Genomic DNA, 57,671 nt, shown 5'->3' on the forward strand with positions numbered 1-57,671 from the left:
GTTGGGTCGAGCAGCGCTTGTACAACCGCCCCAGAAAGATACTCGGCTTCAAAACGCCCCTCGAAGTCCTCAACGGGGAATCAATCAACACTGTTGCGAATCAGAGTTGAACTCGCCCCTGAAAACATGGGTGCTGGAGGAAAACAGAAGCTGGAATGAGCAGTATTTGTTGCAGGCCATGCTTCAACACAGCGCACGGTATGAGATGCTGTTTGCCTCTTACTATGCTTACGAGCGGTTCCCCGCGCTTGTTGTCAATGCACTGAAATACTCCCAAGGGCCATGGCTATGGCGGTAGCAGCATGTGGCTAAAGGTAAAGTGATTCCGTCTTAGGACTAGGCCATCGCCTGCCGCAGCAAGTGCGCGCATCAAGTTTTGGGGGCAGTTAGCAATTGCGCACCTTGTTGCAGCGGATACACCCCATCATCAGGTAAGGCATCGCTGGCCAATTTATCTTGGTCTTTCTTGTCAAGCCATGGAATGAGCTTGGGGGATGGGTCGGGGATATAGCTTTCCCAACCATTAGCTTTGCTCGCATGGGCTTGATGACTGCCTTGCATCAAATAGGCAACAGGAACGCGCACGCTCCAACGATCTTTCCCGGCTTCCGGTCCCGTCGTGGGTGGAATGAACGTCCAGCGCTTGGCCGCTAGAATCGAGGCTTTCGCAAACTGCTCACGCATCTCGGCCATTTGTCGATCCGTACCCAAGGTCATCAGATTGACCCGCTCTGCTTCCACATTCAGCACATGGCCATCGCGCCCTGCGCTCACGATCAAATAGACGGTGCCTTGTCCACCCACCATCATGACCCCGGTCGGGTACTTTGGGGGTGCCATTTTTTGACTGCGCACCTTATCTGTTGGTGCCATGTCCGGTGAGCTACCAAACCAAGTCCCCGCAATGCGCACACTCATCCCATTGCCGCTGGTTTCGGGTGTGGCAACCAAGCGCAGGCTCATCGGGGCCTTGGCGGTGACCGCTTTGCCATCCACCTCCACCGGCTTGAAGCGCCAATGGGTGATGTTGTTGTCGAGAAAGGTTTCTAACCCCTTCATGGCGTCATTGGGGGTCAGCGTGTACGCCTGCACCGAGCCATCCGGCGCAATCACGATATCGCCTTTCACCAACAAACTGGACTCCACCAGCTTGCGATTTTCTTTGATGCTGCCAGCAATCGCGCCCGCGCTGACACCCACAAGCAGTAGCGCAAACACCAGTCCCTTGATTTGTGTTGACATCCCCTCTTCCCCAGCGAAATACGCAGTGGCGATTGTGCCACACGACAATGCCATCACCTGAAAGTCGGGGCCGACGCTCCCTGCTAAAATACCGAGTCTTTGCTCGAACGCCTGCTTGGCGATTGTGCCGAACGCCAAGCGGGCATTTGGATACAAACGCCGCCCTGCGCGGCGTTTTCGTCGTTTCCGGAGTCCGCCATGACCAGCACCGCCGAACTGTCCTCGCCCGAATCCGCCAAGTCGTTGCTCACCCACGATGTGCTGGATACCGACTACACGCTGGAGGACAAGTACCGTCGTATCGAAGGCCGGATCTATCTGTCCGGCGTGCAGGCACTGGTGCGGTTGCCGCTGATGCAGAAGCTGCGCGATGAGCGCGCGGGCCTGGATACCGCCGGCTTTGTCAGCGGCTACCGTGGCAGCCCGCTGGGTGGCTTTGACCTGGAACTGTGGCGGGCGAAGCGACACCTGCAGGACGCGAAGGTGAAGTTCACCCCCGGTCTCAACGAGGATCTCGGCGCGACGATGGTCTGGGGCACCCAGCAGCCAGGGCTGTTCCCGGGCGCCAGGCACGACGGCGTGTTCGCCATGTGGTACGGCAAGGGCCCGGGCGTGGACCGCTGCGGCGACGTGTTCAAGCACGCCAACGCCGCCGGCACCTCCGCCCACGGCGGCGTGCTGGCGCTGGCCGCCGACGACCACGCCTGCCGCAGCTCCACGTTGCCGCACGGCAGCGAGGACGAATTCGTCAGCGCGATGATGCCGGTGCTCAACCCGGCCGGGGTGCAGGACATCCTCGACATGGGCGTGCTGGGCTGGGCGATGAGCCGCTACACCGGGCGCTGGGTGGGCTTCAAGACCATCGCCGAGACGGTGGAGTCCTCCGCCTCGGTCGATGTCGATCCGCATGCGTTGCAAATCGTGCTGCCGGGCGACGACGATTTCGAAATGCCCGTCGGCGGCCTGGGCATCCGCTGGCCGGACCCGCCGATGGAGCAGGAGATGCGCCTGCACCGCTATGCGGTGAAGGCGGCGCAGGCGTTCGCGCGCGTCAACGGCATCGACCGCATGGTGCTGGATTCGCCGAACGCGCGGCTGGGCATCGTCACCACCGGCAAGTCCTACCTCGACGTGCTGCAGGCGCTGGAATACCTGGGCCTCGACGAAGCGACCTGCCGCGACATCGGCATCCGCGTGTACAAGGTGGCGATGACCTGGCCGCTGGAACCGCAGGGCATCGAGCGCTTCGCCCGCGGGCTGGAAGACATCCTGGTGGTGGAGGAGAAGAAGGCCTTCATCGAGCGCCAGTTGAAGGAACAGTTCTACAACTGGCCGGATGCCTGGGGCGCGCGCCCGTCCATCGTCGGCAAGTACGACGAGAGCGGCGAGTGGATCCTGCCGTCCACCGGCGAACTCACCCCGGCCACGATTGCCGGCGTGATCGGCCGCCGCCTGCAGCGCTTTCATCGCAGCGAGAAGATCGACGCGGTGCTGGCATGGATGGAAAACAAGGAAGGTGAGCTGGCATTGCCGCGCGCCAACTTCCCGCGCGTGCCGCATTACTGCTCCGGCTGCCCGCACAACACATCGACCAAGGTGCCGGAAGGCAGCCGCGCACAAGGCGGCATCGGTTGCCATTACATGGTGACGTGGATGGACCGCAGCACCGACACCTTCACCCATATGGGTGGCGAAGGTGTGACGTGGGCGGGGCAGGCACCATTCACCGACACCCCGCATATCTTCCAGAACCTGGGTGATGGCACCTATTTCCACAGCGGTTCGCTGGCGATCCGCCAGTCGATTGCAGCAGGCGTCAACATCACCTACAAGATTCTCTACAACGATGCGGTGGCGATGACCGGCGGCCAGCCGGTGGACGGCACCTTGACCGTGCCGCAGATCGCCGCGCAGATGCGCGCGGAAGGCGTGCAGACCATCGCGCTGGTCAGCGATGACATCGACAAGTGGACGGATCCTTCGATCTTCCCGAATGGCGTGAGCTTCCACGACCGCCGTGATCTGGACGCCGTGCAGAAAATGCTGCGCGAGGTTCAAGGCACCAGCATCCTGATTTACGACCAAACTTGCGCCACCGAAAAACGCCGCCGTCGCAAGCGCGGCAAGTTGGTGGATCCGCCCAAGCGCGTCATGGTCAATTCGCTGGTGTGCGAAGGCTGCGGCGATTGTGGCGTGAAAAGTTTTTGCGTGTCCGTGCTACCCAAAGAAACCGAATACGGCCGCAAGCGCGCCATCAACCAAAGTGATTGCAACAAAGATTTCAGCTGCGTGGAAGGCTTCTGCCCCAGCTTCGTCACGGTGCATGGCGGCAAGGTGCGCAAGGGCAGCAAGGTCAATGCCGCTGAGCGTCTGGCCAACTTGCCGGCACCGCAGATTCGCAGTGACCTGTCGCAACCGTGGAATATCCTGATCACCGGCGTCGGTGGCACCGGCGTGGTCACGATTGGCGCGTTGCTGGGCATGGCCGGCCATCTGGAAGGCAAGGGCGCCACGGTGCTCGACCAGACCGGATTGGCGCAGAAGGGCGGTGCCGTCACCACCCATATCCGCATTGCCAAGACACCTGCGGACATTCACGCCGTGCGCATCGCCGCCGGCGAGGCCGACCTGGTGCTGGGCTGCGACATGGTGGTGGTGAACGATTATTGGGTGCTCTCCAAAATCCGCCCCGAGCGCAGCACCGTGGTGGTCAACACCTACGAAGCGATGCCCGGCACCTTCACCACCCGCCCGGACATGCAGTTCCCCGCCGCCGATATCGTCAAGGCCATCAGTACTGCGCTGAACGGGCAGGCGCCGCTGCAGATCGACGCCACCAAGATCGCCACCGCGCTGATCGGCGATGCCATCGCCGCCAATCTGTTCATCCTCGGCTATGCGTGGCAGCAGGGGTTGGTGCCGATTTCATTCGAAGCATTGATGCGCGCCATCGAGCTCAACGGCGCAGCGGTGGAGATGAACAAGACCGCGTTTGCATGGGGCCGCTTGGCGGTGGTGGATCTGCCGGCCGTGATCGACGCCGCCGGCATCGTGCGCAATGCGCCCACCGCCGCCGAAGCGAAGGCACATGTGTTGCCGGTGCTGGGTGCGACCGCCAACGATGCGGGTGAGTCGGGGCTCACCCCGTTCACTGCCGACCTGCGCGATGGCGATGCGCTGCGCCATGTGCCTGCCACCGGCGCGGGCGAAGCCGCCTTTGCGCCGTTGGACGATGCACACCTGTCGCGCTCACTGGATGAAGTCATCTCGCGTCGCGCTGCTTTCCTTGCCGACTATCAAAACGCCCGCTACGCCAAACGCTATACCGACTTCGTGGCCAAGGTGCGTGCTGCGGAGTCTGCCAAGGCACCGGGCAGCAGCGATCTGTCGGAAGCGGTGGCCCGCTACTTCTTCAAACTGATGGCATACAAGGATGAGTACGAAGTAGCGCGCCTGTACACCAGCGGTAACTTCCGCAAACACCTGGAAGCGCAGTTTGAAGGTGATTACACATTGAAGTTCCACCTAGCCCCGCCGCTGTTGGCGAAGAAGAATGCGCAAGGCCAATTGGTGAAAAAAGAATACGGCCCATGGGTGTTCACCGCGTTTGGCGTACTGGCCAAGCTGCGCAGCCTGCGTGGCACGCCGCTGGATGTGTTCGGCTACAGCGCAGAACGCCGCAGCGAGCGCGCACTGATTGGCGAGTACGAAACAACCGTCACGGGTCTGCTGGCCAGACTGGATGCCGGCAACGTGGATCTGGCGGCCGATATCGCCAGCATTCCCGAGCACATTCGCGGCTTTGGCCACGTCAAGGAAGCGCATTTGCACAAGGCAAGAACGCGCCAAGCCGAGTTGCTGAAAGCGTGGGACAACCCGTTGCGGGTGGTGCAGGTCTGATCCGAATTCAGCCTGCAGGATCAAGCTGCCGCAGAGGCTTGCACGTGGCATGCAAGCCCCCGCAACCTGGGTCAACGTCGCACCGCGCCGCATCAGCGGCCCGGTGCACTGCTCATTACTCCAGCGCTTTGCCGCCCAGCTTCCAAGTCAACTGCAGGAAGAAGCTGCGGCCAATGCTGTCGAACCACGAGGTGTCGTAGTAGGGGTAATTACCCCAGGTGGCATCCTTCGGCGGCATCTTGTCGAACAGGTTATCGACGGTCAGTGCCAGGCGCAGGTGGTCGTTGATGTCATAGCGTGCACCGGCGTTGAAGCGCCAAGTGGACTGCGTCCATGCGTCGTTGTTGTAGTTCGCCACGCGGCCCAGATAGTTGCCAAACAGGCTGGCACCCCACGCACCCCGGTCCCAAGTGACGCCAAGGTTGGACTTGGTGCGCGGCAAGGTGGTGTCGGCAAAACTGACATCCAGCATGTCTTCGGTGGGGTCACCCGGATACTGCTGGCGGGTATGCCGGCGTGTCCAGTTGTAGTTGCCGCTGAAGCGGAAATTACCGGCAGCGGCAGTCTGCAGCCGATAGTTGGCAGTGACATCGACGCCTGAAGTTTTTTCCTGCGCGATGTTGATCGGTGCAAAGTGCATGCTGACAATGTCGCCGTTGCTGTCGCGAATGGTGCGCGCGATGGCGTCTTGGCAAGTCGGCGAATTGATATCCACGCTGGCGCCGGTATCGGTCTTGCCGAGGCGGCAGTTGGCTTCAGTGATGCGCAAGAAATCGCGATCTTGCACCTGCACTTGGTTGGACACTTGAATGCTGTAGTAATCCACCGCGATATCGAAACTGGCGCTGGGCGACCAAACAAAACCAAGCGTGGCGGATTTGCTGGTTTCCACATCCAAATTGATGTTGCCGGTATAGACGTCGAAGGTGGGTACGTCATAGCCGCCGTCGTCATAGCAATCGGCATCGCTCCAACCGGCTTCCGCCGAACGGCATTGGTAGTAATCGGTAGCGTAGCGGGTGCGGTAGTAATCGTTGGTGGCAAACAGATAGTGCATGTCCGGCGCGCGGAAGCCGGTGCCGTAAGAACCGCGCACCAGCAAGCTGTCCAGTGGGCGCCATTCCAGACCGGCGCTGTAGGTGAACTTGCCCGGATTTTTACCGCCGTAGCTGTACTGGTCGTAGCGACCGGCCACGCTGGCCAGTAGTGAATTCAGCAGCGGCAAGCGCAGTTCGCCGGCCAAGCTCCAGCGGTTGCGGCTACCGCTACCGTCGCCATATTGCGGGCCGTAATAGGCATCGTTGGTCAATGCCAATGGATCGGGGTTGATGCGGTAGGTCTGCCGGCCATATTCCACGACTCCGGCAAAACCGGCATCACCGGCCGGCAGCGTGAACAGCGCAGGGGTATCGAAGGTAAAGCTCAGATTGTCATTGGCGGCCTTCGGACGGAATGTGGACATTGCCGCGATGGAGGCAAATTCCAATTGCGTGATGGGTGTGAACAGGCGTGCCGGATCCGGTGCGTAGATCGCATAGCCATCGGCGTCGTAGCCCAGGCGCGGGCCCAGGAACAATGCGTTGGCGGCAGCGGCCTTGATCCGCGGCATACCGACGTCAGCCTTGTACTGCGAATGGTTGTAAGCCGCTTCCCAGCTCCAGTTTTCACCCCAAAAACCCTTGAAGCCCGTGGTAATGGCGAAGGTTTTCTCGGTCGTGACATTCATGCGGTTTTCAAGGCCGCCGATCTCTTCCGGGGTGAACTGCCGCGACCAGATCTCGTAGTGCCCAGTGTTGGCGTTGTAGAACATCTTGTTGCGGTAGTTGTTGGTCGAGTTTGGATCGTGGAACTCCCAACCCATGTGGTCGCTGGCCACATCGTTGCCATTGGTACCGGTCAACAGCTTGACCTTCTGGTAGCCAAGCTGGAGATCGGCAAACCAGGACAGACTGTCGGAGATGCGATATTCAAACGCGCCATAGACATTGGCGCCGCGGCGTGAATTCTGGATCGTGCGATAGGCAATTGCGCGGTCACTGCCGCAATACGGTTCGCCGTAGCGGTCTGCGGCCAGTACCGTGGTGCCCTCGTTCAAGCCCGACATTGCCTTGCAGTCATCGGCTGGCGCGATGTTGACATCATCATCCCAGTCGTAAAGTTGAGCGGTCAGGCGCGGCAGACGACGGCGTGCGATCGGCGAGTCCAGGGTGGAGTCCTGGTTGCGACGTTGATAGCCCCACAGGGGGCGTTTGTCGATCAGCTCCAAGCCCACGATGCCGGTAAACGCATCGTGCTCGAAGCCGGTGGTCAGGGTCAGATTATGCGATTGGCCACCGCCGTGTTGCGTATCGCCATAGCGGTAATCAATGGTGGTGCCATCGGTGGATTTTTTGAGGATGAAGTTGATCACCCCGGCCATGGCGTCCGAGCCGTACACGGCGGAGGCACTGCCGGTCAGCACCTCGATGCGGTCAATCATGCCCAACGGGATGTTGCCGATATCGGTGAAATTGCTGCGGCTGTTGAGCGGCAGCGGGAAGTCGGCAATACGGCGACCATTGATCAGCACCAAGGTGTGGTTGGGGCCAAGCCCACGCAGATCCACCGCTTGGGCGCCCGGTGTGGATTGCGCGCCGGTAGTGTTCTGCTGGCCCTGCACGCTGCCGCTGTTCTGGCTGAGTGAGCGCAGCACTTCCGGCACGCTGGTGAAGCCGGCCGCTTTGATCTGATCGGCACTGACCACGGTGATGGGAGCCGGGCCCTCCACCTGTGCGCGCGGGATGCGCGAGCCGGTCACCTGCACCGATTGCAGATTGGTGACTGGTGCGTCAGTGGTCGCTTGTGTGGGCTTGGCCGCAGGTGCGGGCTTGGCCGCAGGCGCTGCAGGTTTGGCGGCGGCTGCCGGTACGATCAGGACCGCGCCGGAGGCATCGCGCTGGGCGCGGAAGCCGCTGTTTTTCAACAGCGCATCCAACGCCTGCGGCGAGGCGGTTTGTCCGCTCAGGCCGGCACTGCGTGCGCCCTGCAGCTGATCGGCGCGGTACACCAGTTGGGTGCCGGACTGGCGCGCATACGCATCCAGCGCCGAGGTCAAATCACCGGCGGGAATATCCAGGCGGGGGGAGGTTTGTGCCTGTGCAGCCAGCGCTGCGGTGCAAGCCAGTGACAACAACAGGGCGCGGAGCGGGCGTGATGGTTTCATGACGAACAGTTTCCCCAAGGGCACTCGACATGGTGCCGTTACATAAAGAAGGACGAACGATGATCCGAAATCCCGCCCCATCACGCTCAACGTGATGACAGGGTGATTTGTGTGGGCGTGGTGTCGGCGTGAACCGGGAACCCGGCTTCCAGCAGGCGTACAAAAGTCTCTTCGTTATCCCAGCGGAAGCTGCCGCCAATGCGCAATGCTCCGGCCTCGGCATCGGCAATTCTCAATTTGCGCGTGTTGTAGCGATTGAACTCAGCCACAGCGTCTTGCAGTGGGGTATCCCGGAACACCAGCCAGCCATCGCGCCAGCCCAGCAATTGGCCGGCATCGGCCACGCTCAGGCTGCGCACCAGCACGCTGCCATCATGCACCAGGGCGACGCTGCCGGCCGGAAGCATGGATGACGGAGAGAAATGCCCGTCGGTGCTTGGAGCATCCAGGCGCACAGTGCCTTCGGTGACCACTACGCGCAGATCGTTTTGGTCGCGGCGCACCGAGAAACGGGTACCTACGGCCACTGCACGATAACCACCCACCGCCACCGCGAACGGACGTTGTGGATCTTTGGCTACTTCGAAAATGGCTTCGCCCTGTACCAATGCAACGTCGCGATGCGTACGTGCCAATTGCACATCGATGCGGGTATTGCTGGCAAGGATTGCGTGCGATCCATCTTGCAGCGCTTGGGTGCGGATTTCGCCCACCGCACTGCGATACGACGTGGCATCCACATGGGTGTAATTGCGCCAAGCCCAACTGACCAGCACTGCGCAGCAACCAGCCAATGCGGCCATGCTGGCGACGTGGTGCAGCCGGTTGCGTGAGCGCGCCTGTCGGGTAGCGGGGCGATGCAACACGGCTTGCAACATTTGTTCACGACGACTGCTGGCAGGGGTCTGCCAGAACCCGCGCGGTGGCGGCCCAGCTTGAGTCCAACCTGCCCCCAGTGCTTGCAAGCGGCCAGCTTGTTGCCAGTGCGCCTGCAGCCGGAGCAATGCCACGCGATGCCGGGTATCGGCTGTCAGCCACACATCCAGTGCCTGCGCGTCTGCGGCAGACCATTGCGCGCTGTCACGTTGCGCCAACCAATCCGCAGCGCGGGCCTCGATGTCAGTCTGCGTGGTGCTGAACATCGTCGGAGTTCACGGTGTGGGCAAAAAGCGGGTGAGTGCCAGCTTCCGCAGACAGTGCATCGGCGAGCAGGCGCATCCCCTTGGCAATGTGTTTTTCCACGGTCTTCTCGCTGATTCCAAGACGCTTTGCGACTTCCTTCTGCGGCAGCTCCTCTACCCGGCGCAACCAAACTACTTCGCGGCAACGGTCGGGCAGCTGATCAAAGGCAGTCGCCAATCGATGCAACGATTGGCGGCCGCCACACCAGCGTTCTGGTGACACGTCTTCTATCAGGACGTGCGAAGGGTCGAAATCACCCATCGGCTCGATCGAGACCACCTTGTTGCGGCGCAGGCGGTCGGTCATCAGGTGGCGGGCACTGGTGAACAAGAATGCTTTGGGCTGGGTTGGCAGTCCTTTTGCCGCCGCTTCATACACCCGTGCATACAGCTCTTGGCGTAAATCAGGAACCTCGTCCGGGTGCGACCAATGCCGATGCAGATAGCGCAGCAGGGCCGTCTCGTGGATCAAGATTTGGTTGACGAACCAGTGGTCAAGAGGTGCTTGTGTCATTCCGGCACGATAGCGGATTGCGCGCCCAGTGGGCGGGGGGAAATACCTGTACCTTCGTCTACTAGGGTATTGCCAATATCAAGAGGGGTGTGACGATGAAGCGATTTGCCGGCTGCGCGATGTTTCTGACAGCCTTGCTGGTGCTGCTGCCCGCGTCCCCATTGCGAGCGGCCAATGTCGATCATTACGTGATCGGGAATGTCAATGCCAAGACCCCCGGCAAGGTGCAGCCAGGCCTGCTGCTGATGGGCGGCGGTGATCGCAATTTTGACGCCATGCATTGGTTCATGAACAAAGCCGGCAATGGCCATATCGTGATTTTGCGGGCATCGTTGGGCGGCCAGATCGGCGAAGAATTCTTCAACAAGGTCGGCGGGATTCAATCGGCGGAAACCTTCGTTTTCAAGGATCGCGAGGCCGCCAGTGATCCCAAGATCATCGCCGCAATCCGGCACGCCGATGGCATCTTCATCGCCGGTGGTGACCAGGCGCGGTATGTGCGTTATTGGCGCGGCACGCCGTTGGCCAAAGCGCTGAACGATCATGTGAAAGCCGGCAAGCCGCTGGGCGGTACCAGTGCCGGTTTGGCGATTCAAGGGGAATACCTGTATGGCGCAATGGACGGCGGCAGTATCACCAGCCCGCGCGCGCTGGCCGACCCGCTGGGGGACAGCAACACGATTGAAACCGGCTTTCTCAATTTTTCTTTGCTGGAAGGCGTGATTACCGACACCCATTTCAGCGAGCGCGCGCGGCTGGGCCGGCTGGTGGCGTTTTTGGCCAAGAGTGAAGAACTTGCCGGCCGCCCGCTGATCGGTTTGGGCGTGGACGAACGCGCCGCAGTGGCGGTGGAGGGCGATGGCACCGCGCGCGTGTACGCCACCGCACGCGGGGCGGGCGTGACCGTGGTGCATGGTGGGTTTAACCGCAAACAGGCCGAAGAACACGCGATGCGCTTGGATCGCCTATGGGCGGTGGGTGCGGATTCGGGCTCAGTCTTGCATCTGCCGACAGGTGAAGTAGAAAAGCCCGCGTTTGCGCGCAACTACGCGGTGCGGGATGGCGTGCTGGTGGCATTGGATACCCCCACGCTGGTGATTCACGGCGGTGCCGGTGTGGAGCCGGGTGATTTGACCCCACAAGAGGAAGACGACGCCCGCAAGGCGATGGAAACCGCACTGCGTGTGGGTTACGCCAAATTGCAGGGTGGCAGCTCGTCGGTAGATGCGGTGACTGCCGCGATCACCGTGATGGAAGACGCCCCGCAATTCAATGCCGGGCGGGGTGCGGTATTCACCCACGATGGGCGCAATGAACTGGACACATCCATCATGGATGGCAGCAGCGGCATGGCTGGGGCTGCGGCAGGTCTGCATCGGGTCAAAAATCCGATCACGCTGGCGCGCGCGATCATGGAGAAATCCAAACACGTGATGATGGTCGGCGATGGTGCCGAAATCTTCGCCAAAGAACAGGGCATCACCTTGGTGGATCCGGCGTATTTCCGCACCGAAAAGCGTTGGAAGGCATTACAAGATGCGTTGAAAGAGGAAGCCAAAGCGCAGGCCTCCAATACTCCGCTGGTGCTGCCGGGCAAGGCGTACTTTGGGACCGTGGGTGCGCTGGCACTGGATGCCAAGGGCAATCTGGCGGCCGGCACATCCACCGGCGGTATGACCAACAAACGCTACGGGCGCGTGGGGGATTCCCCGATCATTGGCGCGGGTACCTGGGCCGATCCCGGCTGCGCAGTCTCCAGTACGGGTTGGGGTGAGTTTTATATCCGTGCGGCTGCAGCCCATGAGATCTGTGCCCGCGTGCGTTTGGCCGGCGAGCCACTGCCCAAAGCGGCCAACGATGTGATCAACAAAGACATCCCCAAAGCCGGTGGCGACGGTGGCGCGATTGCACTGGCCGCCGACGGGGTAATGACGTTCCCGTTCAACACCGGCGGCATGTATCGCGGCTGGATCGGCAGCGACGGCGTGCCGCATGTGGCGATCTACAAAACCGATAGCTTGCCGATGCCGGGGCAATGAACTACCGCTCCGAATGCCCGCCCTCGTCGTGGGCACGCGGGGCCAGCAGTTCGGGTTGGATCAATTCGACGAAGGCCCGCGCTTGCGGGCTCAAGAACTTGCCTTTGCGCATTACGATGCCGTAGCTGCGTGAGGGAAACCAGCGCGCCAGTGAACGCGTGGCTAGCCGCTGACGGTCGGCTTCGGTCAGGCAAATCGCGGTCACGATACTGATGCCAAGCCCCATCGCCACGTATTGCTTGATGACCTCCCAGCCGCCGACTTCCAGTGCCACCGTATAGGGCACCCGGTTTTGCTGGAACACCAGGTCCACCAGCCGATAGGTGGTCAAGCGTTTGGGCGGCAAGATCAGGCCGTATGGCGATAAATCTTCCAGCCTCAAATCACGCTTGCCGGCCAGCGGGTGGTCCAGCGGCATGATCAGCATCGGCTCAAACCGATACACCGGCGAATAGCTGAGGTCAGCCGGCACATCCAGCATCGAGCCCACCGCCAAGTCCACGCCGTCACTGCGCAGCAAGTCCAGCCCGCTGGCACCGGTCACATTGTGCAGGGAAAGCCGCACATCGGGGTGGCGTTCACGGAACGCCTCCACGATCCCGGGCAGCAAATACAGGATGGTGGAGCTACCGGCGGCCACATTCAATTCACCGGCATCCAGCCCACGTACCTGCTCACGGAAGCTGGCGGCCAGCCCGTCCAGCCCTTCCACCAGTGGGCGCGCCATGGCGTACAGCAGATCGCCTTCGCGGGTGGGGGTGAGCCTTCGCCCGCTGCGCTCAAGCAAACGCACCCCCAGTTCGCGCTCCAGCGCCTGCAATTGCAGGGTGACAGCCGGTTGGCTGAGGAAAAGTGCTTCCGCTGCGCGTGAAATCGAGCCCAGGCGCGCCACCTGACAGAACGCCCGCAGTGGCTTCAGGCGGGAGCCTTTGTAAGCAAAACGCAGGGCTGTAGCGGGTATTTTGGGCATTTATTCTAAACATGTATTTATTTTTCTTATATATATTATTGATAAATCTGGTTTGTCAAATACAACACGCTGACGGATGGTTGGCTTCCCCACAGGAATTCCGGAGAAGTCGATGTCCGCAGTGCTGCAAGCGCGCCCGGGGCAGGGCGTTGTCATCACCCATCACCTGCCAGGGCAGGAGCGCCTGTTGCCGGCCGCCGCGTTGGAGTTTCTGGCTGACCTGCACCGCCGTTTCGAAGGTGAACGGCAAGCCCGCCTGAGCGCCCGCCGCGCTCGCCAGCAGGCGTTTGATGCCGGTGCGTTGCCGGATTTCCGCGCCGATACCGCGCACATTCGCCAAGGCGACTGGACGGTGGCGCCGACACCGGCCGCCTTGTTGGATCGCCGCGTGGAAATCACCGGGCCGGTGGACCCGAAGATGGTGATCAATGCATTGAACTCGGGCGCCAATTGCTACATGGCCGACTTCGAGGATTCCACCGCGCCCACTTGGAGCAACCTGCTGACCGGGCAGCAAGCGCTGCGCACGGCGATTGCCGGGGCACTGGTGTTCGAGGCTGGCGGCAAGCGCTACGAATTGCGCCCGGAGCGCGAACAGGCGGTGCTGCTGGTGCGCCCACGCGGTTGGCACCTGGATGAAAAGCACGTGCTGGTGGATGGCGCGCGGATCGCCGCAGCGTTGTTCGATGCCGGCCTGTTTTGCTACCACAACGCACATGTGTTGGCCGGCAAGGCGCGTGGCCCGTATTTCTACCTGCCCAAGTTGCAGTCGATGGAAGAGGCCGCGTTGTGGGAGCAGGTGCTGGCCGCCATCGAGGCCGCGCTGGGCCTGCCGCATGGGCAGATCAAAGTGACCGTGCTGATTGAAACCCTGCCGGCCGCGTTCGAGATGGACGAAATCCTGCACGCGCTGAAAGACCGCATCGTGGGGTTGAACTGCGGACGCTGGGACTACATTTTTTCCTACATCAAAACCTTCCGTCGGCACTCCGATAAAGTGCTGCCCGAGCGCGGCCAGGTGACGATGGCGCAGCCGTTCTTGCGCGCCTATTCCGAATTGTTGATCCAGACCTGCCACCGTCGCGGTGCGCATGCGATGGGCGGAATGGCCGCACAAATCCCGATCAGTGGCGATGCCGATGCCAATACCGCCGCACTGGCACGCGTGCGCGCCGACAAATTGCGCGAGGTGACTGCCGGCCACGATGGCACCTGGGTGGCACACCCGGCCCTGATCCCGCTGGCACGTGAAGTGTTCGACGCGCGTATGCCCGGCCCGCATCAGCGCCAAGTGGCGCGTGCCGATGTCAGCGTGTCACGCGACGACTTGATCACGCCTTCGCGCGGCACCATCAGCCGGCAGGGCTTTGAAAACAATGTCGAAGTCTGCGTGCGTTATCTGGCCGCATGGTTGGCCGGCAATGGCTGCGTGCCGATCCACCACTTGATGGAAGACGCCGCTACCGCCGAAATCGCCCGCACCCAGTTGTGGCAATGGCTGCATTTTGCGGATGGCGGCAGCGAGCCGCTGTCGCTGGACGATGGCACCCCGGTCGATTTCGTGCTGCTGGAGCGTGCCTTGATTGGCCTGCCGGCGCGGTTGGCCGCACAACCCAACTTGCCCGGTGCCGGCCACGTCAGTGAAGCCATCGGCATGCTCGACCGCCTCACCCACGCCGAGGAGCTGGCCGAGTTCCTCACCCTGCCTGCGTACGAACGCATCGATTGACCCACGCCCACCCATCTGCCAATCCCACGAGGCTTTCCCATGAAATACCACCTGCCAACCGCCGAACAACTGAAGCTGGACTGGGCCAACAACCCGCGCTGGGCCGGCATCACCCGCAGCTACTCCGCCGAAGACGTGGTGCGCCTGCGCGGCACCATCCCGGTGGAGCATTCGATTGCTCGCCACGGTGCCGAAAAATTGTGGAAGTCACTGCAGCACGAAGATTTCGTCAACGCACTGGGCGCACTGACCGGCAACCAGGCCATGCAGCAGGTCAAGGCCGGCCTGAAGGCGATTTATCTGTCGGGCTGGCAAGTGGCCGCCGATGCCAATGGGGCGGGCGAAATGTACCCCGACCAGTCGCTGTACCCGGCCAACTCGGTGCCGCAGGTGGTCAAGCGCATCAACAACACCTTGCTGCGTGCGGATCAGCTCAGCCATGCCGAAGGTGACAATTCCATCGACTATCTGCAGCCGATCGTGGCCGATGCCGAAGCCGGTTTCGGCGGCGTGCTCAATGCATTCGAGCTGATGAAGGCAATGATCGAAGCCGGTGCCGCCGGGGTGCATTTTGAAGACCAGTTGGCCTCGGTGAAGAAGTGCGGGCACATGGGCGGCAAGGTGCTGGTGCCCACCCGCGAGGCGGTGGAAAAACTGACCGCCGCACGTCTGGCTGCCGACGTGATGGGCGTGCCGACCTTGATCGTGGCGCGCACCGACGCCGAGGCCGCGGATCTGCTGACCTCCGACATTGACCCCAACGACCGCCCGTTCTGCACCGGCGAGCGCACCGTGGAGGGTTTCTACAAAACCCAAAATGGCTTGCAGCAGGCGATCAGCCGTGGCCTGGCCTACGCACCGTATGCCGATCTGGTGTGGTGCGAAACCGGCAAGCCGGATCTGGAATTTGCGCGCAAGTTTGCCGAAGCCATCCACGCCAAGTTCCCCGGCAAGTTGCTGGCCTACAACTGCTCGCCGTCCTTCAATTGGAAGAAGAATCTGGACGACGCCACGATTGCCAAGTTCCAGAAAGAAATCGCAGCGTATGGCTACAAGTTCCAGTTCATCACCTTGGCCGGCTTCCACGCGCTCAACTATGGCATGTTCGATCTGGCGCACGGCTATGCGCGCCGGCAGATGAGCGCCTTCGTCGAGCTGCAGGAAAAGGAATTTGCCGCAGCCGAACGTGGCTTCACTGCGGTCAAGCACCAGCGTGAAGTGGGCACCGGGTACTTTGATGCCATCACCCAAACCATCCAGGGCGGGCAAAGCTCGACGGTGGCACTGAAAGGCAGCACCGAAGAGGAGCAATTCCAGCCGACGCGTGCCGCAGCGTAAGCGGGCCTGCCCGCCAGTCAAGCCATTGGCGGGCACTTGCCACATGCGTGCGCATGCAGTGCTATCCTCCCCATTCAGTGCCAACAGGCCGGGGCTATGAGCGCACGTGTAGTCGTGCCACTGGAAAGTGCAGCAGGACGGCTGGAGGAATTTTCTCCGGCCGCTTCGGTGCTGGACGATGCCGAATACGCTCTATTCTCCCAAGTTGCACGCACCCGTAAATGCGCGGCTGGCGAAGTGCTGTTCCGGCGTGGCGATCACGGCTCCGATATGTATGTCATTGCCAGCGGTGCAGTCGAGCTGGATTTTGGCGATGACCTGGTGCGCAAGCCGCTGGGGATGGGTGAGTTTTTTGGCGAGCTGGGCTTGCTGATGGGCGACCACGCCCGCAGCGCCAATGCCACGATGACCCAACCCGGTGTTTTGTTGGAGCTGGGGCGTGAAACATTCGACCGCCTGACCGACCGCGACCCCAAGCAGCTGGCCAAATTCCTGCGGCGCACGATCATGCGCGTGGTGTGCAACGAGCAGGCCCTGATCGGCCGTCTGCGCCGGCGCAATCTGGAATTGCAAAACACGTTGGATGTGCTGCGCACCACCGCATTGCAATTGGATCAATCCGAAATCCTGATCCGTACCGATGAATTGACTGGGCTGACCAACCGCCGCGGCTTTGTTGCGCACGTGGAACAGGCCCGGCTGGCGGGCAAGCTGCCCGATAGTGTCCTGATCCTGGTCGATTGCGATCGTTTCAAAGAAATCAACGATGGCCACGGCCACTTGGCCGGCGACCGTGTGCTGCAAAGCGTGTCGAATTTGTTGCGCGCGGTCTGCGGTCAGGACGATATCGCCTGCCGCTTGGGTGGTGACGAATTCTGTCTATTGATCCACGGGCACAACCGCGACGGAGCCGAGCGCATCGCCGGTTACATCGTCGAAAGTGCGCGTATCCTGCAACGGATGCATCAACGTCCGCCACAAATGACCACGCTCAGCATCGGTGCCTGTGTGGTGGCGGCGGATGCCGAAATCGCATGGGAGCACTGGTACAAACAAGCCGACCTTGCGCTGTATCGCGCCAAGCACCAGGGTGGTAATCGCGTCGAGTGGCAGGATTGAGGCTGGCTTGATGGACGGCGCCAGCAAACCGCAGGTGCGTACGCTATTGCTGACCGACTTGGTGGACTCCACCCAATTGGTCGAGCGTATCGGGGATAGTGCCGCTGCCGCACTGTTCCGCAGCCACGATCGCATCGTGCTGGAGTTGCAGCAACACTGGCGCGGTCGGCTGATTGATCGCAGCGATGGCTTGCTGTTGATCTTCGAGCGTCCCATCGACGGACTGGGCTTTGCCTTGGACTATGCCCGCAGCCTGCGTGACTTGGGCCGCGAGCTGGGTTTGAAGCAGGCCTTGCAAGCGCGCGCTGGCCTGCATGTAGGCGAAGTGTTGCAATGGGAAAACAGCCGCGACGCGGTGGCGCTGGGTGCCAAGCCGGTGGAAGTGGAAGGCTTGGCCAAACCATTGGCGGCGCGCTTGATGAACCTGGCGCGGCCGGGGCAAATTCTGCTGTCGGCCACCGCCGAACCGCTGGCGCATCGCGCCGTACGCGAATTGGGTGTGCGCGGCGACACCCTGGTGTGGAAATCCTACGGCCGCTGGCGCTTCAAAGGCCTGCCGGAAGCGCAGGAAGTGTTCGAAGTGGGCGAGCCCGGACTGGCCCCGCTGCGGATGCCGGCACACACCCCCAAGGCATGGCGTGACCTGCCGCTGTGGCGGCGGCCGGTGGCCTTGGCCGCCGAGGCGATGATGGCGGCCGGGCTGGCATTTGGCGCGTGGTTCTTGATGCACCCACAACCGGCGATTGCATTTGCCGAACGCGATTGGGTGGTGGTGGGTGACCTGCGCAACCTGACCGGCGATACCAAGCTGGACGAATCGCTGGAGCAGGCATTCCGCATCAGTTTGGAGCAGTCGCATTACGTCAACGTACTGTCCGATCTGAAAGTACGTGAAACCTTGGCGAATATGCAGCGCAAGGCGGACGTGCCGGTGGATCGTGCGCTGGGTTCCGAAATTGCCCTGCGGGATGGTGCGCGTGCACTGCTGCTGCCCACCGTGGCCGAAGTCGGTGGCCGTCTGCGGGTGAGTGCCGAAGTCATCGACCCGCGCACCCAGACCACGGTGTACGCCGTGATGGCCGATGGCCGTGGCGTGGAGTCTGCGCTGGGCTCGATCGACCAGGTTACCGACCAGTTGCGTGGCAAGTTGGGCGAGGCCTTGCAAAGCGTGCAAAAGACCTCGGTGCCGCTGCCCAATGTGGCCACCCCCAGCTTGGAGGCGTTGAAGGCGTTTGCGGTGGCGCGCAATGCGGCCAATACCACCCGTGATCGTGAACAAGCGCTGGGCTTGTATCGGCGCGCGCTACAACTGGATCCGCAGTTTGCATTGGCGCATGCCGATATGGCGAGATTGCACGCGCAACTGGGCGAGGTCGAGCAGGCGCGTGACGAATGGCGCAAGGCACTGGCTATTCCTGCACGACTGTCGCCGCAGGAAAAAATGAGTGTCGAGTTGATGCTGCTGCAAAACAGCGGGCCGGAAATCTATTTCGGCAAAGCGCAGGAATATTTGACGCTGTACCCCGATGACTTCAGCATCATCAGTCGTTTGGCGACGAATTTGTGGCATCAGCGTAATGATTTTCGTGCTGCCGAGGCGATGGTGCGGCGCGCAATCAAACCTCAATATGAGCGTAGCAACTCCGCACGATACACCTTGGGAATTTTCTTGTTGGGGCAAGATAAATTTGATGCGGCATTGGTCGAATTCCAGCACGCGCGGCAAGCCGGATATACAGGCGGGGGCGAGTTTTACGCCCGCGCCTACGATGCGCGCGGCCAGCATGCCGAAGCCGACAAGGTGTATGCAGCCAGTACCAGTGGGCGCCAAGGTTGGCAGAATGATGCGGCGGTATCGACTTGGCTGGATCGTCAGCAATGGGTACCGGCGCGTGAAGCAGCGCAAGCATGGTATGACCGCGCAAGTGCCAATAACGATGTGTTGGAAACCCTGCGCGCACAGGCTGCATTGGCGAGTGTCGGCATTTTTTCAGGCGATACGGGTGCTACGCGTGGGCTGCAATCGTTGCTGGCGGCGGTGGACAGGCAATCGGAGGCGGTAGATGCAATATATCCCCCGGCTTCGACCGAGCTTCGCATGTATGCCGGTTTGTTGGCGGCCTATCGTGATGACCGAGCAGGTGTCGATGCCGCACTGCGCAGCACCGATGGCAGTGTGGCAGTGCGTGAGTTCCCAACACTGGCACAGTTGCGGCAAGTGCTATTGGCAGAGCAGGCGCGCCTAAGTGGTCAGCCGAAAGCGGCAGTGGCTCGGTTGCAATCCTTGGCCAAACAAGACACGGCGTTAGTGGCCGTGCACTGGGCATTGTTGCGTGCTGAGCGTTCTGCGGGGAATGCGGTCGGCATGCAAAGTCAGGCAAATTGGCTGGCCACGCATCGGGGGCGCATGCTTACCGAAGCAACGACGACGGAAGTGTTGCGTTTCTTTAATGTGGCAATCAGAGAGTAGAAGCATGCAGCGGACTCATCCCCGTTTTTACGGGGATGAGGTGGCGCATTTTTGTGCTTCCGCGTTCAGCCGATCTGCTGGCTAGCAAAAATACAGTCGGCACTTTGAATGGCGGTTGCTGCTGCCTCCAATTTGCTCCGCTGTGCCTTGATTTGCTCAGCAGAGGCGAGTGTTTCGCCCGGCTTGAGCTGCATGCAAGTGGATGCGTCCGTATAGCCTAACGAACGCAGCGCTTGTTCCGGCGATTGCTGGAACTGTTGGCGGAAGGCGTCGTTGCTTTCGAGATTGTCTAGAAGCTTCTTGACCAGTTGCGGATGCAGACCGGCCGGCGGGATTTTGTCTTGTGCCACGGTGTTCCCCCTCGGTGAATGGAGCGTGGACAATAGCACCCAAGTGTTTAAAGGGAGTGTGCAATGCAGGTCAGGCGCTGTGCTGTGGTATGGCTGGAACCGCGCGAGGTGGCCAGCTTCCAATTGGACGATCTGCTGGCCGGTGGCACCGGCGTGGTGGCGCGGCTGTGCTGGTTTGCACATGCGCCGCATTTGGGTGCGGCGGTCGAAGTGGATGCCGATTGGGTGCCGTTACTGGGTGCTTTGGGTGCACAGGATTGGCTGCAACGCGATGTGCTGGATGCACGCCATGGCGGCGCGGCGGTGGACGCTTTGCTGGCGGCCGGATTATTGCAGGCCAAGCCTGAAAGTGCCGCCGACATCGACGCTGCGGCAACCGACGCCGTTTACCGCGCCCAAGGCTGGTACCCGGCAGCGGCGGTGGCCCATATGGCGACCCGCTGGCAGGGGATCGATGGCCCCAGCAGCATGGCCGAGCAAGATTTGGACAGCAATGAAGGCCTGTTGCGTCAGCACGGCGCACCGCCACCGCGTGAGCCGGAGGCGGTGGGCACTGACACCGCACTGCATATGCCGGTGCCGGTACGCGATGGCTTCGACACCTTGCTGGACAGGCGTGCCACGTGCCGCAATTTTGATACCGAAGCGGTACTGCCGCTGGCAACGTTTTCGCAACTGATGGCGCGGGTGTTTGGCGCGCGTGGCAGCGGACACCCCGCGCCGGACTTCACGGTATTCAAGCGCACCAGCCCGTCCGGCGGTGCGCTGCATCCGACCGAATGTTTTCTGATCGTGCAGCGGGTGCAAGGCATCGCACCGGGCTTGTACCGTTACCGCATCGATGGCCACGCGCTGGAACCGGTGACCGCGCAGATTGCACCGCCGCAACCGGGGGATGTGGGTACGCAGGTCTTGGGGACGGCCGCCGCACGCGCATGGACGCAGGACGAGCTGTACGCTTTTGCCAAGATCGCGGTGGCCGGGCAGGATTTTTTCGCCAACGCGCCGGTGCTGTGCATTTTGGCGCCGCGCTTTCATCGCAACTTCTGGAAATACCGCAACCACGCCAAGGCCTACCGCGTTTGCGTGCTGGATGTCGGCCACCTGTCGCAAACCTTGCAGTTATGTGCCACCCAGGCGGGGCTGGGGCCGTTTGTCACCGGTGCGATCAACGAAGTCGATATCGAACGTGCGTTCGGTATGGCCAGCGACATGCAAAGCCCGCTGGCGGTGTGTGGGTTTGGTGCGCGTGCGGCAACCTTGGTCAAATCCGAGTTTGATCCCAACCGGCTGGTGTGGCCACGCACCCACATCTGACCTTTGCTAGGCCGCTTGTCGGCTGCCACTGCCGCGCTCCAGTTTGCGATAACCAATCGCCTCGGTCAGGTGCGGGGTGTCAATGGCCTCGCTGCCGGCCAAATCGGCAATCGTGCGTGCGACCCGCAAGATGCGATGCAGCGAGCGTGCCGACAATTGCAGGGCATCCACTGCACGCTCCAACAGGGCAGAGTCGCGTGCGGTCAGCCGACAAAACGCATTGGTCTGGCTTTGATCCAGCTGCGCATTGGCGTGGTCACTGCGCGCCAGTTGCCGGTTGCGTGCAGCGATGACGCGCACACGCACGCTGGCACTGGTTTCACCACTGGGGCCATCGGTGCGCAGTTGGGTGGGCGGCAGACGCGGCACTTCCACATGCAAATCGATGCGTTCCAGCAATGGCCCGGAAATACGCGCACGGTAGCGGCGGATTGCCTCGTCATTGCACAGGCAACGCCCGGACGGATCCCCGGCCCAGCCGCAGGGGCAGGGATTCATCGCCGCCACCAATTGAAATCGTGCCGGAAAGTCGCAATGCCGCGCCGCACGCGAAATACTCACGCTGCCAGATTCCAAGGGTTCACGTAGAACCTCCAGCGCATGCCGGCTCCATTCGGGCAGCTCATCCAAAAACAGCACGCCGTGGTGGGCCAATGAAATTTCACCGGGGCGCGGATCCGCGCCGCCGCCCACCAAGGCCACCGCACTGGCGGTGTGGTGCGGGTTGCGAAACGGGCGTTGCCGCCAACGCGCCAAGTCCAGCCCGCGGCTGCTGGCCGAGGCAATACTGGCGGTTTCCAGCGCTTCGGCTTCGCTGGGCTCGGGCAGGATGCCGCACAGGCGCGAGGCCAGCAGGGTTTTCCCGCTGCCGGGTGGGCCGACCAACAGCAAGTGGTGATTGCCCGCGGCGGCAATTTCCAGTGCGCGCCGCGCCTGGGTTTGCCCGCGCACATCGGCCAAATCGGGGGGTGTGGCGGCGACGCCGGGTTGTGCTTGCGCCAATGGCAAGGTTTTGCGCGCCTCCAGGGCGGCACACACTTCCAGCAGGGTGCGTGCGGTGCGCACTTCCACCGAGGTGGCCAGTGCGGCCTCAGCACCGTTGCCGGGCGAGACCAGCAGACGGCGCTGGCAACTGCCGGCGGCCAAGGCCGCGGCCAGCACGCCGTCCACCGCACGAATTTCGCCGGTCAGTGCCAATTCGCCCAGAAACTCCCAGCCGTCCAATGCCTCACAGGGCAACTGCCCACTGGCGGCCAGGATGCCCAGCGCGATTGCCAAATCAAAGCGGCCGCCATCTTTGGGCAGGTCGGCAGGCGCAAGATTGATGGTGATGCGGCGCGCCGGAAATTCGAATTGCGCGCACTGGATCGCCGCACGCACGCGGTCTTTGGCCTCGCGCACCGCCGCTTCCGGCAAACCCACAATCGACATCGCCGGCAGCCCCCCGGCCAGATGTACTTCCACCCGAACTTCAGGCGCACGCACGCCTACCCGCGCACGGCTGTGCACGATCGCAAGACTCATGGGGGCGCTCCTCAGTGGTGGGCGCTGTCGTTGCTGCTGGCGCAGGACTCGGCCAGTTCAGCCAATTGTGCTTCCAATGCGTCGAGCTTGTCGCGGGTACGTGCCAGTACCGCGCGCTGCACGTCAAATTCCTCGCGGGTCACCAGATCCAGCTTTCCCAAACCGGCCTGCAGTACCGATTTGAAATTCTGCTGCAATTCCTCGCGGCCTTCACGCAAACCCGGCGGGACCAGACTGCTGAGGCGGCGGGCAAGTTCATCGAGTTGCGATAAGTCGATCATGTGGGGTTGGCTCATGGCGGTCTCCTGCGGATGTATGCAGCATGGGCAAGCACGCTTGCCACTGCCATCAGTGCAGGCCGCATGCGGGGGTGGGATTAGTCCGCAGCGTACGTGCAGTATGCCTTGCGCCGGCAGGTTATGCTCACGCTACCGATCAGGAGATGTGGCAATGAAGATGGTGATGGCGGTGATCAAGCCGTTCAAGTTGGACGATGTGCGCGAAGCGCTGGCCGAGGCGGGTGTGGCCGGCATCACCGCCACCGAGGTCAAGGGCTTTGGCCGCCAGAAAGGGCACACCGAGTTGTATCGCGGGGCCGAATACGTGGTCGATTTCCTGCCCAAAATCAAGCTGGAGGTGGCGGTCACCGATGATCAGGTGGAGGTTGTGACGGAGGCCATCATCAAGTCTGCCGGCACCGGCAAGATTGGCGATGGCAAAATTTTCGTATGGGATCTGGAGCGCGTGGTGCGCATCCGCACCGGTGAGCTGGATGGCGATGCGCTGTAAGTCGCGGCTAAGCCGCCGCCTTGCGGATCAACTCTGATGGTGTGCGCCACGCACGCACACCGGTATGCACTGCCAGCACGATGGCCCAGCTCAACCACAGCGTCCACAACACGTGTGACAAAAAGTGCGCGCCGCGCATCTGCTGCACCAAACCCATCGCCAGGATCAACCCCGAAGCCGCAATCCCAACGGCCAAACTGACGCGCGGTCGCGCTGGATAAAAGAACAACACAAACGCCAACAACCAGCTGCCGGCGGAGACAAACCCGGCCGGAAAGCAGTGGCCGGGCTGTGGGATGTACGCAAGCAGCGCGGCAAAGGGATCGTAGTAGGGGGCATGGCCACCATAGCGGTCGATATCCCACGGGCAGTGCATGGGGCTCAGGCGCTTGCCGATACCAACCAGCAGTGGCACCACCAACGCCGAGATCGCCACCACCCGCCAGCGCAGTGCATCGGCGTCACGCCGATGCTTCCATGCTTGCCAAAGAGTTACCAGTGCGGCGATGTTCAGGACATAGCGCAACCAGGTATGCATCAGGGTGCTTGTCCACCACGCATTACGCAGCGGCCATGCCTCACCGGTGGCCGAGTGCCAAGCATCTTCCAGTTGCACATCCAGCGCGGTCAGATGGAACAGCAAGGCAAGGCAGATGCCGGTAACCGCCAGCAACAGCATGTGTTGCCGATAAAACCGGCTCCAGACGATTGGCACGGAATGCACCTGGCTCAGCTCACGGAAAGTGCGCCAGTATGCGGCAGATGGCCTGCGAAGAGTGCAGCCAAGCTCAATACTCGATGCGGTTGCCGCCGCTGTGTTTGGCACGATACAGCGCACGGTCGGCGCGTTGGATCAGTGCGTCGCTGGACTCGCCATCTGCCAGCACTTGCGCAGCGCCGATACTCACGCTGATCCGCAGACCGGGGTCGATACCGTCAAAGTGCAGTGCTTGCGTGGCTTCGCGCAGGCGTTCTGCCACCGCCAGTGCTTTGTTCAAATCGGCATCCAGGCACACCACGATGAACTCTTCACCGCCGACGCGGCCCAATGGGTCGCGATTGCGCAGCTGGGTCTGCCAGGCGCGGGTGACATCGCGCAATACCTGATCACCGGCAGCGTGGCCAAAGCGGTCATTGATCGATTTGAAGCGATCCAAATCCAGCATCAACAGTGACATCGGCGAGTGCTCACGCTGCGCCGATGTCAATGCGCGCACGACTTCGCGTTCGATCCCGAGGCGATTGGCAATCCCGGTGAGTGGATCTTGCAGGGTCAGATCCTGCAACTTTTTGGAGCGTTGCCATTGTCGCCATGCCATCGAACACAGCAGGGCCAAGAGCAGGAGTGCAAGCACGATGGCCAGCCACTGCCAATGGCGCACGCGCTCAAGTGCCTTCAGTTCTTGCTGGCGTACTTCGGCCTGTGCCCGCAGCTGGCGATTTTCGAAATCAGTGCGCCGAATCGCGTCCTCGAATGCCATCATCTGGTTTTGTTCAAGCTGCATCTTGCTGCGCAGCTTCATTTGCAGGGCATGGAATTTTTTGAAGTCCTGCAGTGCGGCGGCAGGCTGGCCCAGGGCCTCCTCACTGCTGGCCTGCGCTTGATGCAGCTGGGCCAGATAGCGCTCGTTGCCATTGGCCTGAATCAAAGGCAAGGCCTGCTGGTAGCGCTGCAGAGCTTGCGCATACTGGCCCTTGGCGGCCAATGCCCGCCCGGTGAGCAGAAGCAGCATGTCGTTGCTGGAGTTGTCCTGATCCGCCAGGTAGCCGGTGCGGGCCTGCTGCAATGTCGAGAGTGCCGCATCAGGCTTGCCCAGCAGGATTTGCGCCTCGGCAATGCCTGTGCGTGCAGCATTCACGCTGCTGGTGTCGGCGTGTTGCTGGGCAATGCTGACCGCTTGCGAAAAGGCGGATAACGCTTTGCCCGGCGCAGACGTTTCCAGTCGCAAAAAGCCTAGTTGCAACAGGTTGGTGGCCTCGGCTTCGGTATCGCCGATGGCGCGCGCGCGTTGCTGGGCCGCAGTGAAATAGCTTGCAGCACGATCCCAGTCGCCCATCCGGCGGTAGGCCACCGCCATGCTGAACATCAGCGGATTCACTTCCTGGGTGATGCCGGCTCTGCGAAAAGCGGTGCGGGCGCGCTGAAAATCCAGCATGGCCTTGGCCTGTTCACCCAGCAACGAGAGCAGATCGCCACGCATTTCCAGTGCTTCGGCGAGCAGCTGGGGCTCTTGGTGCTCCTTGAGCAGGTGGATGGCGGTATCGATTTCCGGCAACCCCTGTTGGCTGCCGTCGAGCAACATGATGTAGGTTGCAAGGCACAGACGTGCGCGCGCTTCCGATGCCACGTCGCCAGCGCTGTGTGCCAGTTGAACGGCTGTCTTGGAATAGTCGCGGCCGCGGTGTGCGTCCTTCCATTGCAGACTGTTGCAGAACACCGAGCGAAAGTGGATATCGCGTGCCGGGTCATTGGCAGGCAGCAAGCTGCGCAGACGCACGAATTCCGCTTCGATGGTGGCACTGGGTACGTCCAGGAATGCAGGGCCATTCAGCTTTTGAAACGCGGCATCGAAGGCCTTGGCATTGCCCGTGGCTGCTTGCGGGGACGCCGTTGCGGCGGTGCACGCCGCGACCGGCCACGCCAGCAGCACCGCCAACAGACTCAACCGAAGCGACACCCATCGCACAGTAATGACTCCCCCACTGTCTAGAACAACAGGCCAACCTAACCGGTTAGAACGAGTCTTGAACGTGTGAGCGGTCGCAATTTGCGGAGTTGACCTGCTTGGCGGTATTCAGCCCGCCAGCGCTTTGGCCACAAACGGTGGCAGGCTTTGCGCACCCGTGTGCAGGTCGGCGGTGTAGTACAGGGTGGCAAAGCCCTTGCTGCGGGCATCGTCGATGCGGAAGTTGAAACCGGCATTGGCGGTCTTTTTTGCCATCGTGCAGCTCCACCAGCCGGTGGGGTAGCAGGGCTGCGGGAACGGCAGGGTCTGGAAGCTCTGGAAGCCGGCCTTGCCCATTTCCACGCGCATCGCCTTGATCAGGTCCAGCAGCACCAGCGGCGATTCGCTCTGCTGGACCAGGATGCCGTCGTCTTTCAGTGCGCGGTGGCAGCTGGCGAAGAAGTCCTTGTTGAACAACCCTTCGGCCGGGCCGACCGGGTCGGTGGAATCGACGATCACGATGTCCACGCTACCCGGCGCGCAGTTGGCCATGTAGGCAATCCCGTCGTCCCACAGCAGCTCGGCGCGCGGATCACCGTTGGATTCGCACAGCTCGGGGAAATACTTCTCCGCCATGCGCGTGACCTGTTCGTCGATGTCGCACTGCACGGCTTTCTCCACGCCCGGATGGCGCAGCACCTCGCGCAGGGTGCCGCAATCGCCGCCGCCGATGATCACCACGCGCTTCGGATTGGCGTGGGTGAACAGCGCCGGGTGCGCCATCATCTCGTGGTACAGGAAGTTGTCGCGGCTGGTCAGCATCATCGCGCCGTCGATCAGCATGACGTTGCCCCAGTCGGTCGATTCGTAGATCTCGATGTTCTGGAACGGCGACTGCACCTCGTCGAGCTTGCGGGTGACGCGGAAGCCGATCGACGAACCGGCTTTGTCAAAATTTTCGTGCAGCCAGGTGGCGTCGGTCATGGCGAACTATCCTTTGGAATGGTGCTTGGGCGCGGATTGTAGCGGGAATCGCCCGGGCGCCCGGTTATTCTTGTCTCAGTTCGGGCTGCCGGCATACACGGCAGGCCCGCCATCCTGGTGTTGCAAGGGAGTTCCGGCATTGGATACAGCAGCGTTCGATAGCCTCAGTGCCACCCAGTTGATGGCCGCCGGCAGCCGCAAGTGGACGGCGTTTCCCGGCTGCATCGGGGCGTTCGTGGCGGAAATGGACTTTGGCCTTGCGCCGCCGATCCGGCAGGCGCTGGACAAGGCGATGGCGGATGGTCTGACCGGCTATCTCACGCCGAAATTGCTGCACGATTTGGGTGAAGCCTGCGCGCAGTGGCAGCTGGCCCAGCACGGCTGGGCGATCCGTCCCGATGACGTCAACGTGATGCCGGATGTGCTGAGCGCGCTGGAAGCAGTGCTGCGGCATTTCCTGCCGGCGGGCACGCCCGTCATCGTGCCGGTGCCGTGCTACATGCCCTTCATCCCGATTTTGAACTGGGTGGGCAATCCGGTGATCCAGCTGCCGATGCTGCGCACGCAAGACGGCTGGCAGATGGACGAGGCCGGGCTGGATGCCGCGTTTGCCGGTGGCGCCGGGCTGTTGCTGCTGTGCAACCCGCATAACCCCATTGGCAAGGTCTATACCCGCGACGAATTGGCGCGCATCAGCGCGATTGTGGCGCGCCACGACGCCCGCGTGTTTGCCGATGAAATCCACGCGCCGCTGGTGTTTGAAGGGCAGCGGCATGTGCCGTATGCCGCGCTGAACGAGGCGGCGGCACGGCAGGCGATCACGGCGGTATCGGCCTCGAAAATGTGGAATCTGGCCGGCCTGAAATGCGCGCAATTCGTGTTCACCCGCGACCAGGATCGTACGCTGTGGCGCAGCATTGGCCACCATCTCAACGATGCCACATCCACATGGGGCGTCATCGCACACACCGCCGCGTGGGCGCACGGCGAGCCGTGGCGGCAGCAGGTGCTGGCGTATCTGCAGGGCAACCGTGACCTGTTGACCCGGCACTTGGCCGCGCACCTGCCACAGATAGGCTATACGCCCGCGCAAGGCACCTATCTGGCGTGGCTGGATTGCCGCGCACTGGCACTGCCGCCCACACCGCAGGTGTTCTTCCGCCAGCACGCCAAGGTGGCAATGACCGACGGCGGCGATTGTGGCGATGGCGGGCAGGGCCATGTGCGCTTCAATTTCGCGCTGCCGCGCCCGTTGCTGGTGCAGGCCGTGCAGCAGATGGCACAGGCGCTGGCCACGCGTTAGCTGCCACACAGGCAGGCGCGGCGCGGGGGGCCTACAATGCGCATCCTTTCTGTGCCGCCGGTAGTCCGCCATGTCCGATTGGTCGCTAGACCTTGCCCGCAAGACCTACTCCATCCCGCATTGGTCGGATGGGTATTTCGATGTCGATGCGCAGGGCCGGATTGCGGTGCGCCCGCAGCGGGAAGGGCCAATCATTGCCTTGCCCGAAGTGGTGGATACGGCGATGGCGCAGGGCGCGAAGTTGCCCATGCTGGTGCGCTTTCCGGACATCCTGGGTGACCGTCTGCACAAACTGCAGGCGGCATTCGCGCAGGCCCAGACAGACTGGGGGTACGCCGGCGGCTACACCGCGATCTACCCGATCAAGGTCAACCAGCACGCCGGCGTGGCCGGCACCTTGGCCAGCCATCGCGGTGAAGGCTTTGGTCTGGAGGCCGGCAGCAAGCCGGAGCTGATGGCGGTGCTGGCACTGTCGCGCCCGGGCGGCACGATTGTGTGCAACGGCTACAAAGACCGCGAATACATTCGCCTTGCGCTGATCGGGCGCAAGTTGGGATTGCAAACGTTCATCGTGATCGAGAAACCCTCCGAACTGAAATTGGCGCTGGAAGAGGCGGAAAAGCTCGGCATCCAACCAGGTCTGGGCGTGCGCATGCGGCTGACTTCGCTGGGTGCGGGCAAGTGGCAGAACAGTGGCGGCGACAAGGCCAAATTCGGGCTGGATCCGCGCCAGTTGCTGACCTTGTGGAAAGAGCTGCGCGATGCCGGCATGGGCGATTGCCTGAAGCTGCTGCACTTCCATATGGGCAGCCAGATTTCCAACGTGCGCGATATTGCCGCCGGCATGCGCGAAGCCACCCGCTACTTCGTGGAGCTGACCAAACTGGGTGCGAATATTTCGCATGTCGATGTCGGCGGCGGGCTGGGCATCGATTACGAAGGCACGCGTTCGCGCAGCTACAACTCGGTCAATTACGGCATCCCGCATTACGCCTCCAGCATCGTGCAGCCGCTGGCCGAAGCCTGCGCCCGCGAGGGCCTGACGCCGCCGCGCATCCTCACCGAGTGCGGGCGTGCAATGACCGCGCACCACGCCTTGCTGGTGACCAATGTCAGCGAAGTGGAACGTGCGCCGGAGGGCCGCGTGCCGGATGTGCATGCCGACGAATCGCAGCCGGTGCGGCAATTGCGTGAGCTGCACGACGAGATGGCGCAGCGTCCGGCGGTGGAAGTGTTCCATGAAGCCACCCAGGCGCATGCCGAAGGCCTCAGCCTGTATGCGCTAGGGCAATTGGATTTGACCCAGCGTGCACGGATTGACGACCTGTTCTACGCCATCGCGCATGCGGTCAAGGCGCGCCTGACCTACGACGAAAAGAGCCATCGCGATTTGCTGGATGAACTCAACGAGCGCTTGGTCGACAAGTACTTCGTCAACTTCAGCGTGTTCGAATCGATGCCCGATGTGTGGGCGATTGATCAGGTGTTCCCCATCGTGCCGATCGAGCGTTTGAATGAAGCGCCCACTCGGCGCGGCATCATCGCCGACATGACCTGCGACTCCGACGGCAAGATCGACACCTATGTCGAAAACGAAGATCTCGACAGCTCGCTGCCGCTGCACGAGCCGCGCCCGGGCGAACGCTACCGGATTGGCTTCTTCCTGGTCGGCGCGTATCAGGAAGTGTTGGGCGATATCCACAACCTGTTTGGCGACACCGACGCCATCGAGGTCAAGGCCAGCGGCGATGGCTTTGCCATCAGCCAGCAGCGCCGCGGCGACACCACCGATGTGATGCTGGATTACGTGGGCTACAAACTGGATGACCTGCGCCGCTGCTACCGCGCACTGGTGGCTTCGGCGGATCTCGGCAACGCCGAAAGCGAGCGCCTGAACGAAGCGCTGGAACGCGGGCTGACCGCCTACACCTATCTGGATGATGCGCCGCTGTGAGTGATGGCCAGCGCGGCGAGCATCTGCCGGGTCTGGATCTGTTGCGCGCCATTGCGGTGTTGTGGACGATGCAGTTCCACAGCTTCATCGTCGGCGGGTTGGGGCCGGACTGGATGTGGCTGCAACGCTACGGCTGGATGGGCGTGGACCTGTTTTTCGTGCTCAGCGGTTTTCTGATCGGCGGGCAAGTGTTGCGGCCGTTGGCGCAGGGCGTGCGGCCCTCGTTGCGCACGTTTTACCTGAAGCGTGCGTTTCGCATTCTTCCCGCGTTCTGGGTGGTGCTGGCGGTGTATCTGCTATGGCCGGAGTTTCGCGAAGCACCGGGCATCGAGCCGTGGTGGAAGTTTGTGTTGTTCATCGTCAATCTGGATATTGATTACACCGCCAATGCCGCGTTCTCGCATGCGTGGTCGCTGTGCGTGGAGGAGCATTTTTATCTGGTTTTCCCGATGCTGGCGCTGCTGCTCGCGCGACGCCCATCCGTGCTGAAATTCTGGGGTGTGTGTGTTGCGGTGTTGTTGGGTGGTATCGCGCTGCGTGCCGGCATTTGGTTGCATGATGCTACCTTGCAGCCGTCGCGGAATTGGTTCGTCGAGGATATTTACTACCCCACCTGGAACCGTCTCGATGGACTGTTGCTGGGGGTGATGCTGGCGGCATGGCAGGCGTATCGGCCGGCAGCCTGGTCGCGCGCAGCCAAGTACGCCAATCTGTTCGCACTGGCCGGCGTGCTGGTGCTGGTGCTGGCGTTCTGGCTGTTCCGTGATCGCGTGGGCTGGCTGGGGAACAGCATCGGCTGGCCGGTGTTGTCGCTGGCGTTGGCGTTGCTGGTGTTTGCCGGCGCGCAACCGCATGGCGTGCTGGGCGCGCGGGCATTGCCGGGGGCCGGCTGGATCGCGGCGGTTTCGTACAGTCTCTACCTTGTCCACAAGCCGATCTACGCGCTTGTGCAGGCGCATTGGGGCGCTGTGCTGGCCGCGCGCGGCAGTGTGGCGTGGCTGGTGTATGGCGCGGTTGCACTTGCCGCGGCGGCGGTGCTGCATTACCTCATCGAGCGCCCGTGTCTGCGTTTGCGCGGGCGGTTTTTGCAGCACGCCTGAACTCAGCCTAGGCGGGACAGAACCGCTTCCAAAATGGGTTTGGCCCAAGCGGGGGTGTTGCTCAGCGTTTGGGCGTCGGTTGGAAACGCGATGCTGCTTGCTTCCATTTGCAGCAGCAGGCGCGGATTGGGCATTGGTTGACCGATAGTGGCATCCACACTGTTGTCGTACACCTGCAATTGGCTCAGGTACGGCAGCAGTGCAATCAGGTTCCTGCGCGAGGACTCGAAGCGCTCCCGGACTTTGGTTTCTGGAATGTCATGGCCGCCACGCGAAACGCGCAGTTTGATGCGGGCGAGATGGTGCTCCGGCGACCCCAGTCCGACGAACCACATCAGGACATCGTGAGTCTTGCTGGCCTCGCGTAATTTGGCGGCAATCGTATTACCGCCGAGTGTCGTTTCGAACGCGTAATCGGTGCGGCCAGCAATCGCCGCATCCAATTGGCGGACACCTGCTTGCCATGCCGCTGCATTGGCTTCGGCGGGGGGTGCCCCGGTGGTTTTGATCAATTGCCGGGTGAATGTATCGGGATTGAACCAGGTCAGTCCCGCCTGTGTGAGTTCGCGTTCACCCGCGGTGCTCTTGCCTGCGCCGTTGACGCCGGCCAGCACAAAAATCACCGGGCGCGCCACGGTTCAGAACTCGTTGCCAGTAAACGTGTTGCCGCCGAAGTCGATGGGCCGGCGCAGGATGCCGCGCAACTTGTCGCGTGCTTCCCGGGTTTGCAGCACCTTCAGGCGCTCATCGAACTGGCGGCTCAACACATCCAGCGCGGCCTGTTTCCGGGCGCGGGTTTCGAGGGCTTCCTGCAGCAGGTCGTCATAGTCTGTGGTGGACAGCACAACCGCTTCCGGGCGACCGTGGTTGGTGACCACCACCTTGCCGCTACGCGCCACCACCTTCATCACGCCGCGCCAGCCCAGCTTCTTCACGTCCGAAGCCGGGGTTTGCGGCAGGGTGTCCAAGGTATTGAGTGCGGCAACAGCCATGACGGTTTCCAATGAGCTGCAATATAGCCAATATACCCTTTTTATCCAAAATATCCTGAATGGGAGCAAGGGCGAGAATCAGCCTTCCCGGTGCACCTGAAAGCCGGCAAACGACTGCGAGGTGGGCATCAACTCAATGCGGTTGATGTTCAGGTGCGGCGGTTGGCTGGCCACCCAGAAGATGGTGTCGGCGATGTCCTCGGCGGTCATCGGGTTGGCGCCGCCATAGAGCTTGTCGGAGGCGACCTGGTCGCCGTGGGTGCGCACCACGGTGAACTCGGTTTCAGCCATCCCCGGCTCGATCACGGTCACCCGCACGCCGGTGCCGTGCAGGTCGGCGCGCAGACCCAGCGAGAACTGACTGACGAAGGCCTTGCTGCCGCCGTAGACATTGCCGCCGGTGTAGGGATACGTGGCAGCGGTGGAGCTGATATTGATGACGGCACCTTTGCGGGCGATCAGCGTGGGCAGCAGGGTGTGGGTCAAGGTCACCAGGGCCGTCACGTTGGTGTCGATCATGGTCTTCCAGTCCGACAACAGCGCGTCCTGTGCTGGTTGGGTGCCCTGCGCAAGGCCGGCATTGTTGAGCAACAGGTCGATGCCGGCAAAGCGTTCCGGCAAGGCGTCCAGCGCGGCGCGCATCGCGGCTTCGTCGCGGATATCGAAGCAGGCGATGTGCAGGGCGTTGCCGAGTTCGGCTTGCAGCGCGTCGAGGCGGTCGGCGCGACGGCCGGTGGCGATGACCTGCCAGCCATTGTCGATGAATTTGCGTGCGGCGGCGCGGCCGAAGCCGGCGGTGGCACCGGTGATCAGGACGGTACGGGGGGTGTGAGTGTTCATGCCGCCATTGTAGGCGGCAATCCTCAGTGGGTCTTCACGGCCATCGCTTGCAAGCCGCCACCTGTCAGCTTGGCTTTGGCATCGGCCAACTCAGAGGCGCTGCCATACGGGCCCATGCGCACGCGATACACGGTTTTATCGCCAATTTGTGCCGACTCTACTCGTGCATTCAAGCCCAGCATGGCGATTTTGGCTTTTACGGCTTCGGCGTCGCCGGAAGCGCCAAACGCCCCCGCTTGCAGCAGGTAATTGGCGGATGCCGGCGCGGATTTGGCGGCGTCGGTGTTGCCGGAATCGGGCTTGGGCGTGGCTGTGGCGCTGTCATTTCTGGGCGCAGCCGGGTTGGTGCTGGGTGTGGCGGCGGGAGTTTCGTTGACCGGAGCCGGCAGGATGGGGGTGGTCGTGCTGACAGTCGTGGTGTTGGTGGCGGGAGTGGTGGCCAGTTTTTGTGCGCCGGCGTGCGCCTCGGCTTCGGCCTTGGCGCTGGCAGCCAGCTCGGCATCGCTCATCTGCACACCTTCGCCCGGCAGCAGGGTGTAGAAGTCATACTGGGTGGGTTTGGGTTTGGCGGGTTCGGCCGGCGCTTGCGTGGCCACATCCGGCGCAATGGCGGTATTGTCTTCATTGACGGCTGCCGGTAGTGCATCAGGGTTGGGTTTGGGGCCGATGCGCAGGAAATCATTGCTGCCGTCGTGCTTGAGCAGGCGTGGCACCAAAAGAACCGCGAGCAGGGTGACTACAATGCCCATGACCAGCCATGCCCAACCGGGCAGGCCGCTGGAGCCACTGCGTTTGGCCTGGGATTTTCCGCGACGGGCTGCCATTACATGCTCTCCGGGGCGGACACGCCCAGCAGGTCAAGACCGTTTGCCAGTACTTGTCGGGTGGCCAGCGCCAAACTCAAGCGTGCGTCACGCAGTGCGGCGTCTTCCACCAAGACCGGCGAGGCGTGATACCAACCATGGAAGGCGTTGGCCAGTTCACGCAGGTATTGCGCGATCAGATGCGGCTCCAGTGTTGTGCCCGCAGCTTCCACTACTTCGGCAAACCGCGAGAGTTCGCGCAGCAGGTCCTGCGCCGACGCATCGTCCAGGCGATGCAGTGACGCTTGCCCGTTGTCGGCATCAAACGCAAAGCCCTTCTCACCCGCTTGCCGCAGCAAGCTGCACACGCGGGCATGTGCGTACTGCACATAGAACACCGGATTGTCATTCGATTGTGAACGTGCCAGATCAATATCGAAAGTGAGCTGGGAATCCGGCTTGCGCGCAATCAGGAACCAGCGCACTGCGTCGGCGCTGGTTTCTTCGATCAAATCGCGCAGGGTCAGATAACTGCCGGCGCGTTTGGAGAGTTTGACCTCTTCGCCGCCGCGCATCACCGTCACCATCTGGTGCAGCACGTAGTCGGGATAGCCGGCGGGAATGCCGCAGTCGAGTGCTTGCAAGCCCGCCTTCACCCGCGCCAACGAGCCGTGGTGGTCGGCACCCAGTTCGGTGACGGCGCGCTGGTAGCCGCGCTGCCATTTGGACAGGTGGTAGGCCACGTCCGGCACGAAGTAGGTGTACGTGCCGTCGGACTTGCGCATCACCCGGTCCTTGTCGTCGCCAAAGTCGGTGCTGCGCAGCCACAGCGCGCCGCCTTCTTCAAAGGTGTGGCCCTTGGCGATCAGCGCGTGCACGGTCTCTTCCACCTTGCCGTCGGCATACAGCGACGATTCGAGGAAGTAGCGGTCGAACGACACCCCAAACGCCGCAAGATCGGCATTTTGTTCGCGGCGCAGATATGCCACGCCGAATTTGCGGATGGCATCCAGGTCGTCGCTGTCATTGTTGCCGCTGATGGTATGGCCATCCACGGCCACCGAGTCGCCGCGCAGGTAGCTGGCGGCCACATCGGCAATGTAGTCGCCGTTGTAAGCATCGGCCGGCCACTGCGCGTCGCCGGGTTGGAACCCCTTGGCGCGCGCCTGCACCGACTTGGCCAGATTTTCGATCTGCACACCGGCATCGTTGTAATAGAACTCGCGCTGCACATTCCAGCCGTTGGCGGCCAGCACGCGGGCGATGCAATCACCAATCACCCCGGCGCGGCCGTGGCCCACGTGCAGCGGGCCGGTGGGGTTGGCGGACACGTATTCCACGCCGACCGTCTTGCCCGCACCGGAGTCATTGCGACCAAACGCCGCCCCCGCAGCATGGATATCGCGCACTTGCTGCTGCCATGCGGCCGGCGTCAAGTGGAAGTTGATGAACCCGGGGCCGGCAATCTCCACCTTGGCGATGGCCTCGGAGACGGGCAGTGCCGTCACCAACTGCTGCGCCAGCGCGCGTGGATTGGCTTTGGTGCCGCTTTTGCCAACCTCGCGGGCCAACAGCATGGCGGCATTGCAGGAAAAATCACCGTGCGCACGCTCTTTCGGGCGCTCGATCACGAAATCGGGGCTGGCAAGGTCGCTGGGCAAGGTGCCTGCGCTGCGCAGTGTGGTCAAGCCTTGTTCGATCAAGGCGCGGAGCTGGATTTTCACAAGGGTGCGATGCGGCAATTCAATGAGCCGCCATTGTACGCGAGGCGCGCCGCACGCTTGCGTGCAGGCCCGTCGATGTGCTGGAACGGCGAGCTGCTCACACCATTCCCAGTCTCGCCATGGAGGTCGGAGCACCATCGCCAATCACAAAATGATCCAGCAACCGAATCTCCACCAACCCCAGCGCTTGCTTGATGCGTGCGGTGACGCTGCGGTCGGCGGCACTGGGCTCGGCGTTGCCGCTGGGGTGGTTGTGGCCAAGGATCACCGCCGCCGCCGAGTGAGCCAGTGCGCGCTCCACCACGGTTCGCGGGTGGACTTCGGCGCCATCAATACTGCCGCGGAACAGTTCTTCGAACCCCAGTGCGCGGTGGCGGGTATCCAAATACAACACCGCGAATACCTCGTGGCCCAACCCACGCAGGCGTTGCGCAAAGTAGCGGCCGGCGGCAGCGGGGTCTGTCAGGGCTTCTCCGCGTTGCAATTGTGCCGCCAAATGACGATGCCCAAGCTCCAGCGCGGCCGACAGGGCGCAGGCGCGAGCCGGGCCGATACCGCGCAGCTGGGTCAGGGCACGCGGTTCAAGATCCAGCAGGGCGCGCATGCTGCCTTGCGTGAGCAGCAGATCGCGGGCGCTGGCCACCGCGTCCTGACCGGCAGTGCCGGAGCCAAGAAAGATGGCCAAAAGTTCGGCATCAGACAAACTGCCGGCGCCGCGAGCTAATAATTTCTCGCGAGGACGTTCGTGTTCGGGCCAGTCATGAATGTGCATGGCGGCAGCATGCTGGCGTGAATGGAACGCTGATAGCGGCGATTGCCCCGGCTTCGGGTAAGCTGCTGCTTTGGAATGAGGTCAGGGAACGGCCCGATGCAGGCGACGTGTTTTCCGAATGCCAATTACCGCGTGCTGCTGTGCGTTTGCGGCGGCATTGCTGCGTATAAATCCGCCGAGTTGGTGCGCAGGTTGGGTGATGCCGGTGCGCAGGTGCAGGTGGCAATGACCGAGGCCGCGCAGCGTTTTATCAGCGCGCAGACCTTTCAGGCGTTGAGCCATCATCCGGTGCGGGTGTCGCTGTGGGACGCACAGGCCGAGGCGGCAATGGGGCATTTGGAATTGGCGCGCTGGGCGCAGCAGGTCGTCATTGCCCCGGTCACCGCCAATACCCTGGCCAAGCTGGCGCATGGGTTGGCCGATGATCTGGTCAGCACGCTCTGTCTGGCTACCGAAGCCCCCGTGTTGATGGCACCGGCAATGAATCATGTGATGTGGAAGCACGCCGCCACGCAAGCCAATATCGCCCTATTGCTGGCGCGTGGCGTGCGCATGGTGGGCCCCAATGACGGTGCATTGGCCGAGGGCGAATCGGGTCCCGGCCGGATGGCTGAGCCTGCGCAAATCATCGCTGCGATGGAGGCTGTGGCATGACGGCGGCATCCTTGGCGGGTCTGCGCATCCTGGTCAGTGCCGGGCCAACCTATGAAGACATCGACCCGGCCCGATTTTTGGGTAACCGCAGCAGCGGCAAAATGGGATTTGCAATCGCTGCCGAAGCCGCCCAGCGCGGTGCTGATGTCGTACTGGTGGCCGGCCCCGTACATCTGCCGAGTCCCGCACAGGTGCGGCGCGTGAACGTGCGCAGTGCTGCGCAAATGCTTGTGGCGGTGATGAAGGGTTTGCCCTGTGATGTCTACATCGGCGCCGCAGCGGTGGCCGACTTCACTCCACGCAGTTGTTCCCCGGGTAAGATCAAGAAACAACCTGGGCAAGACACCCTGGTGTTGGAATTGGTACAGACCCGCGACATTCTGGCCGAGGTCGCCGCACACGCCCAACGTCCACGATTGGTGGTGGGGTTTGCCGCTGAAACCGACAATGTTGCGGGCTATGCCCGCGGCAAATTGCAGCGCAAGCGGCTGGATTTGATCTGTGCCAATCAGGTGGGTGTCGCCGGCACCGGGTTTGAAAGTGACGACAATGCGTTATTGGTGATTGATGCCGATGACGAGCGTGCTCTCGGGCCCGCACCCAAGCGGGCATTGGCGGGGCAATTACTGGATCTGATAGCGGAGCGACTGGCGTGATGGAGCATGTCATGCAAGTGAAGATTCTGGATGCGCGGATGGGTGCGCAATGGCCATTGCCCAACTACGCCACCGCGCACAGCGCAGGCATGGATTTGCGTGCCGCGCTGGACGCCACGCTGGTGCTGGCTGCCGGTGAAACCGTGCTGGTGCCGTCCGGGTTAGCCATCCATATTGGCGACCCGCGCCTGTGCGGGGTGATCCTGCCGCGCTCCGGGTTGGGCCACAAACATGGCATCGTGCTCGGCAATGGCACTGGCTTGATCGATGCTGATTATCAGGGCCCGCTGATGGTCAGTGTGTGGAATCGCGGACTTGCGGAGTTCACTATTGCGCCGGGGGATCGCATCGCGCAGTTGATGTTGCTGCCGGTGGTGCGTGCCAAGTTGCAGGTAGTGGATACTTTCGAGGAAAGTGCACGCGGTGAAGGCGGGTTCGGTCATACCGGTGTGCGCTGACAGGGGAATTGCATGGCAGTGTTCGGCTTAGGCAGCAACAAAGAGAAAGACAAGGACAAGGGCGACACGGGTGGCGACGAGAAGACGCTGCAGTTCGACCCGTTGTTGGTCGTGCGCGTGTTGCCCTGGCTGATCGCTTTGCTGCTGTTGCTAGGTATGTGGAATCTGGTGTCTGGCAGCCTGCATCAGTTGGGCGAATCCCGTCAGCATGCATTGGAGTCCAGTCGTGATGATGTGAATATCGCGGTGCAGCGCGCGCTGGAAGATGCGCGCCAGAAATTTGCCACGCAGATTGCCAGTGCATCGTTCACCAGCGCGATGGCGACGGGCGATCGGGCGGCGGCCAGTGCTGCGATCAAGCAAGGCTGGGCGGATGCCGGGCGCGTCGAAATCTGGCCCAAGGATCTGGAAGCCCTCTATGCCGGCTTGCCGCGCAGTGGGTTCGGCACCTTGGCAGTGGCCGAGGATGCACTGCATAGCAAAAAAGTACAGGCACGGCTGGTACGTTCTGCAGGGAAGCAGTGGTTGGCCTTGGCTGCACCCGTGGGGGCATCGCTGGTCTATGTCGAGCTACCCATCGCGCGCTTAGCGGCCGGTGTGGAAAGTCCGGGCTTGCCGAAGGGCAGCTATCTCGCATTGCGGCAGGGTGCCAGCAGTGTGATTGAGCGTGGGGATAGCGGGCTGGCGGATTCGGCAGAGGCATTGGCGGTCAAAGTCGCAGACAGTGATTTGCGGGTCGCGGCGGCCACTTCCAGCTTGACGGAGACCCCGTTTGGGCTGGGTGGACTGGGATCGTTGGTCATCGGCACCGTGTTTGTGCTGGTCGCAGCGGCGCTCTGGTTTGTGCTGCGCCCGCGCTTGCTGGCAATGGCTGGGCTGGAGCAAGTGGAGGCGGGTCCCACCTTGTCGGACTTGCAACAAGAGTTGCCAGCCGCGCAACCTGTCGCGCGGGCCAAGCCACGTGAGGCGGATCAAGGTGCAGCAAAATCGGCGGTGCCGGTGGTGATCGACCATCGCATCTTCCGGGCCTATGACATTCGCGGTGTAATTGGCATGTCATTGGATGCCGGGGTCGCCGAGTTGATCGGTCAGGCGATTGGCTCGGTGATGGCCGACCAGGGCTTGGACAGCATCGTGGTTGGGCGCGATGGCCGCTTGTCGGGGCCGGATCTGTCCGATGGCCTGATTCGCGGCCTGCGCAAAGCAGGTCGTAATGTGATTGATATCGGCATGGCACCCACCCCGGTGGTGTATTTCGGCTGCTATCACTTGCGTACCGGTTGCGGTGTGGCCATTACCGGCAGCCACAACCCGCCGGATTACAACGGGTTCAAAATCGTGGTGGGGGGTGAAACGCTGTCCGGTCCCGCGATCAAGGATCTGCACGCACGCATTGCCGAAGACCGCCTGTTGGAAGCTGACAGCGCTGGCGGTTTGGAGGAGCGCGATATCGGTGACGACTATGTGCAGCGCATCGCTGGCGATATCCAAATCGGTCAGCGTTTGAAAGTAGTGGTGGATGCCGGTAATGGCGTCGCCGGTGTGCTGGGCCCGCGCGTGCTGGAAGCCATCGGTGCCGAGGTCACTCCCCTGTTCTGCGATATCGACGGCACCTTCCCCAATCATCATCCTGACCCCAGCGAGCCCCACAATCTGGAAGCGCTGGTGCAGATGGTGCAGCGCCTGGATGCCGATCTCGGTATTGCCTTCGATGGCGATGGCGATCGCTTGGGCGTGGTCACCAAGTCCGGCAAAAACATCTTCCCGGATCGCTTGCTGATGCTGTTTGCCGCCGACGTGCTGGAACGCAACCCTGGCGCGGTGATTGTGTATGACGTCAAATGCACCGGCCGTTTGCCGATGCAAATCCTGCGTCACGGCGGCAGCCCGTTGATGTGGAAGACGGGGCACTCGCTGATCAAGAGCAAAATGCGCGAAGTCGATGCCGCATTGGCCGGCGAAATGAGCGGACATTTCTTCTTTGCCGAGCGCTGGTTTGGCTTTGACGATGGCATCTATGCGGCGGCGCGCTTGTTGGAAATTCTGGATACCCGTGGCGAAGTCCCCGAAGCGGTGTTCACGGCACTGCCTGACGGTATTTCCACGCCCGAAATCAAAGTCGAATTGCCCGATGGCGGCGACCCGCATGAGTTTGTCGAGCGCTTCCGGATGTCCGCCAGTTTTGAAGGTGGCCGCTTGACCACCATCGACGGGCTGCGCGTGGATTGGTCAGATGGTTGGGGCTTGGTGCGTGCCTCCAACACCACGCCGGTGCTGGTGATGCGCTTCGATGCCGACACCAATTCCGCGATGGCCCGCATCCAGCAGGTATTCCGCGATCATTTGCTGCGCCTCGAGCCGGAATTGCGGCTGCCGTTCTGATCCTAACCGCAAAGTGGCACTCCGGCTGCCACCAGGGTGACTTAGCCTGCCGGCGATTTTGCGGCGGTGGGGGCGGCCGACGACGTTGCCGCAGGCCCTGCAGGTGCTGCCGCACTGGGCTCGGCCTTGGTTGGCTTCATCAGGCGATAACGCCGCAGGGAGTCTTCAAATTCACTCCCCAGTTCGGAGCGATCCTGCTGCTGCGCCAGCAAAATCTGGCTTTGCCGCAGCAAATCCGCGTGTTGGGTTTGGATCGAATCGGCCAACGGCCTGGGTACCGGCGTGTTCGAGAGCTCTTTGTTGCCGGCTTGCCGCAGCAGGGAAATCAAACTTGACCGCAAGGTGGAGACGGTCAGGCGGCTGGATTTGATCGACTCATCCAGCAGCGCGGTGCGCTCGCCATAGGCGCGGCGCAGATCGCTTTCGGTCATGTAGGACTCGACCATGGCCAAGTCACGGCGTTTTTGCATGGCTTCGGCTTCTGCCTGCTGGCGGGCCAAGTCGGCGGCCTGAGCGGCAGCACTGCGTTCTTCCGAATTCAAGGTGCGGTCGATATGCGCTGTGGCCATGCCGCTTTTGATCGAGAATTCAGTGCGCGCACTGTCGGTGGCGGAGGCGGGCAGCGCGTCGCCACAGATCTTGCGGCCGGCGTCGTTCCAGCAGTAAATCTTCTTTTCGGTGTGTGGTGCGGTTTGCGCAGCCGCCATTGCCATCACCCCCAACAGGGCCATGGCAAGTGTGGAGCTCACGATGTGTCGATGCAGCGGCATGACGGCCCCCTGTGGCAGTCGATGAGCGTATCAGGCGATACCGTAGCGCGCACGGTAGGCGAGCAGAGCATCGCGATAAGTGGAAAGTTCGTTGCTTTCGCCAACAAACGCAAGCAGGTCACCCAAACCGGCCACCGCCACCACCGGAATCGCGTGCTCGTGGGCCACCGATTGCGCAGCAGATTCGGTAGCGTCTTCGCGCACCCGTTCCTGGCGGTCCAGTGCAATCACAATGCCTGCGGTGTGGCCGCCTGCGGCCGCAATAATACCCAGCGCTTCGCGGATCGCGGTGCCGGCGGTGATCACATCATCCACGATCAACACACGTTTGCCGGTGAGGGTTGCACCAATCAGGTTGCCGCCTTCGCCGTGCGTCTTGGCTTCCTTGCGGTTGAACGCCAACGGCAGGTCGCGGCCACGACGGGCGTATTCGCATGCCAGTGCGGTGGCCAGCGGGATGCCCTTGTAGGCGGGGCCAAACAGCACATCAAATTGCAGACCTGCCGCATCCATGGCATCGGCATAACAGGCCGCCAGTCCGGCTAACGTGGCCCCGGAATTGAACTGTCCGGCATTGAAGAAATACGGGCTGATGCGGCCAGACTTGAGGGTGAATTCGCCAAAGCGCAGCGCATCGGCGCGCAGGGCCAAGTCCAGGAAGCGGGAGCGGTGGTCAGAAGTCGTATGCGTCATGCCGCAATTGTCCCATGTTGTAGCGCCAGCTGGCGGTGATGGCGGGTGGATCGGTTAGGCTTGGCCATTCTTCATCGATTTCATGTGCATGCGCATCCTCAGCTTCAACGCCAATGGCCTGCGTTCGGCCGCCAGCAAGGGCTTTTTCGAGTGGTTCAACACGCAGGATATCGACGTGTTGTGCGTGCAGGAAACCAAAGCCCAGGTGCATCAATTGACCGATGCCGCATTTCGGCCGGCCGGCTATCACGCATGGTTCAAGGATGCGCAGAAGAAGGGCTATAGCGGCGTAGCCATCTACAGTCGGCGCGCGCCCGACGACATCCGCACCGCGCTGGGCTGGGCACCATTTGACGAGGAAGGGCGCTATCTCGAAGCCCGCTTCGGCAATCTGTCGGTGGTCAGTTTCTATATTCCGTCGGGCAGCTCCGGCGCGGAGCGCCAAGGCTTCAAGGAAGCGGTCATGGCGTGGCTGAAACCCATTCTGGACGGCTGGCTGGCCAGTGGTCGCGAGTATGTGTTGTGCGGCGATTGGAACATCGTGCGCGCTAGGAACGACATCAGGAACTGGACTGGCAACCAGAAAAATTCCGGCTGCCTGCCGCAGGAACGTGCATGGCTCAGCGGATTGATCGCCGATGCCTGCCACGACGGTCTGATCGTCCCGCCCGCGCATGGCTGGAAAGACGCCTTCCGCGTCGCCAAGCCCGACGTGGTGGAGTATTCGTGGTGGTCGCAGCGCGGCGGTGCGCGCGCCAATAACGTTGGCTGGCGGATTGATTACCAGATCGCCACACCCGGCATTGCGGCGGGTATCCGCAGCGCCGAAATTTTCCCCGAGCCTAAATTTTCCGACCACGCGCCGCTGCTGGTGGAGTACGCCGAATGAGTACTCCCGTGAAGCCCCAAAAACCTTCGGTCTGGCAATCGTTTGCGCAACCGGCGGCGGGCACCATGTTCTTCTTCGGTTTTTCCTCGGGCCTGCCGTTCTTGCTGGTGGCAGGCACCTTGGCGTTTTGGCTCAAGGATGTCGGCATCGTGCTGAAAGACATCACCATGATCGCCAGCGCCGGCATGTTGTATGCGTTCAAATTCGTGTGGGCGCCGCTGCTGGATCATTGGCAGTTGCCGGGGTTCCAGCGCTTGGGGCGGCGGCGCGGTTGGTTGCTGGCGGCGCAGCTGGGGGTCATCGCCAGCTTGCTGCTGATGGCGGCCACCACGCCAGCCCAGCTTGGCCTGTTCATTGCAGCCACGCTGGGCGTGGCGTTTTTCGGGGCCACCCAAGACATTGCAGTGGATGCCTACCGGATTGAAATTGCACCGGTGGATGCACAAGGCGCGTTGGTGGCCACCTATTCGTTGGGCTATCGCATCGGCCTGATTTTGGCCGGCGCATTGGCCGCGATCTTGGCCGACCACATCGCCTGGAGTCTGGTGTATGTGCTGATGGCGGCGGCGATGTTGATTCCCCTGATTGCCAATTTGCTGGCGCGCGAACCGGTGGTGCCCACGGCGGAACACCTGCCGTGGAAAGCTGCGATGGTGCGTGCGGTGGCCGACCCGTTCACCGATTTTTTCCGTCGCTACGGGGTGGCACTGGCGTTGACCGTGTTGGCCTACATCCTGCTGTTCAAAGTGCCCGAACAGGCCACCATCGGCGGCATCATGAGCCCGTTCTATGTGGATCAAGGCTTCAGCAAAACCCAGATTGGTTCGATCACCAAGCTCTGGGGGGTGTGGGTGGGCATTCTTGGCGTGTTCTGCGGCGGCGCATTGGTGACTCGGATGGGCGCGTGGAAGTCGCTGGGGTTGATGATGCTGGTGTGCGGCAGCTGTAATTTGCTGTACCTGCTGCTGATGGTGCACAAGGGCGATGTGTGGGTGCTCACTGCGGTGATCTCGGCGGAAAATTTCACCCTGGGGATGTTGGGCCCACCCACCGTTGCGTTCCTCTCGGCGCTGGTCAACAAGGAGCACACCGCCACGCAATACGCGTTGCTCAGTTCGCTGGTCAATCTGCCTGGGAAAGTCCTCGGCTTCTTCGCTGGCGGCATCGTCATGGCCACCGGCTACGGCATGTACTTCGTCATCACCGTGTTGGCACTGATTCCTGCGGCCCTGCTGTATGTCTGGCTGACGCCGCCGCTGCGGCAGCGGGTCTTTGTCGAAGCAGGTACTCAGGCCGGATAAAGCGCGCCCAGCACGCGCAGCCCGGCAGCATCGGTGACGGCGGGCAGGTTGCCGGGGCGGCCTGCCAGATGCTCGCGCGCCAGCCACGCAAAGGCCATTGCCTCCACATAGTCCGGATCCAGCCCGTGCGCGGCGCTGGACTCGATGTTGGCGGTTGGCAGCGCCTGCGCCAACGCCGTCAGCAGCAGCGGGTTATGTACGCCGCCACCGCACACAATCACGCGCCGCGTCTGCGGTTGGGTGGCAGACAGCGCTGCGGCCACGCTGTGAGCGGTCAGCGCCAGCAACGTGGCTTGCACGTCGGCGGGCGGCTCGTGGCCGGCAAGGGCCGCTGCGACCCAATCCAGGTGGAACTGGTCGCGGCCGGTGGATTTCGGCGGCGGCGCGGCAAACCACGGCTCGTCCAGCAAACGTGCCAGCAAACCGGCATCCACCTGACCTTGCGCGGCAAATGCACCACCGGCATCAAACGCATGGCCAAGCTGGCGCTGGCACCACGCATCCATCAGGCCATTGGCCGGGCCGGTATCAAAACCACGCACCGTGCCCGATGCCGGCAACAACGTGAGATTGGCAATCCCGCCCAGATTCAGCACGGCGCGATCTTCATTTGCATCGTGCAGTACCGCCGCATGGAACGCCGGCACCAGCGGTGCGCCGTGGCCACCCGCGGCGACATCGCGGCGGCGGAAATCGGCCACCACCGGCACCTTGCAGCGTTCGGCAATGCTGCTCGGGTCGCCCAATTGCAGGGTGAAGGGCACCTCGCCTTGCGGGCGGTGGCGCAGGGTTTGCCCATGCGAGCCGATCGCGGCGATCAGGTTGCGATCCACACCCGCAGCGTCGATCAAGGTATTGGCGGCATCGGCAAATGCCCGCCCAATGTGCACATCCAGCATGCCCACCGCATCCAGCGTGAGTGCTTGCGCGTGCTGACCCAAGGCCACCAGTTGTTCGCGCAGCGCAGGTTGCCACGGCAGCACTTGTCCGGCCAGCAACGTGGGCCGGGCGTGCGCAGAGTCGTTATCGAAGCGCACCAGCGCGGCATCGATGCCGTCGGCACTGGTACCGGAGATCAGGCCAAGAAAGAGAGGCGTATGTGCGATGTCGGACATGCGCCGCAGTATCGCACTGCGGCGCGAAAAACGTGCCGATCACCCCTTGCGCCGGTTCCCGCGTTTGCCCGCCTTGGGGGCGGGCGTGGCACTGGCGACGCGGCTGCCGTCATCCAATTGGAACACCACGTTTTCCACTTCGCGAATTTTTTCCAGCGCGTGGCGGGTGTCGCTCTTGAATGCAACCAAGGTATCGCCGGTCAGCGGTGCCGGCGGTGGCATGGTCATCTTCAACGGGTTCACTTGCACGCCGTTGACGCGAAATTCATAGTGCAGATGCGGGCCGGTGGCCATTCCCGTGCTGCCCACATAGCCAATCACCGCGCCCTGCGCCACACGTTGGCCGGTGTGGATACCGGCAAACCGCGACATATGCCCGTACAGCGTGGTCTTACCGGCGCCATGATTCAGGATGACCACGTTGCCGTAGCCACTTTTTTGCCCCACAAACTCTACTTTGGCATCACCTGCCGCCTGGATCGGCGTGCCGGTACTGGCAGCGTAATCCACACCCTTGTGCATGCGGAAGGTGCCCAGAATCGGGTGATTGCGGCCACCAAAGCCGGAGGTCAGGCGCGCATACGGAATCGGCATGCGGATAAACGGGCGTTTGAGCGAGCGCCCATCGGGAGTGAAGTATTCGGGCTTGCCGTCGCGCATAAAGCGGAACGCGCTCTTGAGGTGGCCATCCACGGTGAAGGTGGCGGCCTGCACCGGCCCGGTGTTGACCAGTTGGCCGTTCTTCCAAGTTTGATCCACCACCACACTGAAGCGGTCGTCTTCGCTCAGATCTGAATCGAAGTCGATGTCGTACTTGAACATTTCATCAGTGAGTTGCTCCAGCTGCGAACTGCCCAGCCCCAGTGCGCGTGCCGATGCAAAGAGTGATCTACCTACCTCGCCGGTCAACACCACCGTGCGGGTGGTGATTTCCACCGGCACCGCACGTTCGCGCAACGCATCGCCATTGAATTCCAGTTCGATGGGGCTATCACCAATCCCTGGGCCCGCTTCCAGCCGCATCGCCCGTACGCTGCCGTCGGCAGGCAGATTAAAGCTCAATACCGTGCCGGGGCGCAGCTTGCGCAGCGTGGGCTTGATCGTGGGATGCTGCATCACCCGCGCAAGCTGGTCATACGGGATACCCAATTCCTCGAACACGCCACTCAGTGTTTGCCCAGGCTTGAGCGTAATCGACTGCCAGCGATCATCGGTGGTCTTGCCTGCGCGATGGCCGAGTTTGGGCAGCGACAACGTCATGGTCATGCGTTGCGCATTGGGGTTGTTGGGGGTGTTCAGCACCGTCGAGAAGCCGGGCACAATAGCCGCCAGCAACATTCCTATAGTGGTCAATACACTGGCATGTGCCCAGTGCCGGCGGGTCCACCGTCCGCGGAATGGGTGTGCAATGGATAGACTGGCGGGACGATCAGCATTGACCCGGGCGCGCTCTAAATTCTCGCGGCGTACGGCCTCGTGATTCGTGTCCGCCATGTGTGGATCCCCGCGTGTGCTGATTTACCCGACGCGGTACCATAATCAGATGATGGGCGCGCGTCAACCCGTTGAATCTGTTGGTAATTTCGAAATTTTCAGTTAACGTGTCCTTAACCTTCAGCTGAATACGTGGTGCCCCGCCGCGCCGCCGAAAAGCACACCCATAGAGAATGCCTGTGTCCGAGTTGCAGCAAGCTGTCGAGTTGATTGCCCGTGGTAGTGACGAAATCCTCAAGCGCGAAGAGCTCGAGGCGCGCCTGAAGCTTGGTCGGCCGTTGCGGGTCAAGGCCGGTTTTGACCCCACCGCGCCGGATTTGCACCTTGGCCACACCGTGCTGCTCAATAAGATGCGCCAGTTCCAAGACTTGGGGCATCAGGTGATCTTCCTGATTGGCGACTTCACCGGCATGATCGGCGACCCCACCGGCAAGAACATCACCCGCAAGCCGCTGACCCGCGAGGACGTGCTGGCCAATGCGCAGACGTATGCCGAGCAGGTGTTCAAGGTGCTCGACCGCGAGCGCACCGAAGTGCGTTTCAACAGCGAATGGTTCGGGCAGATGAGTGCCGCCGACATGATCAAGCTCGCCGCGCAGCACACCGTGGCGCGCATGCTCGAGCGCGACGATTTTGCCAAGCGCTATGCCGCGCAGCAGTCCATCGCCATCCATGAATTTCTGTATCCCCTGGTGCAGGGCTATGACTCGGTGGCGCTGAAAGCCGATGTCGAGCTTGGCGGCACCGATCAGAAGTTCAATCTGCTGATGGGGCGTGGCCTGCAAGAACACCACGGCCAGCCGCCGCAGATCGTGTTGACCATGCCGCTACTGGAAGGGCTGGATGGCGTCAACAAGATGAGCAAGTCGCTTGGCAATTACATCGGCATTGCCGAGCCGGCCATCGACATCGTCACCAAGACCATGAAGATTGGCGATGACTTGATGTGGCGCTGGATCGACCTGCTCAGCTTCGAGATCGGGATTGGGGAAGCCAAGCAGCTGCGCGGCGAGATTGCCGCGGGCATGAATCCGCGCGATCTCAAGCTGCGGCTGGCGCATGAGCTGGCTGCGCGCTTCCATGATGCGGCACAGGCCGAACAGGCTGTGGCCGGTTGGCATGCCGCAGTGCGCGGCGAAGGCGATCTGTCGCAATTGCCGCTCCATGAAGTGACGGTTCCTGCAGAGGGTCTGCGCATCGCGGCGCTGCTGACTGCAGCAGGTATCACGCCGTCCAACGCCGAGGCCAACCGCAAGCTGAAAGAGCGTGCGGTACGTGTGGATGGGGAGGTGTTCGAGGATGCCGCGCGGGTATTTGCGCCGGGATTCGAGGGGGTGTTGGCGGTGGGCAAGCGCAACTTCGCCAGAGTCCGTCTGCAGAGTGTCTGATTTGTGCGGTGGATGGCAAGCAATTGCAATTTTCGCTTCCCTATTCGCGGCGGATGCCGCATAATCGTTTCCCCCTTGCAGCTGTCCACGAAAGTGCACACGGCAACGTGTGAAGATCTTCGCGGGAAGGTGTTGACTGCAAGGAAAAAGCCGGCATAATGTGCGGCTCGCTTCGGCAAAAGCCTTCGGGTGGTGGTTGAGGCGGTTGGGTCAAGATTCTCGGTGACGGGGTGTTGACAAAGTGGAAAAGCCCGGCATAATGGGCGGCTCACTCGGGGGCTACGGCGCTTGGGTGGAACAGGAGAGGCGCTGAGGCCGATTCTGGAGATCTTTGACAGTGTGCGCAGGTGACTTGTGCGGGCGTCTGGTGATGGATGATTTGTCCATAGCAGACGTTCGATCAACACCATCAATTCAAAAGTATTCATAGGCATCAGCAATGATGTTTAAACGTACAGCGAGTAATGGAGTTGGGCGGACTTTGCATTTTTAAGCATTAGAGGCTTCGGCCTCGAACACTTTAAGTGAAGAGTTTGATCCTGGCTCAGAGTGAACGCTGGCGGCAGGCCTAATACATGCAAGTCGAACGGCAGCACAGTGGAGCTTGCTCCATGGGTGGCGAGTGGCGGACGGGTGAGGAATACATGGGAATCTGCCCAGTCGTGGGGGATAACGTATGGAAACGTACGCTAATACCGCATGCGCCCTTCGGGGGAAAGTCGGGGACCGCAAGGCCTGACGCGATTGGATGAGCCCATGTTCGATTAGCTAGTTGGCGGGGTAACGGCCCACCAAGGCGACGATCGATAGCTGGTCTGAGAGGATGATCAGCCACACTGGAACTGAGACACGGTCCAGACTCCTACGGGAGGCAGCAGTAGGGAATATTGGACAATGGGCGCAAGCCTGATCCAGCCATGCCGCGTGAGTGAAGAAGGCCCTCGGGTTGTAAAGCTCTTTTGTTGGGGAAGAAAAGCAGTTGGTTAATACCCGATTGTTCTGACGGTACCCAAAGAATAAGCACCGGCTAACTTCGTGCCAGCAGCCGCGGTAATACGAAGGGTGCAAGCGTTACTCGGAATTACTGGGCGTAAAGCGTGCGTAGGTGGTTGTTTAAGTCTGATGTGAAAGCCCTGGGCTCAACCTGGGAATGGCATTGGATACTGGATAGCTAGAGTGCGGTAGAGGGTAGTGGAATTCCCGGTGTAGCAGTGAAATGCGTAGAGATCGGGAGGAACATCCGTGGCGAAGGCGACTACCTGGGCCAGCACTGACACTGAGGCACGAAAGCGTGGGGAGCAAACAGGATTAGATACCCTGGTAGTCCACGCCCTAAACGATGCGAACTGGATGTTGGGCTCAACTTGGAGCTCAGTATCGAAGCTAACGCGTTAAGTTCGCCGCCTGGGGAGTACGGTCGCAAGACTGAAACTCAAAGGAATTGACGGGGGCCCGCACAAGCGGTGGAGTATGTGGTTTAATTCGATGCAACGCGAAGAACCTTACCTGGCCTTGACATGCACGGAATCCTTTAGAGATAGAGGAGTGCCTTCGGGAACCGTGACACAGGTGCTGCATGGCTGTCGTCAGCTCGTGTCGTGAGATGTTGGGTTAAGTCCCGCAACGAGCGCAACCCTTGTCCTTAGTTGCCAGCACGTAATGGTGGGAACTCTAAGGAGACCGCCGGTGACAAACCGGAGGAAGGTGGGGATGACGTCAAGTCATCATGGCCCTTACGGCCAGGGCTACACACGTACTACAATGGTGGGGACAGAGGGCTGCAAGCGCGCGAGCGTGAGCCAATCCCAGAAACCCCATCTCAGTCCGGATTGGAGTCTGCAACTCGACTCCATGAAGTCGGAATCGCTAGTAATCGCAGATCAGCATTGCTGCGGTGAATACGTTCCCGGGCCTTGTACACACCGCCCGTCACACCATGGGAGTTTGTTGCACCAGAAGCAGGTAGCTTAACCTTCGGGGGGGCGCTTGCCACGGTGTGGCCGATGACTGGGGTGAAGTCGTAACAAGGTAGCCGTATCGGAAGGTGCGGCTGGATCACCTCCTTTTGAGACATGGCAACAGAAGTTGCCAGGCGTCCGCACAAGTGACCTGCATTCAGAGAACGGCGACCCGCAAGGGGCCGTGTCCCTTAATCTTTTAAGCATTAATGGGGCCTTAGCTCAGCTGGGAGAGCACCTGCTTTGCAAGCAGGGGGTCGTCGGTTCGATCCCGACAGGCTCCACCACTAAGCGCGACACATTGGGTCTGTAGCTCAGGTGGTTAGAGCGCGCCCCTGATAAGGGCGAGGCCGGTGGTTCGAGTCCTCCCAGACCCACCACGATGTAACTCTGAATGATCTGCGCACACACACTTTGAAATGGCTAGGCATTGTGGCCTGGTCATGTTCTTTGAAAATCGGGAAGAAGAGTCAAACGAGCGTTTGAGACGTAAGTCTTACAACGTGTCGAGGCTGAGGCGAGATGGCGTAAGCCATCTTTATCAAGTGATAGTCGTACCATTCGCTGGTATGCGTATCGCCCTGAGGCAACTTGGGGTGATATGGTCAAGCGAATAAGCGCACACGGTGGATGCCTTGGCAGTCAGAGGCGATGAAGGACGTGACAGCCTGCGAAAAGTATCGGGGAGCTGGCAATAAGCTTTGATCCGGTAATGTCCGAATGGGGAAACCCACCCGCAAGGGTATTGCATGGTGAATACATAGCCATGCAAGGCGAACGCGGTGAACTGAAATATCTAAGTAACCGTAGGAAAAGAAATCAACCGAGATTCCGTCAGTAGCGACGAGCGAACGCGGACAAGCCCAAAAGTCGATCTTGTTTTAGCAAAACACTCTGGAAAGGGTGGCCATAGCGGGTGACAGCCCCGTATGCGAAAGGGCCTGATCGATGAAATTGAGTAGGGCGGGGCACGTGAAACCCTGTCTGAACATGGGGGGACCATCCTCCAAGGCTAAATACTCCTGACTGACCGATAGTGAACCAGTACCGTGAGGGAAAGGCGAAAAGAACCCTGGTGAAGGGAGTGAAATAGACCCTGAAACCGTGTGCGTACAAGCAGTCGGAGCCCTTCGGGGTGACGGCGTACCTTTTGTATAATGGGTCAGCGACTTACTGTTCGTGGCGAGCTTAACCGTATAGGGGAGGCGAAGGGAAACCGAGTCTGATAAGGGCGCATAGTCGCGGGCAGTAGACCCGAAACCGGGTGATCTAGTCATGCCCAGGGTGAAGGTACCGTAACAGGTACTGGAGGCCCGAACCCACGCCCGTTGCAAAGGTCGGGGATGAGGTGTGATTAGGAGTGAAAAGCTAATCGAACCCGGAGATAGCTGGTTCTCCTCGAAAGCTATTTAGGTAGCGCCTCATATGAATCCTCTCGGGGGTAGAGCACTGTTATGGCTAGGGGGTCATCGCGACTTACCAAACCATTGCAAACTCCGAATACCGAGACGGACTGTATGGGAGACACACGGCGGGTGCTAACGTTCGTCGTGAAAAGGGAAACAACCCAGACCCACAGCTAAGGTCCCAAATTACTGCTAAGTGGAAAACGATGTGGAAAGGCATAGACAGCCAGGAGGTTGGCTTAGAAGCAGCCATCCTTTAAAGAAAGCGTAATAGCTCACTGGTCGAGTCGGTCTGCGCGGAAGATTTAACGGGGCTAAGCAGTAAACCGAAGCTTGGGGTGTGCATCTTTGATGCACGCGGTAGAGGAGCGTTCCGTAGGCCTGCGAAGGTGGATTGAGAAGTCTGCTGGAGGTATCGGAAGTGCGAATGCTGACATGAGTAACGATAATGCGGGTGAAAAGCCCGCACGCCGAAAGCCCAAGGTTTCCTTGCGCAACGTTAATCGACGCAGGGTGAGTCGGCCCCTAAGGCGAGGCAGAAATGCGTAGTCGATGGGAAGCAGGTTAATATTCCTGCACCTCGCGTAAGTGCGATGGAGGGACGGAGAAGGTTAGGCAGGCCGGGCGTTGGTTGTCCCGGTGAGAGGACTGAGGTGGTGCCCTTAGGTAAATCCGGGGGTGCAACATTGAGGTCAAGGACGAGTCCATTAGGACAGAGCTGCCGATATCACGCTTCCAGGAAAAGCTCCTAAGCTTCAGCTTACGCAGACCGTACCGTAAACCGACACAGGTGGGTAGGATGAGAATTCTCAGGCGCTTGAGAGAACTCGGGTGAAGGAACTAGGCAAAATAGCACCGTAACTTCGGGAGAAGGTGCGCCAACCATGGTTAATAGCTAAGGTTGGCCGAAGTAACCAGGCCGCTGCGACTGTTTATCAAAAACACAGCACTCTGCAAACACGAAAGTGGACGTATAGGGTGTGACGCCTGCCCGGTGCTGGAAGGTTAATTGATGGGGTCAGCCGCAAGGCGAAGCTCTTGATCGAAGCCCCAGTAAACGGCGGCCGTAACTATAACGGTCCTAAGGTAGCGAAATTCCTTGTCGGGTAAGTTCCGACCTGCACGAATGGCGTAACGACAGCGGCGCTGTCTCCACCCGAGACTCAGTGAAATTGAAATCGCTGTGAAGATGCAGCGTTCCCGCGGCAAGACGGAAAGACCCCGTGAACCTTTACTATAGCTTTACACTGAACGTTGAGTTCATCTGTGTAGGATAGGTGGGAGGCTGTGAAGTGTCGGCGCTAGCTGGCATGGAGCCAACCTTGAAATACCACCCTGATGTGCTTGACGTTCTAACCTGGGCCCGTAATCCGGGTCGGGGACCGTGTATGGTGGGTAGTTTGACTGGGGCGGTCTCCTCCCAAAGAGTAACGGAGGAGCTCGAAGGTACGCTCAGCGCGGTCGGACATCGCGCACTGTGTGCAAAGGCATAAGCGTGCTTGACTGCAAGATCGACGGATCAAGCAGGTAGGAAACTAGGACTTAGTGATCCGGTGGTTCTGTATGGAAGGGCCATCGCTCAACGGATAAAAGGTACTCCGGGGATAACAGGCTGATACCGCCCAAGAGTTCATATCGACGGCGGTGTTTGGCACCTCGATGTCGGCTCATCACATCCTGGGGCTGTAGTCGGTCCCAAGGGTATGGCTGTTCGCCATTTAAAGTGGTACGCGAGCTGGGTTCAGAACGTCGTGAGACAGTTCGGTCCCTATCTGTCGTGGGCGTTGGAGATTTGAGAGGGGCTGCTCCTAGTACGAGAGGACCGGAGTGGACGAACCCCTGGTGTTCCGGTTGTCACGCCAGTGGCATTGCCGGGTAGCTATGTTCGGAAGCGATAACCGCTGAAAGCATCTAAGCGGGAAGCGCGCCTCAAGATGAGATCTCCCGGGGCACAAGCCCCCTAAAGGAACCATCAAGACCAGGTGGTTGATAGGCAGGGTGTGTAAGCGCAGTAATGTGTTGAGCTTACCTGTACTAATGATCCGTGTGGCTTGACCATATCACCTCAAGTTGCTTCGTACGCCGAAGCAACCCTTGGCCTCAATACGTTGATGGCTTACCGCAAATGCTCGTTCACTCTTCTTCCCCCCCTTGAGAGCGTGGCGCTACTTGTTGTGCGCATCCCTGCGCAAGAGCCTGCACATCCTTGTGCAGACTTCCAAACAAGCAAGCGACCCTCCACCCTCTCCCTGGTGACAACAGCGCTGTGGTCCCACCCGATCCCATCCCGAACTCGGAAGTGAAACACAGCTGCGCCGATGGTAGTGTGGCTTTGCCATGCGAGAGTAGGTCATCGCCAGGGCCTTATCCCAAACCCCGCAGATATCCTCTGCGGGGTTTTTCTTTGGCGAGGCTTGGGATTGCGCGGTAACATCCAATCAAATTTCCGGGAGTCGAAAATGAGTGCAGCACTTCATGTCGTGATTCTTGCCGCTGGCGAAGGCAAGCGGATGAAGTCTGTGCTGCCCAAAGTCCTGCAAACAGTTGCCGGGCAGCCCATGCTCGCGCATGTCATCGCGGCGGCGCGTAAATTGAAACCCGCAGGTATTCATGTCGTGTTTGGTCACGGCGGCGATCAGGTGCGGTCAGCGTTTGCTGCGCAATCGGATTTGCTGTGGGCCGAGCAAGCGCACCAGTTGGGCACCGGGCATGCGGTGCAGCAGGCGATGGTGCAGATACCTGACGCTGCAAAAGTCCTGGTGCTGTATGGCGATGTGCCGTTGATTACGGCTGACTCCTTGCAGCGGCTACTTGCTGCACCCGCGAAGCTGGCGGTACTCGCGGCGGAATTGGCAAACCCAACGGGGTATGGCCGGATTTTGCGCGATAGTGAAGGGCATGTGGCTGCGATTGTTGAGCAAAAGGATGCCAGCGAAGACCATCTTCGTATCCGCATGGTCAATACTGGTGTGATCGCAGCGGAAGCTGCCTCGCTCAAGCGCTGGTTAGCGGGATTGTCGAATTGCAATGCACAAGGCGAGTACTACCTGACCGACGTGTTTGCCAGTGCAGCGCATGAATTTGCAGCAGCTGAAGTCGTGGTGGTTAACGACCCATTGGAAACCGAAGGGGCGAATGACCCTTGGCAGTTGGCGCAGCTGGAGCGTGCTTTTCAGCTGCGACAGGTACGCAACTTGTGCATGGATGGAGCGCGGGTAGCCGACCCTGCACGGGTCGATATACGTGGTGTGGTGACTGTGGGACGGGATGTCGAGATTGATGCGGATGTGATTTTTGAAGGCACGGTGCGCTTGGGGGATGGCGTTCGCATCGGGCCGTTTTGCCGGATCAAGGATGCAGACATTGCAGCGGGTACGGTGGTGCGTGCGCATTGCGATATTGAAGGTGCGCAGATTGGAACGGGCGCGCAGATTGGGCCATATGCACGGCTACGCCCGGGCACGGTGCTGGCCGAGGATGTGCATGTTGGCAACTTCGTGGAAACCAAGAAAGCGACGTTGGGCCGGGGTAGCAAAGCCAATCATCTGAGTTATCTGGGTGACGCGGTGATCGGCAGCCAGGTCAATATTGGGGCCGGCACGATTACCTGCAATTACGACGGCGTAAACAAGTTCACCACCACGATTGGTGATGGGGTGTTCGTGGGTTCCAACAGTGCGTTGGTGGCACCTGTGAAGATTGGTGACGGGGCGACGATTGGTGCCGGCTCCACCATCAGCAAGGATGCGCCTGCCAACAAGCTGACAGTGGCGCGCGAGCGTCAAATCACGCTGGATGGCTGGCATCGGCCGGCCAAGAAGACCACATGAATCCGGCCCGGGTCAGGCGCGAAGCGGTGCGCACGCTGACCGACTTGCCCAATGTCGGGCCGGCGGTGGCCGGTGATCTGCGCATGCTGGGCATTGAGCAGCCGCAACAGCTGGTGGGGCGTGATGCGTGGGATATGTACGCGCAGTTATGTGTGCTGACGCGGCAGCAGCATGACCCTTGCGTGATCGACGTGTTCTTGTCCCTCACTGACTTTATTCAAGGGGGGCAGCCGCAGCCGTGGTGGTATTACACCGCGCAGCGCAAGGCGCAGCTGCGCTCAGCGAAGAACCGGGGCGGCGCCCCGATTGCAGGCGCATGAATTTAGGCCGTTGGGCAAATCGCGGGGCGCGTGGGTGGAATGGGCGCCTTCCCGCGCCGTAGACGACAGCAGTGATTGCCCGGTTCACGTGCCAGCAGGCGGAGGCAGCGGGAATTCGATCGCCGTCGGTGCCGCGAGCAGCAGCTTGGTCCGGTAGCCCCGGGCAGAAGCGTCTTCTTCCTTGAGGATGACGCGGGTCGTTTTTTCGATCCAGAATCGCTGAAAGCTGTTGCTCCCTGGCTTTCCGCTCTCGGTCTCGACCAGCCAGCAGGCGTGGCTCAGGCCATCTGCACCGGTCAGGTTGCGGTCGCCCAGCACCGTGTAATCCACGTCGATGGGTGCGGCCATGCCGACATCGAACATGCGGATGCGCAGGGTTCCGCCTTTCTCGAACGGCAGCAGGGGCAGCAGGGTCAGATCGGAATGCCAGTTCATCCACCAGCCTTGATTCATCGACGCGAACCCGGCGCGCATGGTGGCCAGGGAGGCTTCGGGCAGTTCGCCTTGCACGTGTCCCGTCGCCTTGCCTGGCTCGATGTAGGTCGTGATGTTTCGGTCTGGCGTCAGCCATGCGCTGGTTTGCGTCAGCGTGGCAATGTCCTGGCCCGAATGGACGGTGTGGGCGGTATGGACAACGCCGCCTTCGCTTTCCCAGTGCTGGTCGATGACCCAGTTGTCCTGCCCGCCCGAGTCGTCGTGGCTGACCCGGCTGGTAGCAAGCATTGCGCGCTTGATTCCGGTGTCGGCGACGCCGTGGAAATAGACCAGATAAGTCGATGTCGTTGGCCGCAGGCTGGAGATGTGCAGATCTTCCGGATTCACTCGGGTGACTGTATCCGCGCTGGCGCTGCCGACAGCCAGAGCAAGCAGCGCCGCTGCAGAAATTGCCTTGATGATCTTGATGGTCGGTTTCATGTGCAATGATGTTGTTTTAATGGGTGGGTGGAGCGCATGCGTCGAGGAACGTTGTTCATCGGGTGGGGAGCCATCATTCCCGGTCGGGAAACGATGGCGTCGAACGTGCTTCAGGACGCCATGGTTTTTTTGCACAAGCTCGAATCCGAAGGCGTGATTGACGGGATCGAGGTGGTGCTTCTGGAGCCGCATGGCGGCGATCTGGATGGGTTCGTCCTCATCAAGGGGCGTCTGGATCAACTGGCGCAACTGCGCGTGCAGGACGATTTTGTGAAGATGATCATCGGCGTGCGTCTGGTGCATTCCGGCGTTGGCGTGGTGGCGGGTCATTCCGGTCAGGAAATGCAGCCATACCTGCTGGCGTGGGCCGATCAGGAACGTCGATTGCTGGGTGCGTCCGAGGAAAAATCCTGATCGGTGTTCGGCTTTTCTCCGGAGGCTGCGGGGTAAAGGGCAATGAAGGCGAACAGGATGAGGTGCACGGCGGCTGAGATCCAGCGGCCCTCGACGGGATCTGCCATGGTCGTCTGCCAGGCCTGTGACAGCAGCGAATTACTGAGGTTCCAGCCCCAGTGCAGCCCGACCGCAGCCCACAGCGATTGCATGCGCCAGGCAGCGGC

Annotated in this window: 42 protein-coding genes, 2 tRNA genes, 3 rRNA genes and 3 pseudogenes (1 of these 50 running past the window's edge); 27 read left to right on the forward strand and 23 right to left on the reverse strand. The window is 61.3% G+C overall.

Going from position 1 to position 57,671, the window contains the following annotated elements:
* A pseudogene (locus tag K7B09_RS00005) lies at positions 1-110 on the forward strand (IS30 family transposase); the annotation flags it as partial.
* Positions 111-369: 259 nt separating this feature from the next.
* Here the strand turns inward: K7B09_RS00005 and K7B09_RS00010 are convergent.
* Positions 370-1,380 carry an energy transducer TonB gene (locus tag K7B09_RS00010; RefSeq protein ID WP_223625211.1) on the reverse strand — a complete coding sequence of 337 codons (1,011 nt, stop codon included), beginning with the start codon at positions 1,378-1,380 and terminating at the stop codon, positions 370-372.
* 60 nt (positions 1,381-1,440) lie between these two features.
* Here K7B09_RS00010 and K7B09_RS00015 point away from each other — a divergent pair, with 60 nt between their 5' ends.
* Positions 1,441-5,142 (forward strand): indolepyruvate ferredoxin oxidoreductase family protein, encoded by a 3,702-nt coding sequence (locus K7B09_RS00015; RefSeq protein ID WP_223625214.1) that lies wholly within the window; start codon positions 1,441-1,443, stop codon positions 5,140-5,142.
* 115 nt (positions 5,143-5,257) lie between these two features.
* Here K7B09_RS00015 and K7B09_RS00020 read toward each other — a convergent pair whose 3' ends face one another.
* The 3 genes from K7B09_RS00020 to K7B09_RS00030 form a co-directional block, all read right to left on the reverse strand.
* Positions 5,258-8,344 carry a TonB-dependent receptor gene (locus K7B09_RS00020; protein WP_223625218.1) on the reverse strand — a complete coding sequence of 1,029 codons (3,087 nt, stop codon included), beginning with the start codon at positions 8,342-8,344 and terminating at the stop codon, positions 5,258-5,260.
* A gap of 86 nt (positions 8,345-8,430) precedes the next feature.
* The gene (locus K7B09_RS00025; RefSeq protein WP_223625222.1) at positions 8,431-9,486 is read right to left on the reverse strand and encodes a FecR family protein; all 1,056 of its coding nucleotides are present in this window, start codon (positions 9,484-9,486) and stop codon (positions 8,431-8,433) included.
* Positions 9,464-10,039 carry an RNA polymerase sigma factor gene (locus K7B09_RS00030; protein WP_223625224.1) on the reverse strand — a complete coding sequence of 192 codons (576 nt, stop codon included), beginning with the start codon at positions 10,037-10,039 and terminating at the stop codon, positions 9,464-9,466. Before K7B09_RS00030 ends, K7B09_RS00025 begins: the two co-directional genes overlap by 23 nt.
* Positions 10,040-10,326: 287 nt before the next feature.
* Here K7B09_RS00030 and K7B09_RS00035 point away from each other — a divergent pair.
* Positions 10,327-10,893 (forward strand): annotated as a pseudogene (locus K7B09_RS00035) (cyanophycinase); the annotation flags it as partial.
* Positions 10,894-11,091: 198 nt separating this feature from the next.
* The gene (locus K7B09_RS00040; protein WP_223627663.1) at positions 11,092-12,078 is read left to right on the forward strand and encodes an isoaspartyl peptidase/L-asparaginase family protein; all 987 of its coding nucleotides are present in this window, start codon (positions 11,092-11,094) and stop codon (positions 12,076-12,078) included.
* Position 12,079: 1 nt separating this feature from the next.
* On the opposite strand, the gene K7B09_RS00045 is transcribed toward K7B09_RS00040, so the two are convergent.
* Positions 12,080-13,048 (reverse strand): LysR family transcriptional regulator, encoded by a 969-nt coding sequence (locus tag K7B09_RS00045; RefSeq protein WP_223625227.1) that lies wholly within the window; start codon positions 13,046-13,048, stop codon positions 12,080-12,082.
* Positions 13,049-13,160: 112 nt separating this feature from the next.
* On the opposite strand from K7B09_RS00045, the gene aceB reads away from it, so the two are divergent.
* The 4 genes from aceB to K7B09_RS00065 all read left to right on the forward strand — a co-directional run bounded on the left by aceB (position 13,161) and on the right by K7B09_RS00065 (position 19,704).
* A complete protein-coding gene (gene aceB, locus K7B09_RS00050; protein ID WP_223625230.1) occupies positions 13,161-14,777 on the forward strand; it encodes a malate synthase A in 1,617 nt (538 codons plus the stop codon).
* 39 nt (positions 14,778-14,816) lie between these two features.
* Entirely contained in the window at positions 14,817-16,115 is a 1,299-nt protein-coding gene (aceA, locus tag K7B09_RS00055) for an isocitrate lyase (protein WP_223625233.1), read from the forward strand.
* Between the two features lie 96 nt (positions 16,116-16,211).
* Positions 16,212-17,234 (forward strand): GGDEF domain-containing protein, encoded by a 1,023-nt coding sequence (locus K7B09_RS00060; RefSeq protein ID WP_223625236.1) that lies wholly within the window; start codon positions 16,212-16,214, stop codon positions 17,232-17,234.
* A 10-nt stretch (positions 17,235-17,244) separates the two neighbouring features.
* On the forward strand, positions 17,245-19,704 hold the full coding sequence (locus K7B09_RS00065; RefSeq protein ID WP_223625240.1) for a putative peptide modification system cyclase: 2,460 nt from the start codon (positions 17,245-17,247) through the stop codon (positions 19,702-19,704).
* A gap of 65 nt (positions 19,705-19,769) precedes the next feature.
* Here the strand turns inward: K7B09_RS00065 and K7B09_RS13220 are convergent, their stop codons facing one another.
* Positions 19,770-20,054 (reverse strand): NHLP-related RiPP peptide, encoded by a 285-nt coding sequence (locus tag K7B09_RS13220; RefSeq protein WP_223625244.1) that lies wholly within the window; start codon positions 20,052-20,054, stop codon positions 19,770-19,772.
* Between the two features lie 63 nt (positions 20,055-20,117).
* On the opposite strand from K7B09_RS13220, the gene K7B09_RS00075 reads away from it, so the two are divergent.
* Positions 20,118-21,371, forward strand: a complete 1,254-nt coding sequence (locus K7B09_RS00075; RefSeq protein WP_223625246.1) for a putative peptide maturation dehydrogenase — start codon at positions 20,118-20,120, stop codon at positions 21,369-21,371.
* A gap of 6 nt (positions 21,372-21,377) precedes the next feature.
* On the opposite strand, the gene K7B09_RS00080 is transcribed toward K7B09_RS00075, so the two are convergent.
* Together K7B09_RS00080 and ubiK are read right to left on the reverse strand one after the other, a co-directional pair.
* The gene (locus K7B09_RS00080) at positions 21,378-22,895 is read right to left on the reverse strand and encodes a YifB family Mg chelatase-like AAA ATPase (protein WP_223625249.1); all 1,518 of its coding nucleotides are present in this window, start codon (positions 22,893-22,895) and stop codon (positions 21,378-21,380) included.
* Positions 22,896-22,906: 11 nt separating this feature from the next.
* Positions 22,907-23,176 carry a ubiquinone biosynthesis accessory factor UbiK gene (gene ubiK / locus K7B09_RS00085; protein ID WP_223627665.1) on the reverse strand — a complete coding sequence of 90 codons (270 nt, stop codon included), beginning with the start codon at positions 23,174-23,176 and terminating at the stop codon, positions 22,907-22,909.
* 169 nt (positions 23,177-23,345) lie between these two features.
* Here ubiK and K7B09_RS00090 point away from each other — a divergent pair, with 169 nt between their 5' ends.
* On the forward strand, positions 23,346-23,684 hold the full coding sequence (locus K7B09_RS00090) for a P-II family nitrogen regulator (protein ID WP_223625251.1): 339 nt from the start codon (positions 23,346-23,348) through the stop codon (positions 23,682-23,684).
* Between the two features lie 7 nt (positions 23,685-23,691).
* On the opposite strand, the gene K7B09_RS00095 is transcribed toward K7B09_RS00090, so the two are convergent.
* The 3 genes from K7B09_RS00095 to speE all read right to left on the reverse strand — a co-directional run bounded on the left by K7B09_RS00095 (position 23,692) and on the right by speE (position 27,334).
* Positions 23,692-24,399, reverse strand: coding sequence for a phosphatase PAP2 family protein (locus tag K7B09_RS00095; protein WP_223625253.1), 708 nt, complete (start codon positions 24,397-24,399; stop codon positions 23,692-23,694).
* Between the two features lie 73 nt (positions 24,400-24,472).
* The gene (locus tag K7B09_RS00100; protein WP_223625255.1) at positions 24,473-26,362 is read right to left on the reverse strand and encodes a tetratricopeptide repeat-containing diguanylate cyclase; all 1,890 of its coding nucleotides are present in this window, start codon (positions 26,360-26,362) and stop codon (positions 24,473-24,475) included.
* Positions 26,363-26,479: 117 nt separating this feature from the next.
* Entirely contained in the window at positions 26,480-27,334 is an 855-nt protein-coding gene (gene speE, locus K7B09_RS00105) for a polyamine aminopropyltransferase (RefSeq protein ID WP_223625257.1), read from the reverse strand.
* A 139-nt stretch (positions 27,335-27,473) separates the two neighbouring features.
* Between speE and K7B09_RS00110 the strand changes: the two genes are divergently transcribed.
* The 3 genes from K7B09_RS00110 (at position 27,474) to K7B09_RS00120 (ending at position 31,691) form a co-directional block, all read left to right on the forward strand.
* Complete coding sequence (locus K7B09_RS00110) at positions 27,474-28,637, forward strand: MalY/PatB family protein (RefSeq protein ID WP_223625259.1); 1,164 nt, start codon at positions 27,474-27,476, stop codon at positions 28,635-28,637.
* A 70-nt stretch (positions 28,638-28,707) separates the two neighbouring features.
* A complete protein-coding gene (gene speA / locus K7B09_RS00115; RefSeq protein ID WP_223625261.1) occupies positions 28,708-30,591 on the forward strand; it encodes an arginine decarboxylase in 1,884 nt (627 codons plus the stop codon).
* A complete protein-coding gene (locus K7B09_RS00120) occupies positions 30,588-31,691 on the forward strand; it encodes an acyltransferase family protein (protein WP_223625264.1) in 1,104 nt (367 codons plus the stop codon). Before speA ends, K7B09_RS00120 begins: the two co-directional genes overlap by 4 nt.
* 2 nt (positions 31,692-31,693) lie before the next feature.
* Here K7B09_RS00120 and K7B09_RS00125 read toward each other — a convergent pair whose 3' ends face one another.
* The 6 genes from K7B09_RS00125 to radC all read right to left on the reverse strand — a co-directional run bounded on the left by K7B09_RS00125 (position 31,694) and on the right by radC (position 36,822).
* Positions 31,694-32,326 carry an ATPase gene (locus K7B09_RS00125; RefSeq protein ID WP_223625266.1) on the reverse strand — a complete coding sequence of 211 codons (633 nt, stop codon included), beginning with the start codon at positions 32,324-32,326 and terminating at the stop codon, positions 31,694-31,696.
* 3 nt (positions 32,327-32,329) lie between these two features.
* Positions 32,330-32,683 (reverse strand): type II toxin-antitoxin system prevent-host-death family antitoxin, encoded by a 354-nt coding sequence (locus K7B09_RS00130; protein WP_223625268.1) that lies wholly within the window; start codon positions 32,681-32,683, stop codon positions 32,330-32,332.
* A gap of 78 nt (positions 32,684-32,761) precedes the next feature.
* Positions 32,762-33,523 (reverse strand): SDR family NAD(P)-dependent oxidoreductase, encoded by a 762-nt coding sequence (locus tag K7B09_RS00135; protein ID WP_223625271.1) that lies wholly within the window; start codon positions 33,521-33,523, stop codon positions 32,762-32,764.
* 23 nt (positions 33,524-33,546) lie between these two features.
* On the reverse strand, positions 33,547-34,347 hold the full coding sequence (locus K7B09_RS00140) for an SPOR domain-containing protein (RefSeq protein ID WP_223625273.1): 801 nt from the start codon (positions 34,345-34,347) through the stop codon (positions 33,547-33,549).
* Positions 34,347-36,050, reverse strand: coding sequence for an arginine--tRNA ligase (gene argS / locus K7B09_RS00145; RefSeq protein ID WP_223625277.1), 1,704 nt, complete (start codon positions 36,048-36,050; stop codon positions 34,347-34,349). Before argS ends, K7B09_RS00140 begins: the two co-directional genes overlap by 1 nt.
* 97 nt (positions 36,051-36,147) lie before the next feature.
* Positions 36,148-36,822 (reverse strand): RadC family protein, encoded by a 675-nt coding sequence (gene radC, locus K7B09_RS00150; RefSeq protein WP_223625281.1) that lies wholly within the window; start codon positions 36,820-36,822, stop codon positions 36,148-36,150.
* 96 nt (positions 36,823-36,918) lie between these two features.
* Here radC and coaBC point away from each other — a divergent pair.
* From coaBC to K7B09_RS00165, 3 genes and pseudogenes are all read left to right on the forward strand, one after another.
* A pseudogene (gene coaBC / locus K7B09_RS00155) lies at positions 36,919-38,132 on the forward strand (bifunctional phosphopantothenoylcysteine decarboxylase/phosphopantothenate--cysteine ligase CoaBC).
* Positions 38,132-38,590 carry a dUTP diphosphatase gene (gene dut, locus K7B09_RS00160; RefSeq protein ID WP_223625284.1) on the forward strand — a complete coding sequence of 153 codons (459 nt, stop codon included), beginning with the start codon at positions 38,132-38,134 and terminating at the stop codon, positions 38,588-38,590. Before coaBC ends, dut begins: the two are co-directional and overlap by 1 nt.
* Before the next feature lie 156 nt (positions 38,591-38,746).
* Positions 38,747-40,972 (forward strand): phosphomannomutase/phosphoglucomutase, encoded by a 2,226-nt coding sequence (locus K7B09_RS00165; RefSeq protein ID WP_425507836.1) that lies wholly within the window; start codon positions 38,747-38,749, stop codon positions 40,970-40,972.
* A gap of 41 nt (positions 40,973-41,013) precedes the next feature.
* Here K7B09_RS00165 and K7B09_RS00170 read toward each other — a convergent pair whose 3' ends face one another.
* Together K7B09_RS00170 and pyrE are read right to left on the reverse strand one after the other, a co-directional pair.
* Positions 41,014-41,742: a hypothetical protein gene (locus K7B09_RS00170; protein WP_223625289.1), complete on the reverse strand. Its 729-nt coding sequence runs from the start codon at positions 41,740-41,742 to the stop codon at positions 41,014-41,016.
* Between the two features lie 30 nt (positions 41,743-41,772).
* Positions 41,773-42,435 (reverse strand): orotate phosphoribosyltransferase, encoded by a 663-nt coding sequence (gene pyrE / locus K7B09_RS00175; protein ID WP_223625292.1) that lies wholly within the window; start codon positions 42,433-42,435, stop codon positions 41,773-41,775.
* An 88-nt stretch (positions 42,436-42,523) separates the two neighbouring features.
* Between pyrE and K7B09_RS00180 the strand changes: the two genes are divergently transcribed.
* Entirely contained in the window at positions 42,524-43,324 is an 801-nt protein-coding gene (locus K7B09_RS00180; RefSeq protein ID WP_223625295.1) for an exodeoxyribonuclease III, read from the forward strand.
* Entirely contained in the window at positions 43,321-44,625 is a 1,305-nt protein-coding gene (locus K7B09_RS00185) for an AmpG family muropeptide MFS transporter (protein ID WP_223625300.1), read from the forward strand. The genes K7B09_RS00180 and K7B09_RS00185 overlap by 4 nt, the downstream gene beginning before the upstream one ends.
* Here K7B09_RS00185 and K7B09_RS00190 read toward each other — a convergent pair.
* Both K7B09_RS00190 and K7B09_RS00195 read right to left on the reverse strand, forming a co-directional pair.
* Positions 44,613-45,740 carry an anhydro-N-acetylmuramic acid kinase gene (locus tag K7B09_RS00190; protein ID WP_223625304.1) on the reverse strand — a complete coding sequence of 376 codons (1,128 nt, stop codon included), beginning with the start codon at positions 45,738-45,740 and terminating at the stop codon, positions 44,613-44,615. The genes K7B09_RS00185 and K7B09_RS00190 overlap by 13 nt on opposite strands.
* Positions 45,741-45,779: 39 nt before the next feature.
* Positions 45,780-47,234, reverse strand: coding sequence for a peptidoglycan DD-metalloendopeptidase family protein (locus tag K7B09_RS00195; RefSeq protein ID WP_374349707.1), 1,455 nt, complete (start codon positions 47,232-47,234; stop codon positions 45,780-45,782).
* Positions 47,235-47,407: 173 nt separating this feature from the next.
* On the opposite strand from K7B09_RS00195, the gene tyrS reads away from it, so the two are divergent.
* The 8 genes from tyrS (at position 47,408) to K7B09_RS00235 (ending at position 56,136) form a co-directional block, all read left to right on the forward strand.
* A complete protein-coding gene (gene tyrS / locus K7B09_RS00200; RefSeq protein WP_263296556.1) occupies positions 47,408-48,622 on the forward strand; it encodes a tyrosine--tRNA ligase in 1,215 nt (404 codons plus the stop codon).
* A gap of 521 nt (positions 48,623-49,143) precedes the next feature.
* Positions 49,144-50,688, forward strand: a 16S ribosomal RNA gene (locus tag K7B09_RS00205).
* 103 nt (positions 50,689-50,791) lie between these two features.
* A tRNA-Ala gene (locus tag K7B09_RS00210) sits at positions 50,792-50,867 on the forward strand.
* Between the two features lie 16 nt (positions 50,868-50,883).
* Positions 50,884-50,960 (forward strand) — tRNA-Ile (locus K7B09_RS00215).
* A 223-nt stretch (positions 50,961-51,183) separates the two neighbouring features.
* Positions 51,184-54,045 (forward strand): 23S ribosomal RNA (locus K7B09_RS00220).
* A gap of 189 nt (positions 54,046-54,234) precedes the next feature.
* A 5S ribosomal RNA gene (gene rrf, locus K7B09_RS00225) occupies positions 54,235-54,348 on the forward strand.
* The 16S, 23S and 5S rRNA genes sit together here with 2 tRNA genes alongside, the layout of an rRNA operon.
* Before the next feature lie 97 nt (positions 54,349-54,445).
* Positions 54,446-55,816, forward strand: a complete 1,371-nt coding sequence (gene glmU, locus K7B09_RS00230) for a bifunctional UDP-N-acetylglucosamine diphosphorylase/glucosamine-1-phosphate N-acetyltransferase GlmU (RefSeq protein ID WP_223625310.1) — start codon at positions 54,446-54,448, stop codon at positions 55,814-55,816.
* On the forward strand, positions 55,813-56,136 hold the full coding sequence (locus K7B09_RS00235; RefSeq protein WP_223625313.1) for a helix-hairpin-helix domain-containing protein: 324 nt from the start codon (positions 55,813-55,815) through the stop codon (positions 56,134-56,136). The genes glmU and K7B09_RS00235 overlap by 4 nt, the downstream gene beginning before the upstream one ends.
* Before the next feature lie 84 nt (positions 56,137-56,220).
* Here K7B09_RS00235 and K7B09_RS00240 read toward each other — a convergent pair whose 3' ends face one another.
* A complete protein-coding gene (locus K7B09_RS00240; RefSeq protein ID WP_223625316.1) occupies positions 56,221-57,051 on the reverse strand; it encodes a DUF3108 domain-containing protein in 831 nt (276 codons plus the stop codon).
* 27 nt (positions 57,052-57,078) lie between these two features.
* Between K7B09_RS00240 and K7B09_RS00245 the strand changes: the two genes are divergently transcribed.
* Positions 57,079-57,465 carry a hypothetical protein gene (locus K7B09_RS00245; RefSeq protein WP_223625318.1) on the forward strand — a complete coding sequence of 129 codons (387 nt, stop codon included), beginning with the start codon at positions 57,079-57,081 and terminating at the stop codon, positions 57,463-57,465.
* Here K7B09_RS00245 and K7B09_RS00250 read toward each other — a convergent pair.
* Positions 57,423-57,671, reverse strand: partial view of a CPBP family intramembrane glutamic endopeptidase gene (locus K7B09_RS00250; protein ID WP_223625320.1) — the end only. Its footprint extends 528 nt past the window's final position; only the last 249 of its 777 coding nucleotides appear in the window; its start codon lies off the right edge, out of view; the stop codon is at positions 57,423-57,425. The two genes, K7B09_RS00245 and K7B09_RS00250, sit on opposite strands and share 43 nt — an antisense overlap.

This window comes from Thermomonas beijingensis (assembly GCF_020034655.1).
In the GTDB taxonomy this organism is placed as follows: domain Bacteria; phylum Pseudomonadota; class Gammaproteobacteria; order Xanthomonadales; family Xanthomonadaceae; genus Thermomonas; species Thermomonas beijingensis.

Bases quoted from the DNA above. Each gene is read 5' to 3' on its own strand.
- glmU (WP_223625310.1), top strand. From the start codon at position 54,446: ATGAGTGCAGCACTTCATGTCGTGATTCTTGCCGCTGGCGAAGGCAAG.
- K7B09_RS00190 (WP_223625304.1), bottom strand. From the start codon at position 45,740: ATGTCCGACATCGCACATACGCCTCTCTTTCTTGGCCTGATCTCCGGT.
- dut (WP_223625284.1), top strand. From the start codon at position 38,132: ATGGAGCATGTCATGCAAGTGAAGATTCTGGATGCGCGGATGGGTGCG.
- aceB (WP_223625230.1), top strand. From the start codon at position 13,161: ATGTCCGCAGTGCTGCAAGCGCGCCCGGGGCAGGGCGTTGTCATCACC.
- ubiK (WP_223627665.1), bottom strand. From the start codon at position 23,176: ATGATCGACTTATCGCAACTCGATGAACTTGCCCGCCGCCTCAGCAGT.
- K7B09_RS00170 (WP_223625289.1), bottom strand. From the start codon at position 41,742: ATGCCGCTGCATCGACACATCGTGAGCTCCACACTTGCCATGGCCCTG.
- aceA (WP_223625233.1), top strand. From the start codon at position 14,817: ATGAAATACCACCTGCCAACCGCCGAACAACTGAAGCTGGACTGGGCC.
- speE (WP_223625257.1), bottom strand. From the start codon at position 27,334: ATGACCGACGCCACCTGGCTGCACGAAAATTTTGACAAAGCCGGTTCG.
- K7B09_RS00165 (WP_425507836.1), top strand. From the start codon at position 38,747: ATGTGGAATCTGGTGTCTGGCAGCCTGCATCAGTTGGGCGAATCCCGT.
- K7B09_RS00130 (WP_223625268.1), bottom strand. From the start codon at position 32,683: ATGGCTGTTGCCGCACTCAATACCTTGGACACCCTGCCGCAAACCCCG.
- radC (WP_223625281.1), bottom strand. From the start codon at position 36,822: ATGCACATTCATGACTGGCCCGAACACGAACGTCCTCGCGAGAAATTA.
- K7B09_RS00020 (WP_223625218.1), bottom strand. From the start codon at position 8,344: ATGAAACCATCACGCCCGCTCCGCGCCCTGTTGTTGTCACTGGCTTGC.
- K7B09_RS00075 (WP_223625246.1), top strand. From the start codon at position 20,118: ATGCAGGTCAGGCGCTGTGCTGTGGTATGGCTGGAACCGCGCGAGGTG.
- K7B09_RS00135 (WP_223625271.1), bottom strand. From the start codon at position 33,523: ATGAACACTCACACCCCCCGTACCGTCCTGATCACCGGTGCCACCGCC.
- K7B09_RS00060 (WP_223625236.1), top strand. From the start codon at position 16,212: ATGAGCGCACGTGTAGTCGTGCCACTGGAAAGTGCAGCAGGACGGCTG.
- K7B09_RS00180 (WP_223625295.1), top strand. From the start codon at position 42,524: ATGCGCATCCTCAGCTTCAACGCCAATGGCCTGCGTTCGGCCGCCAGC.
- K7B09_RS00195 (WP_374349707.1), bottom strand. From the start codon at position 47,234: ATGGCGGACACGAATCACGAGGCCGTACGCCGCGAGAATTTAGAGCGC.
- K7B09_RS00240 (WP_223625316.1), bottom strand. From the start codon at position 57,051: ATGAAACCGACCATCAAGATCATCAAGGCAATTTCTGCAGCGGCGCTG.
- K7B09_RS00185 (WP_223625300.1), top strand. From the start codon at position 43,321: ATGAGTACTCCCGTGAAGCCCCAAAAACCTTCGGTCTGGCAATCGTTT.
- K7B09_RS00045 (WP_223625227.1), bottom strand. From the start codon at position 13,048: ATGCCCAAAATACCCGCTACAGCCCTGCGTTTTGCTTACAAAGGCTCC.
- K7B09_RS00030 (WP_223625224.1), bottom strand. From the start codon at position 10,039: ATGACACAAGCACCTCTTGACCACTGGTTCGTCAACCAAATCTTGATC.
- K7B09_RS00235 (WP_223625313.1), top strand. From the start codon at position 55,813: ATGAATCCGGCCCGGGTCAGGCGCGAAGCGGTGCGCACGCTGACCGAC.
- K7B09_RS00015 (WP_223625214.1), top strand. From the start codon at position 1,441: ATGACCAGCACCGCCGAACTGTCCTCGCCCGAATCCGCCAAGTCGTTG.
- K7B09_RS00090 (WP_223625251.1), top strand. From the start codon at position 23,346: ATGAAGATGGTGATGGCGGTGATCAAGCCGTTCAAGTTGGACGATGTG.
- tyrS (WP_263296556.1), top strand. From the start codon at position 47,408: ATGCCTGTGTCCGAGTTGCAGCAAGCTGTCGAGTTGATTGCCCGTGGT.
- K7B09_RS00080 (WP_223625249.1), bottom strand. From the start codon at position 22,895: ATGAGTCTTGCGATCGTGCACAGCCGTGCGCGGGTAGGCGTGCGTGCG.
- pyrE (WP_223625292.1), bottom strand. From the start codon at position 42,435: ATGACGCATACGACTTCTGACCACCGCTCCCGCTTCCTGGACTTGGCC.
- K7B09_RS00065 (WP_223625240.1), top strand. From the start codon at position 17,245: ATGGACGGCGCCAGCAAACCGCAGGTGCGTACGCTATTGCTGACCGAC.
- speA (WP_223625261.1), top strand. From the start codon at position 28,708: ATGTCCGATTGGTCGCTAGACCTTGCCCGCAAGACCTACTCCATCCCG.
- K7B09_RS00025 (WP_223625222.1), bottom strand. From the start codon at position 9,486: ATGTTCAGCACCACGCAGACTGACATCGAGGCCCGCGCTGCGGATTGG.
- K7B09_RS00140 (WP_223625273.1), bottom strand. From the start codon at position 34,347: ATGGCAGCCCGTCGCGGAAAATCCCAGGCCAAACGCAGTGGCTCCAGC.